The sequence below is a fragment of the Acinetobacter sp. 16 genome (assembly GCF_033439925.1).
GTDB lineage: Bacteria > Pseudomonadota > Gammaproteobacteria > Pseudomonadales > Moraxellaceae > Acinetobacter > Acinetobacter junii.
This window is the reverse complement of record NZ_CP137746.1, coordinates 3,343,733-3,401,403: the sequence shown is the minus strand read 5'-3', so window position 1 is coordinate 3,401,403 and position 57,671 is coordinate 3,343,733. Positions and strand designations below refer to the sequence as shown.

At 39.3% G+C, this 57,671-nt stretch carries 52 protein-coding genes and 4 pseudogenes (2 of these 56 running past the window's edge); 26 read left to right on the top strand and 30 right to left on the bottom strand.

The window, feature by feature from the left end:
- On the top strand, window positions 1-501 hold the end of the coding sequence (locus R2H34_RS16505; protein ID WP_087540968.1) for a hypothetical protein. It extends 786 nt beyond the left edge of the window; 501 of the gene's 1,287 nt are visible here — the last part of the coding sequence; its start codon lies off the left edge, out of view; its stop codon occupies window positions 499-501.
- A gap of 42 nt (window positions 502-543) precedes the next feature.
- Window positions 544-951 carry a DUF4259 domain-containing protein gene (locus R2H34_RS16500; protein WP_087540970.1) on the top strand — a complete coding sequence of 136 codons (408 nt, stop codon included), beginning with the start codon at window positions 544-546 and terminating at the stop codon, window positions 949-951.
- A gap of 40 nt (window positions 952-991) precedes the next feature.
- Here the strand turns inward: R2H34_RS16500 and R2H34_RS16495 are convergent, their stop codons facing one another.
- On the bottom strand, window positions 992-1,888 hold the full coding sequence (locus R2H34_RS16495) for a LysR family transcriptional regulator (protein WP_004965170.1): 897 nt from the start codon (window positions 1,886-1,888) through the stop codon (window positions 992-994).
- 122 nt (window positions 1,889-2,010) lie between these two features.
- On the opposite strand from R2H34_RS16495, the gene R2H34_RS16490 reads away from it, so the two are divergent.
- On the top strand, window positions 2,011-2,766 hold the full coding sequence (locus tag R2H34_RS16490) for an SDR family oxidoreductase (protein WP_075695980.1): 756 nt from the start codon (window positions 2,011-2,013) through the stop codon (window positions 2,764-2,766).
- Window positions 2,767-2,819: 53 nt separating this feature from the next.
- Here R2H34_RS16490 and R2H34_RS16485 read toward each other — a convergent pair whose 3' ends face one another.
- From R2H34_RS16485 to R2H34_RS16470, 4 genes are all read right to left on the bottom strand, one after another.
- A complete protein-coding gene (locus tag R2H34_RS16485; protein ID WP_318342359.1) occupies window positions 2,820-3,974 on the bottom strand; it encodes an IS4 family transposase in 1,155 nt (384 codons plus the stop codon).
- A 128-nt stretch (window positions 3,975-4,102) separates the two neighbouring features.
- On the bottom strand, window positions 4,103-5,392 hold the full coding sequence (locus R2H34_RS16480) for a solute carrier family 23 protein (RefSeq protein WP_004910321.1): 1,290 nt from the start codon (window positions 5,390-5,392) through the stop codon (window positions 4,103-4,105).
- A gap of 300 nt (window positions 5,393-5,692) precedes the next feature.
- Complete coding sequence (gene ppc, locus R2H34_RS16475; RefSeq protein WP_005403483.1) at window positions 5,693-8,374, bottom strand: phosphoenolpyruvate carboxylase; 2,682 nt, start codon at window positions 8,372-8,374, stop codon at window positions 5,693-5,695.
- A gap of 84 nt (window positions 8,375-8,458) precedes the next feature.
- Window positions 8,459-9,082 carry a TetR/AcrR family transcriptional regulator gene (locus tag R2H34_RS16470; protein ID WP_087540678.1) on the bottom strand — a complete coding sequence of 208 codons (624 nt, stop codon included), beginning with the start codon at window positions 9,080-9,082 and terminating at the stop codon, window positions 8,459-8,461.
- Window positions 9,083-9,235: 153 nt separating this feature from the next.
- On the opposite strand from R2H34_RS16470, the gene R2H34_RS16465 reads away from it, so the two are divergent.
- The 6 genes from R2H34_RS16465 to R2H34_RS16440 all read left to right on the top strand — a co-directional run bounded on the left by R2H34_RS16465 (window position 9,236) and on the right by R2H34_RS16440 (window position 17,052).
- Entirely contained in the window at window positions 9,236-10,336 is a 1,101-nt protein-coding gene (locus R2H34_RS16465) for an efflux RND transporter periplasmic adaptor subunit (protein WP_042892137.1), read from the top strand.
- A 2-nt stretch (window positions 10,337-10,338) separates the two neighbouring features.
- Entirely contained in the window at window positions 10,339-13,467 is a 3,129-nt protein-coding gene (locus tag R2H34_RS16460; RefSeq protein WP_004910306.1) for an efflux RND transporter permease subunit, read from the top strand.
- A gap of 132 nt (window positions 13,468-13,599) precedes the next feature.
- Complete coding sequence (locus tag R2H34_RS16455; RefSeq protein ID WP_004910303.1) at window positions 13,600-13,977, top strand: hypothetical protein; 378 nt, start codon at window positions 13,600-13,602, stop codon at window positions 13,975-13,977.
- A gap of 141 nt (window positions 13,978-14,118) precedes the next feature.
- Window positions 14,119-15,231, top strand: coding sequence for a molecular chaperone DnaJ (gene dnaJ, locus R2H34_RS16450; protein ID WP_004951083.1), 1,113 nt, complete (start codon window positions 14,119-14,121; stop codon window positions 15,229-15,231).
- 251 nt (window positions 15,232-15,482) lie between these two features.
- Window positions 15,483-16,304: a 4-hydroxy-tetrahydrodipicolinate reductase gene (gene dapB, locus R2H34_RS16445; protein ID WP_004910297.1), complete on the top strand. Its 822-nt coding sequence runs from the start codon at window positions 15,483-15,485 to the stop codon at window positions 16,302-16,304.
- 100 nt (window positions 16,305-16,404) lie between these two features.
- Window positions 16,405-17,052, top strand: a complete 648-nt coding sequence (locus R2H34_RS16440) for an START domain-containing protein (protein ID WP_136700140.1) — start codon at window positions 16,405-16,407, stop codon at window positions 17,050-17,052.
- Window positions 17,053-17,087: 35 nt separating this feature from the next.
- Here the strand turns inward: R2H34_RS16440 and R2H34_RS16435 are convergent, their stop codons facing one another.
- Together R2H34_RS16435 and dkgB are read right to left on the bottom strand one after the other, a co-directional pair.
- Window positions 17,088-18,275, bottom strand: a complete 1,188-nt coding sequence (locus R2H34_RS16435; RefSeq protein WP_087540670.1) for an MFS transporter — start codon at window positions 18,273-18,275, stop codon at window positions 17,088-17,090.
- 2 nt (window positions 18,276-18,277) lie between these two features.
- A pseudogene (dkgB, locus tag R2H34_RS16430) lies at window positions 18,278-19,083 on the bottom strand (2,5-didehydrogluconate reductase DkgB).
- A 133-nt stretch (window positions 19,084-19,216) separates the two neighbouring features.
- On the opposite strand from dkgB, the gene R2H34_RS16425 reads away from it, so the two are divergent.
- A complete protein-coding gene (locus R2H34_RS16425) occupies window positions 19,217-20,119 on the top strand; it encodes a LysR family transcriptional regulator (RefSeq protein ID WP_151830172.1) in 903 nt (300 codons plus the stop codon).
- Here R2H34_RS16425 and R2H34_RS16420 read toward each other — a convergent pair.
- On the bottom strand, window positions 20,067-20,477 hold the full coding sequence (locus R2H34_RS16420; RefSeq protein ID WP_004910289.1) for a hypothetical protein: 411 nt from the start codon (window positions 20,475-20,477) through the stop codon (window positions 20,067-20,069). The genes R2H34_RS16425 and R2H34_RS16420 overlap by 53 nt on opposite strands.
- Before the next feature lie 90 nt (window positions 20,478-20,567).
- Between R2H34_RS16420 and R2H34_RS16415 the strand changes: the two genes are divergently transcribed.
- The gene (locus R2H34_RS16415) at window positions 20,568-21,995 is read left to right on the top strand and encodes a PLP-dependent aminotransferase family protein (protein ID WP_004910287.1); all 1,428 of its coding nucleotides are present in this window, start codon (window positions 20,568-20,570) and stop codon (window positions 21,993-21,995) included.
- Here the strand turns inward: R2H34_RS16415 and ahr are convergent.
- From ahr to R2H34_RS16380, 7 genes are all read right to left on the bottom strand, one after another.
- Window positions 21,992-23,017, bottom strand: coding sequence for an NADPH-dependent aldehyde reductase Ahr (gene ahr / locus R2H34_RS16410; RefSeq protein ID WP_005403475.1), 1,026 nt, complete (start codon window positions 23,015-23,017; stop codon window positions 21,992-21,994). The genes R2H34_RS16415 and ahr overlap by 4 nt on opposite strands.
- Before the next feature lie 29 nt (window positions 23,018-23,046).
- Complete coding sequence (locus R2H34_RS16405) at window positions 23,047-23,601, bottom strand: DNA-3-methyladenine glycosylase I (RefSeq protein ID WP_087540666.1); 555 nt, start codon at window positions 23,599-23,601, stop codon at window positions 23,047-23,049.
- Window positions 23,602-23,636: 35 nt separating this feature from the next.
- A complete protein-coding gene (locus tag R2H34_RS16400) occupies window positions 23,637-23,882 on the bottom strand; it encodes a hypothetical protein (RefSeq protein WP_004910282.1) in 246 nt (81 codons plus the stop codon).
- A 9-nt stretch (window positions 23,883-23,891) separates the two neighbouring features.
- Entirely contained in the window at window positions 23,892-24,452 is a 561-nt protein-coding gene (locus R2H34_RS16395; protein WP_410487166.1) for a M23 family metallopeptidase, read from the bottom strand.
- A gap of 15 nt (window positions 24,453-24,467) precedes the next feature.
- A complete protein-coding gene (mutY, locus tag R2H34_RS16390) occupies window positions 24,468-25,505 on the bottom strand; it encodes an A/G-specific adenine glycosylase (protein ID WP_087540662.1) in 1,038 nt (345 codons plus the stop codon).
- A gap of 221 nt (window positions 25,506-25,726) precedes the next feature.
- Window positions 25,727-26,464 (bottom strand): dienelactone hydrolase family protein, encoded by a 738-nt coding sequence (locus tag R2H34_RS16385; protein ID WP_075695988.1) that lies wholly within the window; start codon window positions 26,462-26,464, stop codon window positions 25,727-25,729.
- A 161-nt stretch (window positions 26,465-26,625) separates the two neighbouring features.
- The gene (locus R2H34_RS16380) at window positions 26,626-26,784 is read right to left on the bottom strand and encodes a DUF1328 family protein (RefSeq protein WP_004910276.1); all 159 of its coding nucleotides are present in this window, start codon (window positions 26,782-26,784) and stop codon (window positions 26,626-26,628) included.
- Window positions 26,785-26,968: 184 nt separating this feature from the next.
- Here R2H34_RS16380 and R2H34_RS16375 point away from each other — a divergent pair, with 184 nt between their 5' ends.
- The 6 genes and pseudogenes from R2H34_RS16375 (at window position 26,969) to R2H34_RS16350 (ending at window position 34,156) form a co-directional block, all read left to right on the top strand.
- The gene (locus R2H34_RS16375) at window positions 26,969-27,421 is read left to right on the top strand and encodes a YcgN family cysteine cluster protein (RefSeq protein WP_099947846.1); all 453 of its coding nucleotides are present in this window, start codon (window positions 26,969-26,971) and stop codon (window positions 27,419-27,421) included.
- A gap of 110 nt (window positions 27,422-27,531) precedes the next feature.
- Window positions 27,532-28,689, top strand: a complete 1,158-nt coding sequence (locus tag R2H34_RS16370) for a PQQ-dependent sugar dehydrogenase (protein ID WP_318342358.1) — start codon at window positions 27,532-27,534, stop codon at window positions 28,687-28,689.
- A gap of 25 nt (window positions 28,690-28,714) precedes the next feature.
- Window positions 28,715-29,902 (top strand): class C beta-lactamase, encoded by a 1,188-nt coding sequence (ampC, locus tag R2H34_RS16365; RefSeq protein WP_052242922.1) that lies wholly within the window; start codon window positions 28,715-28,717, stop codon window positions 29,900-29,902.
- 83 nt (window positions 29,903-29,985) lie between these two features.
- Window positions 29,986-31,260, top strand: coding sequence for a replication-associated recombination protein A (locus tag R2H34_RS16360; protein WP_017397391.1), 1,275 nt, complete (start codon window positions 29,986-29,988; stop codon window positions 31,258-31,260).
- Between the two features lie 100 nt (window positions 31,261-31,360).
- Window positions 31,361-32,245, top strand: coding sequence for an aromatic amino acid DMT transporter YddG (gene yddG / locus R2H34_RS16355; protein WP_151958674.1), 885 nt, complete (start codon window positions 31,361-31,363; stop codon window positions 32,243-32,245).
- Between the two features lie 176 nt (window positions 32,246-32,421).
- Window positions 32,422-34,156: pseudogene (locus R2H34_RS16350) on the top strand (amidohydrolase).
- Window positions 34,157-34,226: 70 nt separating this feature from the next.
- Here R2H34_RS16350 and purC read toward each other — a convergent pair.
- From purC to dapA, 3 genes are read right to left on the bottom strand one after another with little or no spacing between them, the layout of a single operon-like run.
- Complete coding sequence (gene purC / locus R2H34_RS16345; protein ID WP_004910259.1) at window positions 34,227-34,946, bottom strand: phosphoribosylaminoimidazolesuccinocarboxamide synthase; 720 nt, start codon at window positions 34,944-34,946, stop codon at window positions 34,227-34,229.
- A 35-nt stretch (window positions 34,947-34,981) separates the two neighbouring features.
- Complete coding sequence (locus tag R2H34_RS16340; RefSeq protein ID WP_020899820.1) at window positions 34,982-35,584, bottom strand: hypothetical protein; 603 nt, start codon at window positions 35,582-35,584, stop codon at window positions 34,982-34,984.
- Between the two features lie 15 nt (window positions 35,585-35,599).
- Window positions 35,600-36,493 (bottom strand): 4-hydroxy-tetrahydrodipicolinate synthase, encoded by an 894-nt coding sequence (dapA, locus tag R2H34_RS16335; protein ID WP_004951127.1) that lies wholly within the window; start codon window positions 36,491-36,493, stop codon window positions 35,600-35,602.
- A 289-nt stretch (window positions 36,494-36,782) separates the two neighbouring features.
- Here dapA and pncA point away from each other — a divergent pair, with 289 nt between their 5' ends.
- The 3 genes from pncA to R2H34_RS16320 all read left to right on the top strand — a co-directional run bounded on the left by pncA (window position 36,783) and on the right by R2H34_RS16320 (window position 38,810).
- Window positions 36,783-37,415 carry a bifunctional nicotinamidase/pyrazinamidase gene (gene pncA / locus R2H34_RS16330; protein ID WP_318342357.1) on the top strand — a complete coding sequence of 211 codons (633 nt, stop codon included), beginning with the start codon at window positions 36,783-36,785 and terminating at the stop codon, window positions 37,413-37,415.
- Between the two features lie 78 nt (window positions 37,416-37,493).
- On the top strand, window positions 37,494-37,958 hold the full coding sequence (locus R2H34_RS16325; RefSeq protein ID WP_004910252.1) for an Lrp/AsnC family transcriptional regulator: 465 nt from the start codon (window positions 37,494-37,496) through the stop codon (window positions 37,956-37,958).
- 213 nt (window positions 37,959-38,171) lie between these two features.
- Complete coding sequence (locus R2H34_RS16320) at window positions 38,172-38,810, top strand: YitT family protein (protein ID WP_005403466.1); 639 nt, start codon at window positions 38,172-38,174, stop codon at window positions 38,808-38,810.
- A 225-nt stretch (window positions 38,811-39,035) separates the two neighbouring features.
- Here R2H34_RS16320 and R2H34_RS16315 read toward each other — a convergent pair.
- Window positions 39,036-39,233: pseudogene (locus tag R2H34_RS16315) on the bottom strand (hypothetical protein); the annotation flags it as partial.
- Between the two features lie 114 nt (window positions 39,234-39,347).
- Between R2H34_RS16315 and R2H34_RS16310 the strand changes: the two are divergent.
- Together R2H34_RS16310 and R2H34_RS16305 are read left to right on the top strand one after the other, a co-directional pair.
- On the top strand, window positions 39,348-40,316 hold the full coding sequence (locus tag R2H34_RS16310) for an IS30 family transposase (protein WP_014538385.1): 969 nt from the start codon (window positions 39,348-39,350) through the stop codon (window positions 40,314-40,316).
- A gap of 381 nt (window positions 40,317-40,697) precedes the next feature.
- A complete protein-coding gene (locus R2H34_RS16305) occupies window positions 40,698-40,910 on the top strand; it encodes a helix-turn-helix domain-containing protein (protein ID WP_032036502.1) in 213 nt (70 codons plus the stop codon).
- 7 nt (window positions 40,911-40,917) lie between these two features.
- On the opposite strand, the gene R2H34_RS16300 is transcribed toward R2H34_RS16305, so the two are convergent.
- The 7 genes from R2H34_RS16300 to R2H34_RS16270 all read right to left on the bottom strand — a co-directional run bounded on the left by R2H34_RS16300 (window position 40,918) and on the right by R2H34_RS16270 (window position 50,619).
- A complete protein-coding gene (locus R2H34_RS16300; protein ID WP_318342356.1) occupies window positions 40,918-42,027 on the bottom strand; it encodes a response regulator in 1,110 nt (369 codons plus the stop codon).
- 11 nt (window positions 42,028-42,038) lie between these two features.
- Complete coding sequence (locus tag R2H34_RS16295; protein WP_223154082.1) at window positions 42,039-44,228, bottom strand: ATP-binding protein; 2,190 nt, start codon at window positions 44,226-44,228, stop codon at window positions 42,039-42,041.
- Window positions 44,228-45,484, bottom strand: coding sequence for a DNA cytosine methyltransferase (locus R2H34_RS16290; RefSeq protein WP_161414014.1), 1,257 nt, complete (start codon window positions 45,482-45,484; stop codon window positions 44,228-44,230). The genes R2H34_RS16295 and R2H34_RS16290 overlap by 1 nt, the downstream gene beginning before the upstream one ends.
- 69 nt (window positions 45,485-45,553) lie before the next feature.
- Window positions 45,554-47,158 carry a Tn7-like element transposition protein TnsE gene (locus R2H34_RS16285; RefSeq protein ID WP_204378993.1) on the bottom strand — a complete coding sequence of 535 codons (1,605 nt, stop codon included), beginning with the start codon at window positions 47,156-47,158 and terminating at the stop codon, window positions 45,554-45,556.
- Window positions 47,151-48,674, bottom strand: coding sequence for a TnsD family Tn7-like transposition protein (locus tag R2H34_RS16280; protein WP_204378992.1), 1,524 nt, complete (start codon window positions 48,672-48,674; stop codon window positions 47,151-47,153). Before R2H34_RS16280 ends, R2H34_RS16285 begins: the two co-directional genes overlap by 8 nt.
- Window positions 48,675-48,687: 13 nt before the next feature.
- Window positions 48,688-50,334, bottom strand: a complete 1,647-nt coding sequence (locus R2H34_RS16275; RefSeq protein WP_318342355.1) for an AAA family ATPase — start codon at window positions 50,332-50,334, stop codon at window positions 48,688-48,690.
- Window positions 50,335-50,619, bottom strand: coding sequence for a hypothetical protein (locus tag R2H34_RS16270; RefSeq protein ID WP_318342354.1), 285 nt, complete (start codon window positions 50,617-50,619; stop codon window positions 50,335-50,337).
- Window positions 50,620-50,696: 77 nt separating this feature from the next.
- Here R2H34_RS16270 and R2H34_RS16265 point away from each other — a divergent pair, with 77 nt between their 5' ends.
- A complete protein-coding gene (locus R2H34_RS16265; RefSeq protein WP_014538385.1) occupies window positions 50,697-51,665 on the top strand; it encodes an IS30 family transposase in 969 nt (322 codons plus the stop codon).
- On the opposite strand, the gene R2H34_RS16260 is transcribed toward R2H34_RS16265, so the two are convergent.
- Complete coding sequence (locus R2H34_RS16260; protein ID WP_318342353.1) at window positions 51,656-53,512, bottom strand: transposase; 1,857 nt, start codon at window positions 53,510-53,512, stop codon at window positions 51,656-51,658. The two genes, R2H34_RS16265 and R2H34_RS16260, sit on opposite strands and share 10 nt — an antisense overlap.
- Window positions 53,496-53,771, bottom strand: a complete 276-nt coding sequence (locus R2H34_RS16255) for a TnsA endonuclease C-terminal domain-containing protein (protein WP_318342352.1) — start codon at window positions 53,769-53,771, stop codon at window positions 53,496-53,498. Before R2H34_RS16255 ends, R2H34_RS16260 begins: the two co-directional genes overlap by 17 nt.
- A 279-nt stretch (window positions 53,772-54,050) precedes the next feature.
- Between R2H34_RS16255 and tnpA the strand changes: the two genes are divergently transcribed.
- The 3 genes from tnpA to tnpC all read left to right on the top strand — a co-directional run bounded on the left by tnpA (window position 54,051) and on the right by tnpC (window position 56,445).
- Complete coding sequence (gene tnpA, locus R2H34_RS16250; protein ID WP_004684363.1) at window positions 54,051-54,434, top strand: IS66-like element accessory protein TnpA; 384 nt, start codon at window positions 54,051-54,053, stop codon at window positions 54,432-54,434.
- Entirely contained in the window at window positions 54,431-54,766 is a 336-nt protein-coding gene (tnpB, locus tag R2H34_RS16245; protein WP_004642106.1) for an IS66 family insertion sequence element accessory protein TnpB, read from the top strand. Before tnpA ends, tnpB begins: the two co-directional genes overlap by 4 nt.
- 74 nt (window positions 54,767-54,840) lie before the next feature.
- Window positions 54,841-56,445, top strand: coding sequence for an IS66 family transposase (tnpC, locus tag R2H34_RS16240; protein WP_004684361.1), 1,605 nt, complete (start codon window positions 54,841-54,843; stop codon window positions 56,443-56,445).
- Window positions 56,446-56,468: 23 nt separating this feature from the next.
- On the opposite strand, the pseudogene R2H34_RS16235 reads toward tnpC, so the two are convergent.
- Together R2H34_RS16235 and glmS are read right to left on the bottom strand one after the other, a co-directional pair.
- Window positions 56,469-56,849: pseudogene (locus tag R2H34_RS16235) on the bottom strand (heteromeric transposase endonuclease subunit TnsA); the annotation flags it as partial.
- A 151-nt stretch (window positions 56,850-57,000) separates the two neighbouring features.
- A protein-coding gene (gene glmS / locus R2H34_RS16230; protein WP_042893022.1) for a glutamine--fructose-6-phosphate transaminase (isomerizing) crosses the window boundary here: on the bottom strand, window positions 57,001-57,671 show its end. Its footprint extends 1,168 nt past the window's final position; 671 of the gene's 1,839 nt are visible here — the last part of the coding sequence; the start codon falls outside the window, past its right edge; the stop codon is at window positions 57,001-57,003.

The following is a 57,671-nucleotide window of genomic DNA, read 5'->3' as shown; positions in this document are numbered from 1 at the left end:
GAACTGGCAAATTATTACAATATCCAATTAAGCGTGTATCCATTAAGTTATCACGGACGTGATTGGTTTGATTGGAGTTTGGCAACACGAGTATCTAAACGGACACAAGTTGCATTTACACCTTTTTGTCGACCAACCAAAGAGGCAACCTATGAAATGGCAAAATTGTTTTATAGCGTCCCTGTTGAGCAACAAGTCGACTGCATGCATGAGATTTTAGAAGCGGTTTGGACACGTGGAAAAGACTTATCCTTTAAGGCGCATTTTCAAAAAATGCAAAAGCGTCTGGATATTGACCAACTGACTGAACAAGATGTTGAACAATACTTAAAGCAAAATGATGTTCTGTGTCAGGAAAAGCATCAACCTGATTTTCCAGTCTTAGAGTTTCGTATAGACGGACAAACTTATGTGTTTAATAGTTTGTATCGAGTGTGGATGATTGAAAGCATTATTAGTAATGTTTTAGAAGAAAAGTATAAACAACAAAGCCAAGAGTAACTTTGAGCATTTTAATACTGAACAATAAAAAAGGAAAAAATGATGGAAACGTGGTCACATGAATCGTTTGGAAATGACACTGCAAATGACTGGGCATACGAACTAGAGGATGCGACAGACTTTTCAGTGATTGAGGCTGCTTTACAGGTGGCACTTGATGAGGGCGATGAGTACTTAGATGCTGATTTAGCGATGGAAGCGATTGCTGCGGTTGAAGTCATTGCAAAGCGTCTTGGCAAAGGGACTCAATCCGATGTTTACACTGAGAAAGTAGATCAATGGTTAGAAACTATTTCGGAGCAACCAAGGGATGATCTGTTGTCATTGGCGAAGCGTGTTTTGGAACGAATAGTTGCTGATGATTCTGAACTCAAGGAGTTGTGGCTAGAGTCCGATGAATATGAGTTATGGTTGGGGAACATTCAGCAGTTAAAAGATGCTTTAAATTAAAAGAAAAAGAGCCGCATTTGTGGCTCTTTATTTTTGAGTACTACCTTAAAGGATGATCTTTAAAATGCTGGACAACCCAATCGATAAACACACGTTGTCTAGGCGAGACCAATGATTTAGATGGATAAAGTAAAGAGACTGGTAAAGAGGGGACGATATATTCTGTTAATAATGGGCAAAGTAGTCCATTTTCAATTTCTTCTAGATGACCATAACGAGGCGCTTGGATAATTCCAAAACCTTGAATTGCTGCGGCTGAGTATGAGTGAGCGCCGTTGACTTGAAGCATTGAATTTAGCTCATATAGCTTTAACTCATTACGCACTACAAATTCTAAAGGTAGTGGTTTTTGTCGAGCTGAAGAATAAAACCCGACCATAAAATGCTGTTTTAAATCCGCTAATGTTTTTGGTACACCATATTTTTCTAAGTATTTAGGGCTCGCAAGTGTGATTTGTTCAACCTGTCCTAGTGCTCTAACGACAAGTTCACTGTCATTCAGTTGTCCGATTCGAATAACACAATCAATTCCTTCTTTTATGAGATCGACATATCGGTCACTTTCAGTCAAATGAAGTTGTATGTCTGGATACTCTGCTAAAAATAAATGTAAATGTGGAATGATGAAATGAGATGCGAAGATTCCATGCACTTCGATTTTTAATATGCCTTTAGGCTTAGCATGAATGAAGTCATTTTCGGATTCATCAATATAAGCCAGAATATATTTGCAATGTTGATAATAGATCGCACCTTCATCAGTCAGGCTCACTTGACGAGTTGTGCGAAAAAGTAGACGTGTATTGAGTTGAGCCTCCAATTGCTGGACAGCATCAGTAAGGGTCGAGCGAGGTAAATTAAGGAACTGCGCTGCTTTAGTGAAACTCTTATGCTCAACCACCTGTATAAATGCTGACATCGCATTGAGTTTATCCATAGCGCCCTTCTTTTGTTCGTATTCTTCGGATAATGATGCCGAATTTATCAGGATTATTTGCCTCTAACAGAACATTATCATGATTGGTATTCAATGATAAGTTGACTTATGTGAGGTCTATAATGAATACATCTTCAAATGATCGCGATGATAAAAAAGTTGTTCTGATTACAGGTGCATCACGCGGAATTGGTGCTTTTACCGCAACTTTGTTAGCGCAACAAGGACATAAGGTGGTGATTAACTATGCCAATAATGATCAACAAGCCACTCAAATCGTAGAAAATATTAAAGCGGCTGGAGGTACTGCGAGCCGATTTAAAGCGGATGTCAGCCAATCAAATCAGGTGGAATTATTGTTTGATTACGTGATTAATATGTATGGAAAAATAGATGTTCTGATCAATAATGCGGGCATTATGAATTTCAAAAAAATTGCGCTATTGGATGATGCAACAATCGATAAAGTGATTGCGATTAATCTAAAAGGCTCTTTGTATGCCATGCGAGAAGCAGCGAAACGACTTGAGCAAGGCGGGAAAATTATTAATTTATCGAGTAGTGTGATTGGTATGAAACTAGAAGGATATGGAATATATACAGCCTCTAAAGCTGCGATCGAGTCTTTGACTGCCATTCTAGCCAAGGAACTTAGAGCTAAAAATATTACTGTGAATGCAGTCGCACCCGGTCCAACTGCAACGGAATTATTTTTTGAAGGAAAAAGTGATGAGTTGATTGCTCAATTGGCAAAAGCATCCCCACTTGAGCGTTTGGGCACAGTTGAAGACATTGCGGCGGTACTTAATTTTGTAGTTAGTGATGATGGTAACTGGATTAATGCTCAGACTATTCGAGTAAATGGTGGGATCGTATAACCAATTGAACAGGGTGAAAAAAGGCAGCTCATGCCACTGCTGTCCCACAAATATCACAAGAAGAACCTCAATTGAGGTTTTTCTTGTTTTCGCCATTTTTTATCAGGCACAAAGAGTGACCTTAAAAGTTTCCTTTCAAATAAATTGACCTGAATAATTCTCAGTAAACGCTGAACACTCCATCCTTCTTGTGCCATGTGTTTAGCGAAGTTCACCAGCAAATAGGCAATTAATGCAATCCATATTTGCGTTTGTATCGCATTGCGGCTTCGACCTAGAAATGACTTCAGTTTTAAATTCTGCTTGATGGCTTTAAAGAATAACTCAATCTTCCAGCGGTCTTTATAAATTGCAGCAATGGTGGATGCTGCCAGATGAAAGTTGTTGCTCAGAAATTCGAATGTTCTTTTCTTATCTGTATCATAAAACTCTATACGTCTTAATAATTCAGGTGCGCCTCTTTTCTTGGCATGCGCACTGCTCAATTCAATACATTCATCCGCAATAATCCCTTTAGTCTCTAATACGCTGCGGCTTGATTTAACTTGATAAACTGTCTTTGGGCGTAGCTGGGTTACAAAGCTGACGTTCTGAAGTGTCAACTGAGCAAACCATTGATAATCAACATATCCTTTATCAAAGACGATAATGCTGCCAGCAGGAAATTTAAATGCTCTGCCTTGCACCATATCATTTTCAATACCATCCCCAAGCGCTACAAATTCAGGAATGGTATTGCTGTGATTTAAGCCAACACTGAGTTTAATACTGGCTTTGGATTCATGTACTTTTGCCCATGCGCACAATGACAGTGAAAGATCAATATGACTGGCATCTAGTGAATACAGTGGATTTTTGAATCTAAATTTATGTGCAGTTTTAGAGTTTTCACAGCGCTGAAGCAGCTGTGTGAACAATTGCTGATACAGGCTGGCGGGCTGTTCTTCGTTGAGTCTTGCTAAGGTGCTTCGCGCAATTCTCTTCGCGCCAAGATGATAGAGCTTTTCCTGCTGGGATTCGAGATTGGATTGAATGTCTCTTAAGCTTTGCCGACAAGAAAGTTGGGACATCAATATGGCAACAAACTGATCCCAGCGGGTGGCTGATCTTAATTTTTGCCCAGAGTGGTGCAGTTTAGCCAGACGTTCAAAATCTTGTCTTAGAATGGGTTTGAGTAATTGATGAAATACGGTATTCTGATGTGACAAAACCTGAGTCCTTTATAGTTAAAGTGTTTGTTTGCACTCATATTTTAACTATTTAGACTCAGGTTTTTTTATTTAAAGCAAACTATGGGACAGCAGTGCAGCTCATGCTGCCTTTGATAATTAAATTTTTATTTTTTTAGGCTAAACAGAACATTTAGAAAGATAGCGGCGAAGGTTGCTGTACCAATTCCACCTAAGTTAAAGCTTCCGAATAATAACTCGAAATTACCCGCACCTAAGATAATTGTCACAGATGCAACGATCAGATTTTTATTATTAGAGAAGTCGACTTTGTTTTCGATCCAGATTTTTGCGCCAGCAATAGTAATTAAACCAAAGACCACAATTGAGGCACCCGTAAGTACCGCGGTAGGAATTGTGCTGATCACGGCACCAAATTTGGGTGATAGACCTAAAAAGATTGCAAAGACACCAGCGATTACAAAGACGATGGTTGAATAAACGCGGGTAACAGCCATGACACCGATATTTTCACCGTAAGTCGTCATCCCTGGTGCACCTACACCACCTGATAACGTGGTTGCTAAACCATCGGCAACAAATGCTTTACCAAGTTGAGGGGTTAGGTCTTCGCCTGTCATTGCACCCACTGCTTTGATATGACCTAAGTTTTCTGCAACTAAAATTAATGCAACAGGTGCAATAATTAACATGGCATTCATATCAAAAGTAGGATGAGAAAAGCTTGGAATACCAAACCATGGTGCTGCCGCGATTTGTGAAAAATCGATTGGTTTTCCAAAGCCAAGCACATTCGTCGCGATGACGTAAATGGCATAGGCAATCAGTAAACCTACCAACAGTAATAAACGCTGTAATAAGCCTTTGGTAAATACCGCGATAACACCCATGCTCAGCACAGTGATAAGTGCCATCCACATTTCAAAAGGCTGACCTGCAACGCCTTTGATTGTTACTGGGGCAAGGTTTAAACCAATGATCATTACGATCGCACCTGTTACAACAGGTGGCATTAATTTTTCAATCCAACGTGTGCCTGTCAACATGACGGCAAAGCCAATTAAAGCATACAAGATACCGCAAGCAACGATACCTCCAAGTGCAACTGATAGATTCGGGTTTGCACCAGAGCCCGTGATGTGACCTGTAGCGGCTGCAACCACACCAATAAACGCAAAACTTGAACCGAGATAACTCGGTACACGTCCACCTGTGATCAAGAAGAAGATAATCGTACAAATCCCTGACATTAAAATCGCGAGATTTGGATTAAAACCCATCAGCAATGGCGCAAGAACAGTTGCTCCAAACATTGCAAATGCGTGTTGTACCCCGAGTACCGCGCTTTGTAAGGGCGGTAAATATTCGTTTGTCGCAACAGGGCGATGATCAATCTTCCCCTGATACGGCTGCCATTTTGGAAACCAATTTGACATAAAGTAGACTCATTATGTGATATCAGCGCGTATGATACCCTGTCTTAAATTATGCTTTCATCTATTGGTCATTGATCTGAATGAACGCAAATGGTCATAAATTTCATATTTTTACCTTTTGGTAAAATATATATGTAAATAAACTTTAGAATTCATTGTTGATTTTGATTGTTGTATTTGCAAAATAGCTCAATTTAATTTTTAAAATAAATTTAAAAAAATTTTGTCCAGTTGGCATATTTTGCCAATTTAGCCCTCATCAAACTGAATGATTTGATGAGGGTTAGACATAGAGAATGATTAACCTGTATTGCGAAGCCCTGCGGCAATACCTGCAATACTCACCATTAAGGCATGATCAACAGGTGTATGTTCTGTTTGATGCTCAGCTAAATATAAACGACGACGTTTCATCAACTCAGCTTGCAACAAATGAAGTGGCAATAGATAAGGTTTTCTAACCTGCATCGACTGATCTAAGACTTCATTATTGCTCAGAAGTTTGGACTCGCCTTTCAGATTCAAAAGTGTATCAACCGCATTTTGTAATCGTTGTCTTAACTCTATTCCGAGTGCTTTGAGGTCCTGATCATCAGTCAAATGAGATTCGTAATACAACGCAATGTCTGCATCTGATTTAGACAGTACCATTTCCAACATATCAATTAAGGTTTGGAAATACGGCCACTGATCTAGCATGTCATTGAGCGTATTTTTATGTTGTTCATGCACTTGATTAATTGCGGTGCCAGTTCCCAGCCAAGCGGGCAACATCAAACGAATTTGTGTCCAAGCAAATACCCATGGAATTGCACGTAAGGATTCGATGCCACCACTGACTTTTCGTTTTGCTGGGCGTGATCCCAATGGCAGCATTTGCAGCTCTAATTCTGGTGTAACCGTACGCAAATAACTCACAAAATTTGGATTCTCACGAACCGTTTGGCGATATACCTTAACGGAGAGATCCGTCATCTGATTCATCAAATCACGCCATTCTTTCTTAGGTTCTGGCGGTGGTAATAAAGTCGCTTCTAAGGTCGCAGCGGTATAGATTTCCAAGTTCTGTAAAGCAATTCCTTCTAAACCAAATTTAAAGCGGATCATTTCACCTTGCTCAGTGACACGAATAGCACCCGAGATTGAGCCTGGTGGTTGAGAAAAGAGTGCTTGTTGGGTTGGAGCACCGCCACGACTGATTGAACCACCACGACCATGGAATAGGGTTAATTGCACATCATGTTTTTTTGCAACCGCGGTGAGTTCTTCTTGTGCACGATATTGAGCCCAATTTGCTGACATAAAGCCTGCATCTTTGGCAGAGTCAGAATAACCAATCATCACTTCATGTTTGCCATGGATATGCTGCTTGTACCAATGCATATTAAACAAGGTATCCATGGTTTTGGCAGCGCCGTCCAAATCTTTCAAGGTTTCGAACAATGGCACGACACGCAGAGGATGTTGAATGCCCGCTTCTTTTTGCAAGAGCAATACGGCCAATACATCACTAGGATATTCAGCCATTGAAATGATATAAGCCCCTAAACTCTCTGCTGGTTGCTCAGCTAGGGTACGCATAGTGGCAAACACTTCGAGCACATCTGGATGTTGAATGAGACTACCTTCTGGCTCATTCAAATACTTAGGTAATAATGGACGTTTACTTTGTAATTCCTGAATCAAGAAGTTTTGACGCGCTTGTTCTGTCCACGATTCGAAATTACCCAAACCTAAATATTCCGTAATCGCAGAAATGGCTTGACGATGACGACCTGATTCTTGGCGGATATCAAGTTTGAGTAGTTCAATCCCAAAACAATTCACACGATAGATAAAATCAAGCAGTTGTCCATTGGCGATTTCCGCAAGGTTACTGTCCACAAGGGAGCGATAGCAAAGCAGAAGAGGGGCCAATAATTCATCTTTATTCCGAATGATATTGCTATCGTCGGCATCCAAGCCTTGTAAACGTTGACCTAAACAATAACGTGTTGCTTTAAGTCGTTCACGGGTAATGCGTAGATATTCACGGTACGGCTCAGGATGTTCATAACCTAAAGCTTCACTAAGTTCTTTAGAACAATTTTGGATAGAAAGTTCCCAACGTAGATTTTCAATATCACGGAGGTATAAATCTGCAGCCTGCCAACGCGATAACCACAGAACTTCCTGTGTCACTTGATGAGTGACATTCGGATTACCATCGCGGTCGCCACCCATCCATGAAGCAAAACGGATCGGCGCTATGCTGAGAGGCAAAGCTTGCAGGCAATGCTGTTGTGTTAATTCATTTAATTCACGAATAAATTTAGGTACAGCATTCCATAACGTTTGTTCAATCGTTGCAAACCCCCATTTTGCTTCATCTACAGGCGTCGGGCGATGTTGACGGATTTCATCGGTTTGCCATGCAGAGGTGACTAGCTGTTTGAGTGTGGCGATGGTCTGTTGACGTTCGCGAGGCGTTAATTTCTTTTGATCAAGCTGTGATAGACAATCCGTAATATCATCATATTTTTGGATCAGGGTACGACGACTCACTTCTGTTGGATGCGCTGTGAGTACTAGTTCAATTTTTAGATCGCAAATTTGTTGAAATAATTGCTGTTCAGAAATTTGCTGATTTTTAAATTTCTCAAAAAGGTGAGTGAGTGGATTTGGGCTAGGCGCATGCTCGTCAAACTCTGCATGACGTCGACTACGTACCACGTGATATTGTTCAGCGATATTAGCGAAGTTAAGAAAATGTGAGAATGCTCGTGTTAAGGGCAAAATCTCCTCATCTTTTAGCCCAAGGAAAAGCTGTTCTAACTGCTTCTCTGCTTCTATTTGACCATCACGTGCGCCTTTAGCTAAAGCGCGAATTTGCTCAATTTGATTAAACAAATCTTGCCCAGCATGTAGTTTTAATGTTTCGCCAAGTAAGTTGCCCAGTAATCGGACGTCTTCCCGTAATGGAGCTGTGATTTGTTGAATCATTCTATTTCTCCTGATGTTCTCATTCGACTATAACGTGATTGAGAGACAATCCAAGAGCAGAACGTAAAAAAATGTGAATTTTATTTAATTTTTGGGTTGATATTTAAGCAAAAAAAGCTCAATCGCTTGTTGAATCATCTGATCGATTTCATTCGCGGTCGGCACTTCATCCAATCCGAGTAGAACTCGGTAATGACGTAAGCCCAACATTAAAGACACGATTAATTCAGTTTGTTTTAAAGGATCGTCAGCACGAATAAATTTAAGTGCAATTGCCTGCTCAAAAAAATTACACCAAACATTGCTCATACGTGTATGTGAAGCATCGAAAAACTGCTGTGTTAAAGGGCTTTGTTCTGCTGCGAGTTCGAACAATAAACGATCAAGTTTTAATGCCTCAGGAAGATAAATAATAGTTAAAGCACGATGGCACATCAGATAGAGTGCTTGTGTAAAATTGGTTTCTGCCGTGAGAATGATTTCTTTAGCACAAATAGATTCATCACAGGTTTCTTCAATTGCACAGATAAATAAATTGGCTTTGTCTTGAAAGTGGTTATACACGGTCAGTTTCGTGACGCCTGCTTCTTTGGCAATTTGATTCATGTTGGCAGCGTGATAACCCATTTTTAGGAAAAGAGATTTCGCAGCCTGTAAAATTTTAGCTCTTTTTTCCAAATCTTTAGGGCGACCACTACTGTTTTGCACGTTATCGTTCTCTTTTAATTAAATTAAAAATCAAATAAATAACTTTAATTTTTAATTAGTGTACTCATGGGTATATTAATTAAAAAATAAACAATTTATCATGATATTCATATTGTGCCTTAAAAAATCAATTTGAATAAGAGCGAAAAAGAGATGAATCTGCTAAATCATGTAATTGTGGGATTGCTCGTACTCAGCAGTGTCACTTTAACAGCATGTCAAAAAGAGGTTCCAAAGACGGAAGAAATTCCTTATGTCATGGTCGCGCAACCGAGTAGTAATCATATTGATCAAAAAAGCTATGCAGGTGATGTACAGGCGAGACAGCAAACGGCATTGGCATTTCGTGTTGGAGGACAAATTACCGAACGCTTTGTTGATGTTGGTGATCGAGTCAGAGTTGGGCAAGTATTAGCGAAGTTAGATGTTAAAGATGCTCAGTTACAACTTAATGCAGCTAAAGCACAGCTAGACAGTGCACAAGCAGCAGCAAAAATTGCAGCGCAAGAATATCAGCGTTATCAGCAATTATTGCCAGTAAATGCAGTCAGTCGCTCACAATTTGATGCCATCAAAAATCAATACGAAGCGGCGCAAGCAAGTTTGCAACAAGCACGCTCAAACTATGAAGTTTCTTCGAATCAAACGGGATATAACCAACTGATCTCCAATAAAAATGGCGTGATTACCGAACGTCAAATTGAAGTGGGTCAGGTGGTTGCAGCAGGACAGGCTGCCTATCTGCTCGCGATTGATGGAGAGCGTGAAGTTGTATTTGGAGTCCCTGAACAAGCAGTCGCAACGATTAAAGTGGGGCAGCCTGCTTGGGTCACACTGTGGTCTCAGCCAGACCTTCGCTTTGCAGCTAAAGTACGAGAGGTTTCTCCTGCTGCTGATCAATCTCGAACATTTACGGTCAAGGTTTCCTTATTGGAAGGTCAATCTAGCATTCAGTTGGGACAAAGTGCGCGTGTATTCTTTGTTGCAAATCAAACGAATGTCCTCAGCGTCCCACTCTCTAGTGTAACGGCTAATGATCAGCAGGCATTTGTATGGGTCGTGACGAAAAACAAGACCTTACGTAAAGTTCCAGTCCGCTTGGGTGCCTATGGTCGAGATAGTGTTCCTGTCCTGTCTGGGTTAAAAGCAACGGACTGGGTTGTGGTTGGCGGTGTGCATTTGTTACGTGAGCAACAAAAGATTCATCCTGTAGACCGAGAGAATCGTGAAGTCACGATCAAAACTGGAGGTTAATCATGAAATTTAACCTCTCAGAATGGGCACTGAAAAATAAAGGCATTGTGCTTTACTTTATGCTGCTACTCGGCATCGTCGGGATTATGTCTTATTCCAAGCTGTCGCAAAGTGAGGATCCACCTTTTACCTTTAAAGTGATGGTGGTACAGACTTACTGGCCTGGTGCAACGGCTAAAGAAGTCTCGACACTCGTGACCGATCGAATTGAAAAAGAATTAATGACCACTGGTCAGTATGACCGCATCATGGCTTACTCACGTCCTGGTGAATCTTTGGTGACTTTTGTTGCTAAAGACAGTTTACCTTCGAGTGCGATACCTGATGTTTGGTACAACGTCAGAAAAAAGGTCAATGATATTCGCCATCAGTTACCCAGTGGTGTACAAGGACCATTTTTCAATGATGAGTTTGGCGATACTTTTGGCAACATCTATGTCCTTACAGGGAACGATTTTGACTATGCGGTAATGAAAGAATATGCCGATCGTTTGCAACTGCAATTGCAACGAGTCAAAGATGTGAGCAAGGTCAATTTAGTCGGATTACAAGATCAAAAAATATGGATTGAATTATCCAATACCAAAGCGGTGCAGCTCGGTGTACCTGTGACAGCCATTCAAGAAGCGATACAAAAGCAAAATGATATGGCAAGTGCAGGATTCTTTGAAACTGGTACAGATCGTATTCAACTTCGCGTCAGTGGACATTTGCACAGTGTAGATGATCTGAAAAAAATGCCGCTATTGGTGGGTGATAAAACCATTCAATTGGGGGATGTTGCTGATGTTTATCGGGGCTTCAGTGAACCTGCTCAACCTCGTATGCGTTTTATGGGGGAAAATGGAATTGGCATAGCGGTTTCGATGCGCAAAGGCGGTGACATCATCGCTTTGGGCAAAAACTTAGAAACCGAATTTAATCATTTGCAGAAATCATTGCCTGTGGGCATGAAACTTCAAAAAGTTTCAGATCAACCAGTCGCAGTACAACGCAGTATTCAGGAATTTTTAAAGGTATTGGCTGAAGCGGTCATTATCGTTTTATTGGTCAGCTTCTTTTCATTGGGTTTTCGCACAGGACTGGTGGTGGCTTTGTCTATTCCACTCGTTTTGGCAATGACCTTTGCAGGGATGAATCTATTTGATGTCGGTCTGCATAAGATTTCCCTCGGTGCCTTGATTCTTGCACTCGGTTTGTTGGTCGATGATGCCATTATTGCTGTTGAAATGATGGCAATTAAAATGGAGCAGGGCTATAGCAGACTCAAAGCAGCAGGATTTGCGTGGCAAACCACGGCATTTCCAATGCTGACAGGAACATTGATTACCGCAGCAGGTTTCTTACCGATTGCAACGGCACAATCAGGCACTGGCGAATATACACGTTCTATTTTCCAAGTCGTAACGATTGCGTTAATTGTGTCATGGATAGCAGCCGTACTCTTTGTTCCATATTTGGGTGAAAAATTACTCCCTGACTTCACCAAGCAACAACAGAAAGCAGCATGGTATTTGAGGCTTTGGGCGAGATTGCGGAAACAGCCTGAACCTGTTGTACAGGCACATGGACAGCACCATGATCCCTATCAAACCAAGTTTTATCAGTCTTTCCGTCGTATGGTAGAGCTCTGTATTACGTATCGTAAAACAGTAATCGGAGTCACGGTGGCAATCTTTGTTTTATCAGTTGCGATGTTTAAATTCGTTCCTCAACAATTCTTTCCACCATCTAACCGTGCAGAAATCTTAGTGGATTTAAAGCTTGAAGAAGGTGCGTCACTGACAGCGACTGAACAGGCTGTTAAAAAGGTGGAGTCATTCTTATCTAAACAAAAAGGGATCGATAATTATGTTGCCTACGTTGGAACAGGTTCTCCTCGCTTTTACTTACCTTTAGACCAACAACTACCGCAAGCCAGTTTTGCGCAGTTTGTCGTACTCGCATCGTCTTTAGATGATCGTGATGAAATTCGCCGTTCTTTAGAAACGCAAATCAAGCAATTATTGCCTCAAGTGCGTACGCGTGTTTCGTTGCTCGAAAATGGTCCACCAGTGGGATACCCATTGCAATATCGTGTTTCAGGAGAAGATCTAAGCACCGTGCGTCTATGGGCACAAAAAGTGGCAAAAGTGATGAGTGAAGATCCGAATACCACCAATGTGCATTTAGATTGGGGCGAGCCAAGTAAGATTATTGCTATCGAAATCGATCAAGACCGTGCGCGTCAAATGGGTGTTACGAGTTTTGATTTAGCCAATTTCTTAAATGCTTCTGTGACTGGTACAGTGATGAATCAGTATCGCGAAAAACGTGAGTTAATTGAAATTCGCTTGCGAGGAGATCAGGCTGAGCGTGCAGAAGTGGCATCTTTAGCATCTTTAGCAGTTCCGACAACGCAGGGCACAACAGTCCCATTGGCACAGATTGCAAAAATAGAATCACGATTTGAAGAAGGCTTGATTTGGCATCGTAACCGTTTACCAACCATTACTGTAAGAGCAGATATTCGTAGCCATCTACAACCTGCCACGGTAGTTCAGCAGTTAGCTGATCAGATGCAGGACTTGCGTGATGATCTGCCAAATGGTTATTTGCTCGAAGTTGGGGGAACTGTTGAAGAATCTGCTAAGGGTCAAAGTTCAGTCAATGCAGGAATGCCATTATTCCTAGCTGTAGTGATGACTTTGCTCATGATTCAATTACGCAGTATGTCGCGTGCGACGATTGTGTTGTTAACCGCACCATTAGGGTTGATAGGCGTTGTTGCATTCTTGCTACTGTTTAATAAGCCTTTTGGTTTTGTGGCTATGCTTGGGACAATCGCCTTGTCTGGTATGATCATGCGTAACTCATTGATCTTGATTGATCAGATTGAGCAAGATATTCAGGCTGGACAAGCAGCATGGGATGCGGTGATTGATGCGACAATGCGACGATTCCGTCCGATTGTACTGACAGCACTCGCTGCAGTTCTTGCAATGATCCCACTTTCACGCAGTATTTTCTTTGGTCCAATGGCTGTTGCAATTATGGGTGGATTGATTGTTGCGACCTTATTAACCCTATTTTTCCTGCCTGCACTCTATGCAGCGTGGTTTAAGGTTAAAAAAGCAACATATCTAACGTAATTATTTTGTGAATAAAGGTGCGAAATATTGAAAATTTCAATATAGTAGCACCTATATTTTAAGACCAAAAAATAATTGAATTTCATTGCATGATTGATTTGGCAAAATGCATGGATTGAGGTGAAATAGAGCATGGGGCAAGACAATATTGAGCAGCATCGTCGCTATGTAGCGATTTCTTACGTGTTCATGTTTCTTGCATTATTTACAATTTTGTTTGCTGCGTTTGCATACATGTTTGCACGAAAAGTTGCGATTGTGGATAATGCCGAAGTTTGGATTCATGCGCATGCCCTATGGATCATGCGTAATGTGCTGTTATTTATTATGATGGCTTTTTTTGCCTCTTTGTGGTTTATCCCATTGTTCTTTTTTGCATGGGACAGTGCAATTTGGGTGACTGCTACAACAGTCGCAGGTGTTGTATTTAGTTCAATTGCTTGGTTATTCTTGTTGAATGCTTGGCTGAAAGGACTTTCTAAGTATTTAAAAAATAAAGCAGTTTTCTAATAAAGCTGCTTTTTTATTAACTTAGACCTTGTAAATTTGTAATATAGCCCCTATCTAGGCTCTGTTGATCTCAAAAATAAGATCAACAGAGCCTATTTATTCGTAGAGATTTAATAAATTCCGTGAGGAGCATCGCCAACCATGGCTAAACGTGATTATTATGAGGTTTTAGGCGTTTCGAAAACCGCAGGTGATGATGAGATCAAAAAAGCCTATCGTAAGTTGGCGATGAAGTATCACCCTGACCGTAACCCTGACAATGCTGAAGCTGAAGAAAAATTCAAAGAAGCATCAGAAGCCTATGAAATCCTGTCTGACAGTGAAAAGCGCAGTATGTATGACCGTGCTGGACATAGTGCATTTGAAGGCGGTTTTGGTGGTGGCGGTGGCTTCGGTGGTGGTTTTAGTGCCGAAGATATTTTCAGCCAATTTGGTGATATTTTTGGTGGCGCATTTGGTGGCGGTCGCCAGCAGCAACGCCAACGCCGTGGTTCAGACCTCCGCTATGTGATGGAATTGACCTTAGAAGAAGCAGTTAAAGGCGTTAAAAAAACCATTACTTTTACTGCTCCTGCACCATGTGAAACTTGTGATGGTAAAGGATCTAAAAATCCAAACGATGTCGAAACATGTCGCACTTGTCATGGTTCAGGTCAAGTTCGTATGCAACAGGGTTTCTTCTCTGTGCAGCAAACTTGTAGCACCTGTCGTGGTCAAGGCAAAATTATTAAAAATCCATGTAATACTTGTCATGGCTCTGGTGTTGCAGATCGTCAACAAACACTTGAAGTTACCATCCCTGCGGGTGTGGACAACGGTGATCGTGTTCGCTTAACAGGTAAAGGCGAAGCGATTCGTGATGGTCAATCAGGTGATTTATACGTTGAAGTGGTTGTGCGCGAGCATGAAATTTTCCAACGTGATGGCGCTGATCTATATATGGATGTGCCAGTTAGTATCGCGGATGCCGCTTTGGGTAAAGAAATTGAAATCCCAACCTTGGACGGTCGTGTGAGTTTGAAGATTCCGGAGGGAACTCAAACGGGTAAATTATTCCGCTTACGTGGCAAAGGTGTTCGCCCTGTACGTAGTAGTATGGTGGGTGATTTACTTTGCCGCATCGTTGTAGAAACCCCAGTAAATTTAACCAGCCGTCAACGCGAGTTACTTAAAGAATTACAAGCCTCTTTAGATGGTGATGGTCATGCATCGTCTCCAAAGAAAAAATCATTCTTTGATCGCCTCTTTGATTAATAGGCATCAATAAAAAAACCTGCTTCGGCAGGTTTTTTTATGGGAAATTTTAAATCCTCATCAACCTTCATTTTTCAAATGAGGGAGCATTGTCTATCCTATAACATACTGAATTAGCAGAAATTTACCCTCTATTTTTAAAGAGGTGTTAGGGGTATTTAAGTCTATGATAAGTAATACTTTATAGATGTATAGATGCCATTCATTTGCTATAGTAGCGAAATTGTTTAAATAAAAGACTGGGAAACATTATGTCAACTTCTCCACGCATTGGGATCTTAGGTGCTGGCGGACGCATGGGCCGTATTCTGATTCAGGCTGTACAAGAAGCAGGCTATCAACTTGCAGCAGCAGTAGAACGCCCTGAAAGCAGTTTAGTCGGCGCAGATGCAGGTGAGCTTGCAGGCGTTGGAAGTTTGGGCGTAAAGATCGTTGGCAGTTTAGCTGAAGTATTAAAAGATTGTGACGTGGTGATTGATTTCACTGCACCAGCCGCAACAGAACAACACTTAAAGCTTTGTCGTGAAGCTGGTGTAGCGATGGTGATTGGAACAACGGGCATGTCCGAGGAACAAAAAGCATTCTTAGATGAATCAGCAACTCAAACCCCAGTTGTTTATGCTGCAAACTATTCTGTAGGTGTAAATGTATCAATCAAACTTTTGGAACTTGCAGCAAAAGTATTTGGTGATACGGTCGATATCGAAATCATTGAAGCACATCACCGTCATAAAGTAGATGCTCCGTCTGGCACAGCATTTATGATGGGTGAAGCAATCGCTGATACCTTAGGGCGCAACTTAAAAGAAGTTGCAGTCTATGGTCGTGAAGGCTATACGGGTCCACGTGATCGTCAAACTATCGGTTTTGAAACCATTCGTGGTGGCGATATTGTGGGTGAGCATACCGTTATGTTTATCGGTGAAGGTGAACGTGTTGAAGTGACGCACAAAGCGACAAACCGTATGAACTTCGCTTCGGGTGCAGTACGTGCAGCAGCATGGGTTGTAGGGCGTGAAGCTCGTAAATATGACATGAAAGATGTCTTAGGCTTTAACGATATTCAAGTATAAAAAGTTCCCTTTTTGCACTATAAAAAGAGCTTATTGCGCTTTCAATAAATCCCAAAAAGCACGATAAGCTCCAAACTTCATTACAACAATTGAGCATGACATGAATAAAAAACATATTGTTCTTGCTACGCTGCTAAGTGCGACGAGTTTGGTCGTCAGTGCCGCAGAAGCTCCGAAACTCAGTTTGCACCGAAATAATATTAAAGTTTGGACATATCAAACTGAAAATAATCCAGTATTCCAATATAAAGCAGAAACAACGTTTGATGTGCAATTAGAACGGGCTGTAGCCGTAGTTCTTGATGTTGAACGCACCCCACAATGGGTTCCTTATGTGGGTAAGGCTCAACTATTATCTCGAGATGAGAAGAAGGGTGAGTTCACGTTATATATGGTGCTTGATTTTCCTTTTCCATTAAAAGATCGTGATGTAGTGATTAAAGGGAAAATGAGTAAAAATGCGGATGGCAGTATTAGTATTAAAAACAATGCCATTAAAAATAACTATCCTGAACAGCCTGATGTGATTCGTTTAACCCGCTATGAAGGTGATTGGACTTTTCAAAAGTTAGCAAATAATAAAGTCAAAGTATCTACAACAGGTTATGCAGATCCAGCTGGTGCAATTCCGCTTAGTTTTGTGAATATGTTTGTACAGCAACAACCCTATCAAATGCTGATGAAAATGAAAAAGGAAGTGAATAATCCTTTGTATGTACAACCGAAATTACCAGATGTACTGAAGTAATAAAAAAGCCTGATTCAATCAGGCTTTTTTATGTTCTAGGTTTGGGTGCAGTGCTGATAGTTAAGCTTAGATCGAGATGCGAGAAAGATTTGGATAAACACCAAAAGTAATCCAATCGCTGCAAGAGCTGCTCCGATCATTGATACTGAGGCATAGCTCAGACCTAGACTTAAAACAGCTCCTCCAGCCGCTGCGCCAACTGCATTGCCTAAGTTAAATGCTCCGATATTTACAGAGGAAGCGAGACCAGATGCTTCATGTGCTACCGACATAACGCGCATTTGCAGTGATGGCACAATTGCAAATGCTGCCGCGCCCCATAAAACCAGCCCAACAGCAGCTCCGACTTGGGTTTGAGCCAGCAGAGGGAAAACTGCCATCAATACAATCAAGGCGATGAAGAAGCCAATTAAAGTCTTATCAATAGATCGATCTGCAAGCTTGCCACCTAGATGGTTTCCAATCGAAAAGCCAACCCCAATCAAAACTAACATCATGGTGATAAACATCGGTGAGGCGTGATTGAAAGCAACTAAACTCGGGGCGATATAGGTGTAAAGGGTAAACATTGCTGAGGCACCGAACACGGTGGTAAGAAGTGCCAAAATCACAGGGAGCCGAGTGAGAACTTTTAATTCCATTTTAACGTCGGGTTTTTTTCCAACAGCACCCACAGGCAGTGCTTTCCATAGAGAAAACATCGTTACTACACCCAACACCGCAATCGCAAGAAAAGACATCCGCCAGCCAATTGTTTGTCCTACCCATGTCGCTAAAGGAACGCCACCAATATTGGCAATTGTTAGTCCCATGAACATGGTAGCTACAGCACTGGCTTGTTTATGTGCAGGTACGACACTCGCAGCGACGACTGAGCCAATCCCGAAAAAAGCACCGTGATTGAGACTGGTAATCAAGCGTGCGCCCATCAGACTCATATAATTTGGTGCAAATGCCGCAATTAAGTTGCCTATGGTAAAAATGGCCATCAGAAGAATTAAAGCATTGCGACGAGCAAAACCACCGAACCATAAAGTGACAATTGGGGCACCTAGCATCACCCCCAAGGCATAACCTGTGATCAACATACCTGCACTTGGAATCGAAACACCAAGATCATGGGCAATGTTCGGCAATAAGCCCATAGGCGAGAATTCAGTGGTTCCAATGGCAAACGCACCAATAGCTAATGCGAGCAAAGGAAGATTGATGCGCTGCTTCATGTTTATTTATCCCATACTGGTGCAAGTTCAGGTGGGTCAATTTCACGACCATTACGATCCAGTTCCGCAATCAGCTGCATTTCTTGTTCGCTTAGTTTTAATTCTTGTGCTTTCAAGTTGCTGATCAGGTTCTCACGTTTGGTTGATGATGGAATAACCGCATAACCCTTTTGTAGTGCCCAAGCTAAAGAAACTTGTGCTGAAGTAGCCTGATGTTGTGCTGCAATCTCAAGCAAAGTTGGGTCTTTGAGCACTTTCCCGTAAGCAAGAGTCATATAAGAGGTTACATCAATCTGTTGTTGTATCAGGTAATTTGCCAAGTTTTGATTTTGCAAATAAGGGCTTAGTTCGATTTGATTGGTGGCAATATGTTCTGCGCCAATGCTATCAATCGTTTGTTGAGTAAGTGCAATATTGAAATTTGAAATCCCAATGAGTTTGGTTAAGCCTTGTTGTTTGGCTTCTAATAATAATTGCATCACTTCTGTGATATCTGTCCCTTGCGATGGTGCTGGCCAATGGATTAAGGTCAGATCAACTGCTTCAGTGCCTATTTTTGCAAACTTTCTTTTAGGCTTGGGATCAGGCGTTGTTCAGAAAAGTTATTGACCCATATTTTTGTAGTTAAGAATAAATCTTGGCGAGCAATCCCGCTTTCACGGATAGCCTGTCCTACTGCTGCTTCATTCTCATAAATTTGTGCTGTATCAATAGCGCGATAGCCGACATCTAAGGCAGTTTTGACTGAATCAATCAGGATTTGATCATTTAAACGATAAGTACCTAAACCAAATTGAGGGATTTGCATATTCTTCACCTAATTTTTTAACTCAAAAGAGTCTAATTTGTTGATGAAGGCAATTTTGCGATGATTATTGTTGCTAAAAAATAGATGAATTTGCAAAATATAGTTGACTGAATATCAACAATAGGGGGTGATGATGAAATCAAGTATTGAGGAATTGCTCGCCTTTATAACGATTGTTGATACAGGTTCATTTATTGCAGCTGCTGAGCGATTAGGTCAAACAGCATCTGGCTTGAGTCGTTCTTTAAGTCGTTTAGAGTCTAAGCTTGAAGTGACTTTGCTGGAACGCACCACACGAAAATTAAAACTCACTCAAGAAGGTCAGCAGTTCTTAGCGCATGCCCGAAAGATTTTAAATGATTTGAGTGCGGCCGAAGAAGCTTTGCAGCGTTCAGATCAAGATACATCTGGTTTGATTCGTGTTGATTCGGCCGCGCCATTTATCTTGCATGTGATTGCTCCTTTGATGCGCGTATTTCGGCAGCGCTATCCGAATATTGAGATTGAATTAAACAGTAATGATCAAGTGATTGATTTACTAGAGCATAAAACTGATGTTGCATTTCGCTTTGGTGAATTACATGACTCAAGTCTTTATGCAAAATTGGTATGTAAAAGTCGCTTGTATATTGTGGCTAGTCCACATTACTTAAAACGGATGGGGACACCGACGCAAGCAAAACAATTGTTACAGCATGATTTAATTGGCTTCACACGCCCGATTCATATTAATCAGTGGCCGATTAAAGTAGATGATGAATACTTCTTTGCACAAGCCAAAATCAAAGCATCTAGTGGGGAGACAGTACGGCAATTGTGTCTACGAGGACAGGGAATTGCACGATTATCTGAGTTTGAAATCTGGCAAGATTTAAACGAAGGACGTTTGGTCGCATTATTTGAAGACCAAATTGAGCACTCTTATCAAAGCATCCATGCTGTTTATTACCAACAAGAGCATTTACCCAAACGTGTTCGTCTCTTTATTGAATTTTTGTCTGAGCAACTAAGCCAAGGTTTTTCTGTGTGTCAGTAGACGTGGGTGGAACTTGAACTTCGAGAACAGGAATAGATTCTCCTGTTGTTTGAGGGATAGACATGACAATCTGTTGCTCTTTGCGTGTACACTCTAAAACAACTGTTGGTAATAATGATGCGCTTACGACCACACCATTTTCATTGGGTTTTTTATAGGTCAACTCTACCGTATCTGTTTTGGTTTGAGGGTTATGATTTTTCAGTTTCCATAGCTCATAACCTTGTCGGTTTTGAATTTTCAAATAACCTTCAGCGAGAGATTTACAAATTTCTTGCTGCTGATGTGTTTTCTGATCAGGCAACTGACAACCTGTAAGTGGCAATATACTCACTAAAAATAAGTTATTAATTTTCATTGTTTTACTCCTCTGCTGTTGATTTTTATAGCTTAAAGGTGTTGTATAAACCAATACAGATACAGAAAATTTTAAAAAACCAGTACAGACGTGACATTTCAATATCAACGCTTGGCGGAACAGCTGTCACAAAAGATTTACCAACATGAACTGCAACCGCAACAGAAGTTAAGTTCATTAAGAGAATTTGCACGCCAACAAAAAATCAGTTTAAGCACAGCGCAGCAATGTTATGAATTGTTAGAAGCCAAAGGCTTGATCTATGTCAAACCCAAATCAGGTTACTTTGTTAGCTCAAGACAATACCAAAGTCCGGTACCTGAAAGCCCAAAATTTGAATCGATGCCAAGACGAGTTTCAAATTTAGAGTTACAAAATCAAATCCAAACGGCATCCATACAAAGTCATTTAACGCCCTTAGGTGCGATTCAGTTATCTCCTCATTTAATACCTGTGGATGGATTACGCCGTTCTTTGCAGCGAGCTTTGAAGCATTGCCAACCTGAAGATTTTTTGTACTGTAATAAACAAGGACATCTACAGCTCCGACAAGCACTTTCTGATCATTGGCGTGAGGATGGTATCTACATCGCCCCAGACGATATTTTTATTAGTAATGGATGTATGCCTGCACTGTCACTGTTGATTCAGCAAATGAGTCGAGAGGGCGACAGTATTATCGTTCCAACACCAACCTTTAACGGTCAGCTTCAGCTTCTTGCAGGATTGAAACGTAAAATTATTGAAATACCTGCAGATCATCAAGGCATAGACCTTGAGCGTTTAGAATATTTTATGCAGCAGGGTAGTGCGAAGTTATGCTTACTGACTGCTAATTTTCAAAATCCTTTGGGCTATTGTCTAAGCAATCAGCAAAAGCAAAAAATTGCGGAGTTGGCACAAAAGTATCAATGCTTTGTTTTGGAAGATGATATTTATGCTGAATGTAGTTTTCAAAAAGAACGCCCTTTACCGATTCGTTATTGGGATCAACAGGGCTATGTAATTTGGTGTGGTTCTGTTTCTAAATCTTTATCGAGTGCTTATCGTGTGGGGTGGTTTTGTTTAGGTCAACAATTACAGCACTTAAGACCAGCTCTGTTAGCAAATAATGTTGGGGTTAATACCCCCTTACAGCTTGGTTTAGCCGACTTTATCTATAGTCGTGCCTATCGAGAACATTTGGAACGTTTAAGACCTGCTCTCATGCAGCAAGTCGAACAATATCGTGCATGTATTTTGGAGCAGTTTCAGGGGATTCCGATCGCACTTAGCCAATCGAGTGGTGGATATGCGCTGTGGATGCAACTACCAAACACCATTACAGGTTTAGAGTTGTATTATCGCGCGCAGCAATATGGAATCAATATCGTTCCAGGTGAGGTATTTGGTGAAGATCAGCGTTATCAGCATTTTCTACGATTAAACGCTGGCCATGCTTTGACTGATGAAATCCGCCAAGCTATTCAGCAGTTGGCGGATTGGGTCAGAGAAAGTCTCAAGTCGAAATTGAGTTAGTCGAAGTCTGCTTTCAAGACGATGCGATAACGTGCTTGACCTGAATGAAGTCGCTCAATGGCATCGTTGAGCTGTGACATAGGATAGAGTTCAATTTGCGGGGCGATATTTTTACGTGCTGCAAATTGAAGAAGTTGACGAAGTGCTAAAGGAGAACCCGTCGGTGAACCTGTTACTGATTTGGCACCATCAATCAAAGCACCGACTGAAACTGGAATAGGTTCTAAAGTCAGACCTAGAAAATGCAATGAGCCATTAGGTGCTAAAGTACTGAGAAAGGCTTGCCAGTTTAGCGTCACATTGACTGTACTCAACAATAAATCAAATTTTCCTCGTTGAGCTTTGATGGCCTGCGCATCGCGGCTATTCACCACGTGATCTGCACCCATGGCTTTCAGCTCATCAGTTTTCTCAGGATTTGAGCTAAATGCCGTAATTTCACAACCCCATGCTTTGAGCAGTTTAATCGCCATGTGACCTAAGCCACCGATACCAATTACACCGACATGATGCGTGGCTTGAATTTTATGTTTAAGTAGAGGATCGAAAACTGTAATCCCGCCACATAACAAAGGACCTGCACTTTCTGGGTCTAAATCATCGGGTAGCGGAATCACCCATTGCCAGCCAGCTCGAACTTTATCTGCAAATCCACCAGCATGTCCTACGATCGTTGCAACACTGCCGCCAGTACATAACACTTGATTACCACCGATGCAGGGATCACAAGCTTGACAACTTTCTGCTGTCCATCCGATACCTACACGTTGACCTACTTTGAGTCCTTTCGCTTCAGAACCAAGAGCAGTGATGGTTCCAATAATTTCATGACCAGCAACCACAGGATAAGTAGATGATCGCCAATCGTTATTAATCACTGAAATATCTGAATGACATAAACCACAATATTCAACTTTGACTTCGACTTGATGGGCTTGTAAATCGCCTGCGTCAAATTGATAAGGAACCAGTTGTTCACCTGCTTGCATCGCAGCATAAGCACGTATTTGATTGTTGCTCATGGAAGGACTCCTTTGGAGAGGATTGTATTTTATTTAAAGGGACAATGATTTTCGTGATCGTTGACCATGCCCACAGCTTGCATGAATGCATAACAAGTCGTTGGACCCACAAACTTAAATCCACGCTTTTTTAAGGTTTTAGACAGGGTTTGGCTGATCTCTGTTTGTGCAGGGGCTTCTCGATAATTGATCACATCATTGTTCAATACATCGTGACTGACAAAAGCCCACAGCCATGCAGAGACATCGTCAACATCCTGCTTTAATTGTTGCCAAGCAATCGCATTGTCTCGAATGGCTTTTATTTTACCTAAATGGCGAATCAGACCTGTATCAGTCAGTTTATGTTCCAGTTGATCATCTGTAAGCTCGGCAATTTTTGCTACAGGATGTTGAAAGAAATGAGCATGGTAGTGTTCTCTTTTCTTGAGTACCGTAATCCAAGAGAGACCAGCTTGTTGACCCTCTAGGCAAAGCATTTCAAATAAACGCGCTTCATCGTATACAGGCTTACCCCATTCTTCATCATGGTAAGCGATATACAGGGGATCATCAGAGCACCAACCACAGCGTTGAATTGTCATTTTGATGCTCCTTATCGTTATAAATATCGAGAAAATTAAAGTTTGAATGCAACCCATTCATTTGGGCGAGTATCCCAATAATACAACTCAGCAGAACTCAAATCAGTGAATTTCAACCAAAAGTCTTTACCAGATTTATCTGCGAAACCTGTGCTGATCAGCAAAGCATCTTCTGTGATTTCCATAATCCAACCTTGATAGCTGGTGCCATTCAGAATAATTTTTTGCTGATTTCCTGATTCTGCAAATGTAACCAGACGTTCTATCAATGCTTCTGACATTGTGTGTTCCTAACGTAAATATGGGTATGGATTGACTACTCCACGCCCTTTGCCATTTAAATAAATACCGTAATGTAAATGCGGAGCAGTATGACGTGCATTACCTGTATTGCCGACATAGCCAATCACATCACCCTTGCGAATATAATCCCCAACTTTAAGTCCGCGTTTGTGGTCATCCAGATGTGCATAGTAGTGCCAAGAACCTGATGGTCCTAAGATCCAAATGACCTTGCCACCCAAATTATTATTGCGTAAATCTGCGATGAGTCCTTCGGTTGCACTATACACTTTCGTGCCACGCTCTGCCATGATATCAATCCCTTCATGGCTTCGCCCTTGGCTACGTGCAGCTCCCCAAGTATCGCGCAACTCGTTTTTGCGAACACCTTTTACAGGTATGGGGAGACGAGTGTCTAAGCGCATATTTTTTAATTTGCTAACCTGTGCGCTGGGTAAAGGAGATGGTTTTTGGGGTGTAGTGGTACACGCAGATAGAAAAATAATGAGCAGTCCAATCACCGTATACGAAATTGAATGTCGCACATAAACTCCTATGTTTTGATCCATCGCATTTTAAAGTGTTTAAGTTTTTTGTTTTGCAGTGATCAGTTTCTTCATCGCGGTTGGAATACCTTTAGCAATCGCAGATTCTGGTGTGAGCCATATCCCATTTAATTCTATGCTCAGTTGTTCTTTCTGATTATGTTCCACGTGGAACATTTTTTCATCGAGCAACCATGTGAAGTGTGTAAAACTATGACTGATCTGTAAGGATGATACTTGAGCTTGTAACTTAAAGTGCTGTTCGATCTGTTGTAATTCAGTTGCACTTTCAATGATAGGAAGACAATACAATCCACCCCAAAGACCATGAGCTTCACGCTGTTGCCAAAACCATTCTTTACCTGACTGAATCACAACGACACTTGCTGCTTTAACAGGAACAGGTTTCTTGGCCTTTTTAAATGGCAATTCTTGTTCTAGGCCTTGTTGATATGCCTGACAGTGTTGTTGCATAGGGCAATATAAACAGAGAGGTTTTTTCGGAGTACAGACTGTTGCACCCAAATCCATAATGGCTTGGGTATAGTCATGATTTCGCTGTTCTGGACATAAATCTTCAGCAATTTTCCATAAAGCACGTTCATGTTGTGGCTTGGACAAATCATCTTCAATCGCAAAGAAACGAGCCAAAACACGTTTCACATTGCCATCCATGATCACACCGTATTGACGCAAACCGAGTGACATGAGCGCCCCTGCGGTTGAGCGTCCGATCCCAGGAAGTTCAATCCATTGTTCTAAGGTTACAGGGAATTTACCTTGCTGATGAACAATCGCTGCGGCTTTGTGTAAATTTCTTGCTCTTGCATAATATCCAAGACCCGCCCAAAAAGGAGCAACATCATCCCAGCTTGCCTGACCTAGATCATTTACGGTAGGAAAGCGTTGAATAAAACGATCGAAATATTGCAACACTGTTTTGACTTGAGTCTGTTGCAACATAATTTCTGACACCCAAACTTTATACGGGTCATCGGCGACTTGCCAAGGTAGGTCATGGCGACCATGTTGATCAAACCATGTAAGTAAAGCATCAGAAAATGAGAAATCAGACATGAATCAGAACATTGAAAAGTAGAATTATAGTATAGCGGAAATATGCACTAGAGGGTTTGTGTGAAGAGCTTATGAGCTTTACGATTTCTATCTAGGAGGATGAGAGGATCATCTGAAATTTCTAAAAACTCTCGAAAAAAATTGCAGTCTGTTGGCGACATCCATGTCGCCGTTTCATAAGTCAATCCTGGCGAGTATTGGTATAAATACGAATTTTAAAATTACTTTAAATGCTTATCTAACAACTCATACATCGCTTCAAGACCTTGACGCTCTGCTTCTGCGTTATAGCCTAAATCGACATTATTTGCTTTAGCACGCTCATCAGCCTGAGGGTTACTAAAACCATGTTTAGCATCTTCGAAAATAATTACTTCATGGTTCACTTCAGCAGCGTGCATTTCTTCTCGGAAACTTGCAACATCGTCCAAAGTCACCATGCTATCCAGTTCACCATGTAACACTAAGATTTCTGCTTTTAGCTTACCTTTTTCAGCAGGAGCTTTGGGACTGAGATTCGCATGGAACGTTGTTACCGCTTTTAAGTTAGCACCTGAGCGAGCTAGATCCAATACCACTTTGCCGCCATAGCAGAAGCCAATCGCTGCAAGTTTTTCGGCATTTACCTCAGGCTGATTTGCCAAAGTATTTAGACCTGCTTGTGCACGATCAACTACAGTATCCACATGCTCAAACGTTTGCATCATCCATTCGTATGCTTGTGCTGAAGCTGTTGTTACTTTCTTATCACCATACATATCAATTGCGAGAGCAGCAAAGCCGTGTTCAGCCAGTTCACGTGCACGTTGTTCTGTATATTCATTACGTCCCCACCATTCAGGTGCAACGATTACGCCTGCTGTCGGCATATCGATTGCAGGTGCAGCAAAATAACCTACCAAACGTTGACCATCTGGTGCTGTATATTCAATTTCACGAGTTGTAATCGGGAAGCTCATTTTCAAATCCTAATCTGTATTTTTAGAATGCATTGATTAAAACATAAAAAGCAAAAGTTGATACGCTGAGAAAACTAATAAACTGTTGCTTTTGTTAAATAATGGCAATAAAAAAGAAGAATACAAAGATTCTTCTTTTTATAAATTGAGATGTTAATTTTCTATACTTTGCCACGTGACAAGAAGCCAACGACAGCGAGAATAACAGCGACAACCAGTAAAATAACGGCAAAATCTTTGGATAAACCTGCTACACCACCAAAGCCAAGTAAACTAGCAATTAATGCGATGATTGCAAATATAATAGCCCAACGGAACATATGAGTTACCCTCCTAATTTTATTATGTTTTGACTATAGCGTGTATTTTTTGAGCAAAATGTGGTGTTTCTGTGGTTGAAATGTTCACTATAGAAAGAAGTGTTAAAAAGCGAATGATTTCAGTAACTCAGTTTTTTGAATTGGAATGCTATACTATGCGCATTCTCCTCTTTAACTTAAAACCATGTCTTTAGAACTGCGACCGAACTTTTGGAAAAACTACTCACTTGATCAGCTAAACCCTGCTGAGTGGGAAGCCTTATGTGATGGCTGTGGTTTGTGCTGTTTGGTCAAGCTTGAAGATGAAGACACCGCAGAAGTCGTATATACCAAAGTGGCATGTAAGCTTCTAGACTGTAAAACGGCACGCTGTTCAGACTATGCACACCGCCAAGAGCATGTTGCAGATTGTCTACAATTAACCCCTGAACGTTTGCAAACGATTACATGGTTGCCCCCAAGCTGTGCTTACAGACGTTTGAATGAGGGGAAAAATCTTCCGTCATGGCATTATTTGAATACTGGCTCTCGTCAGAGTGTTCTAAAAGCAAAAAAATCTGCGGCAGGGCGTTGTATTTCAGAAACTGAAATTAATGAAGATGACATTGAAGATTATGTCGTACGGTGGGTGCGTTGATCTTTTAATCATATCGTTTGGTTAAATGGATCTTGATCAAAAACAACAATTTTACAGTATTTCTATATGCTGATCCCCGTAATATGAATGAATGCGAAGGGAGATCAGTCATGTCAAAATTATTTGTAGCACCTTTAATTTGTAGCAGTGCACTTTTGCTACTCGCTTGTGGTCCCAATAACACCAACTCTAAGGCACCAGAAAACTCTGTTCAACATACTCAAAATACGCTCAACCAAACTTTTCAAATTGATACTTTTGCCCAGTTTGATGAACCTTGGGCTGTTGTTGTATTACCTGATCAGCGTTTACTGATCACTGAGCGTAAAGGACAGTTAAAATTATTTGATCCTAAAACTAAGAAAAGTCTTAATGTTCAGGGCATCCCAACTGTAAGTTATGGGGGGCAAGGTGGCTTAGGTGATGTAGTCTTGCATCCTGATTTTAAAAATAATCATTGGATTTATCTCAGCTATGCTGTGCAAGGCAGTGGTGGTTATGGTGCTGAAATTTCTCGTGCCAAACTTGATTTATCTAATCCTGAACAACCGAAATTAACCGATTTAACACGAATTTGGCAGCAAGTACCTAAAGTGTCAGGGCAAGGACATTATGCTCATCGTATGTTATTTGGTGCTGATGGAAAACTTTGGGTAAGTTCAGGTGAGCGACAAAAATTCGATCCTGCCCAAGATATGAAAAGCAATCTAGGTAAGGTTTTACGTTTAAATGAAGACGGAACTCCTGTATCAGATAACCCTTTTAGTCAACAAGGTGGCGTGACTGCTGAAATTTGGTCATTGGGTCATCGTAATCCACTAGGTATGGCGTTTGATGACCAAAAACAATTGTGGGTAGTGGAAATGGGGCCGAAAGGAGGTGATGAACTTAATCAGATTCTTAAAGGCGCGAACTATGGTTATCCAATCGTATCGAATGGCGATCATTACTCAGGATTACCAATTCCAAATCACAAAACACGCCCAGAATTTAAAGCACCAGCAATCGATTGGACACCAGTGATTTCACCTTCAAGCATGATTATTTACACGGGCGATAAATTCCCATTATGGCAGCAGAAAGCTTTGATTGGTGGTTTGTCTTCCAAGTCGATTATTGTGGTTGATTTAAAATCGCAACCCGTTAAAGAAGTGCAACGTTTGGATATGAAGCAACGAATTCGTGGCTTACAACAAGCACAAGACGGTTCGATTTGGGTGAATGAGGATGGTCCACAAGCGAAATTGCTAAAGCTCAATGCAAACTAAATATGAACTCAAATTGAAAAGATTAATGATGCAGTCGAAATACCAAAATTTATTTTCAAATAAAACATTGATGTTGATTGGGCTGTTGTCCTGTAGCTCGAGTTTGTGGGCACAGCCTTTAACTGAGCTACAAATAAAAAAGATTGTCGATCAGCAATTTAAACCACTTTTAGAGGAATATAAAATTCCTGGTTTAGCCGTTGCCGTGACTTTAGATGGTCAACATTACTTTGTAAATTATGGTGTTGCTTCGCTACAAAGCAAACAAGCTATGACTAATAGTACCTTGTTTGAACTTGGTTCAGTCAGTAAAACGTTCAATGCGACTTTAGCGGGGTATGCGCAAGCACAAGGGCGGTTGTCTTTATCGGATCATCCTGCCAAATACTTCCCTGAACTTAAAAATACAGCCGTGAATCAGGCTACATTGCTGAATTTGGGAACCTATAGTGCAGGTGGTTTTCCACTGCAATTTCCAGATGAAGTTGTTACTCAGCAGGATATGATTCAATATTTTCACAACTGGAAAACAAAAACCAAAATCGGGGAGGCTCGTCAATACTCAAATCCGAGTATTGGTTTAATGGGTTATGTCACAGCTTTGGCGATGAAAAAGCCATATGCGGAATTGATAGAGAAAACCTTACTTCCTCAATTAGGAATGACGCGGAGTTATATTCATGTCCCTGAACAAAAGATGTCACAATATGCTTGGGGCTATAAGAATAACCAAGCAATCCGTGTATCAGCGGGGATGTTTGATGCTGAAGCCTATGGTGTCAAAAGCAGTAGTTCGGATATGCTGAAATTTTTAGATGCACAGATCAATTCAGCTCAATTAAATCAGCCAATTCGTCAAGCCGTTGAAAATACCCATATCGGTTATTATAAAGTCGGTGCAATGACGCAGGGTTTGGGTTGGGAACAATATGCTTATCCCGTTAAGCTTGAAACACTTTTACAAGGCAACTCAAGTAAAATGGCTTTAGAAAGCCATGCAGTAACGCTGATCAAACACCCCAAAGTTGCCTCACAATCCACTTATTTTAATAAAACAGGATCTACCAATGGCTTTGGAGCTTATGCCGCATTTGTCCCTCAGCATAAAATCGGTATGGTGATGCTCGCCAATACCAATTTCCCAAATGAAGCGCGTATTAAAGCAACCTATCAAGCGATGCAGCAGATTCTTAAAGAGAAAGCGACCCGTTAACTTATTCAGTTGTTGGTAGATTCAAATTGTAGATTTGATTCAGACACAATAGACTAGGATAAAACAGCATAAAGCCAGTGATGATGTCAGATACGCATATTCCTTTACCTGAACGTTTACGTCCTCGTGACTTATCCGAAATTATCGGACAAGATCATTTGTTAGGTGAAAATGCACCTTTGCGCCAAATGATTGATCAAGGGCATTTACCTTCGATTATCTTTTGGGGTCCGCCAGGGGTAGGTAAAACTACGATCGCATTATTGCTGGCGCAAGCAGTTGATCGCCCATTTATTAGCTTATCTGCGCTGAATACTGGTGTAAAAGAGCTGCGAGAAGTGATTGCGGAAAGTGGTGATCTGCTGACCCCAGTAGTGTTTATTGATGAGATTCATCGCTTTAATAAATCGCAGCAAGATGCGTTACTAAATGCGGTCGAAAAAGGCAAAATTACGCTGATCGGCGCAACCACAGAGAACCCATCTTTTGAAGTTAATAGCGCTTTATTGTCGCGTTGTCAGGTCTACACGCTGAATAGTTTGGATGCTGATGCCATTCAAACACTCATCAATAAAGCGATTCAAAGTGATAAGTTTCTCAAAGAGCGTTTTATTCAAGTTGAAGAATATGATGCACTGATTCAATTTGCTGCAGGTGATGCGCGTAAGGCGCTTAATCTGATCGATTTAATCGCCAGTACCTTTGAAGCTGATGTTGAAAATGTCGTGACCAACGCGATTGTCGTCAAAGTTGCACAGCAGAACATTGCGCGTTATGACAAGTCAGGTGAGCAGCACTACGATCTGGTTTCAGCATTTATTAAATCGATTCGGGGAAGTGATCCAGATGCTACCTTGTATTGGATGGCAAGAATGCTGAAAGGTGGAGAAGACCCAGTATTTATTGCTCGTCGCATGTTGATTGCGGCATCAGAAGATATTGGAAATTCTAATCCAAATGCCTTGTTACTTGCAGGGGAGTGCTTCCGTTCAGTTCAAGCGGTGGGTATGCCTGAGGCACGTATTATTTTAGGACAATGCGCAGTTTATTTGGCAACCAGCCCGAAAAGTAATAGTACCTATTTAGCCATCAATCGTGCCTTAGAGTTGGCAGAGAAAACGGCGAATCTGCCTGTACCATTGCACTTGCGCAATGCGCCAACCAAACTGATGAAGCAACAAGGATATGGGGTGGATTATTTGTATCCACATAATTATCCTGAACATTTTGTATTACAAGACTATTTACCACCTGAATTGCGTGGTACGAAGCTGTATGAACGAGCCTTAAATAAACGTGAAGTTGAAGCTGAACGTTTGCAACAGCGCCGCTGGCAGCAAGAACAGCAACAGCAATAATTCTTTCTGGGCGCATGCCTCATTTTAAATTTACCAAAGCAGCATTTTAGTCCCGATTGATGGCATGTTGCTTTGGTTCCAAGATTCAATTGATATCAATATGAACTCAAAAACAGCAACACTGATTGGACTGCTTGCCATTTTGCTTTGGAGTTTAATTGTTGCGCTCATTAAAGAAGTAAGTACTCAGTTTGGTGCAGTTGGTGGTGCGGCATTAATCTATACACTTGCTTCAATATTCTTATTACTTTCTGTTGGTTGGACGCCTCTCAAAAGTTTTCCAAAAACTTATTTGATTTGGGGTGCTTTTTTATTTGTTGCCTATGAACTTTGTCTTTCACTTTCAATTGGATATAGCCAAACAAATAGACAAGCAATTGAAGTTGGAATGGTCAATTATTTATGGCCAACTTTCACGATGGTTGCGGCGATTTTATTTAATCAACAAAAAGCAAATTTTCTGATTATTCCTGGCTTCGTTGTTTCTCTACTCGGTATTTGTTGGGTTTTGGGAGGAGAGCAAGGATTTGATTTGATTGGCATGGCTAACAATATTCAGCAGAACCCACTGAGTTATGGATTGGCATTTCTTGGGACATTGTTGTGGGCGGCTTATTGTACCCTTACCGCACGAATCGCTCAGGGAGCAAATGGAATTACTTTATTCTTTATTTTGGTTTCGATCGTGCTTTGGATTAAATATCTTGTGATGGGGGGGAATGGCTTTATTTTTGATTGGTCATCCTCTATTTCCTTGGTTTTTGCTGCTGCTGCGATGGGCTTCGGCTATGCAGCTTGGAATGTTGGAATTTTGCATGGTAATGTGACATTACTGGCAGGAGCATCTTATTTTATTCCTGTGCTTTCCGCTTTTTTTGCTGCATTGTTACTGAGTACGCCATTAGGTCTTTCTTTTTGGTATGGTGCGCTGATGGTGTGTGTCGGTTCTATACTGTGTTGGTTGGCGACACAGGCGAAGTCATAAACAAACAGTGATTTTTATTCAAATCAGTTTGGTGAAATAGCTATTGATCAATGGTTTAAACTATTTATTGATTCAAAAATTTATCAAGCATTACAAAAATAACAAGTTATGCCTTTTTATATCAGAAAGAATGAGCTTTAATCTAAAAAGGCATAATTAAAATATGGTTTTAATCTATGACTTTTAAATATTTGAATAAACTGACGACAGCAACAATCAGCGCCTTTACCTTATCAGGCTGTGCAAGTACTCCACTTGATCAAGATCGGTCAGAACAATTGTTCTTTGGTGGTCCGATCTTAACGATGGAAGGTATGACGCCAACATATGCAGAAGCCTTGCTGGTTAAAGATGGAAAGATCATTTTTGTTGGTTCAAAAAAGCAAGCAGAGCATTTAGCAAATTCGAATGTTCAATCCATTGATTTAAAAAATAAAACACTTTTGCCAAGTTTTATTGATGCACACAGCCATGTAAATATGGTTGGATTCCATCAGATGGTTGCAAATCTTTATCCTGCGCCAGACGGTCAAGTTTCTGATATTGATTCTTTGGTTCAAGTATTAACACAATGGAAAAAGCAAAATCCTCAAGTCATTCAAACAATGGGGGGATGGATTTTAGGAAATGGCTATGATGATGCGCAATTAAGTGAACAGCGTCATCCGACAGCAACCGATTTAGATCGAGTCTCCAAAGATCAGCCCGTGATGATTTTACATCAATCAGGGCATCTCGCTTCAGTGAATCACAAAGCACTAGCCTTGTTAAATATCAATCAAAATACTGAAAATCCAGCAGGGGGAATTATTCGTCGAGAAGCAAATTCGAATGTTCCTAATGGGGTGCTGGAAGAGTCCGCATTATTTACTGCGATTGGTTCAATATTCAAAGATGTGCCACCGCAAGTGATGTTTGAAATTGCTCGTAAAGGTCTTGATGCTTATGTTAAAAATGGTTTCACTACAGTACAAGAGGGACGAGCAGATCAAGGTACGACGGAGATGTGGCAGGCTCTTGCCAAGCAAAATCAACTTCCGATAGATGTCGTATCTTATCCTGATATCACCACTAGCCAAGAATATATGCTTAAGCAAGGAAGTAGCCGACAATACGATCGATCATCACTTCCGTATAGGTGGCGTTAAAATCAGTTTAGATGGTTCACCTCAAGGTAAGACGGCATGGTTAACTCAAGCCTATAAGATTCCACCTGAAGGTAAAGATAAAAATTATAAAGGCTATCCAGCGATCAAAGACGATCAACAGGTCGATCAATATATTAATGTAGCCTTCAAACATGGCTGGCAAGTGCTCGCTCATGCCAATGGAGATGCGGCAATAGATCAGTTTATAGGTGCTGTCAAAGATGCTACGGCAAAACAAGGTAAAGCAGACCGCAGAAGTGTATTGATTCACTCGCAAACGATTCGAGATGATCAACTAGACCAATTGAAGGCTTTAGATATTATTCCTTCGTTCTTCTCATTACATACCTATTATTGGGGGGATTGGCATCGCCAACAAACACTAGGCGAGACGCGAGCAGCACATATTTCCCCGACAGCAACTGCACTAAAGAAAAATTTAATCTTTACCGAACACCATGATGCTCCCGTTGTTCCACCACATAGCATGATGATGCTCGATGCTACAGTCAATCGCGTGACGCGTAGTGATTATGTTCTAGGTGCCGATGAACGTATAAGTCCTTATCTTGCCTTAAAATCCATGACAGATTGGGCTGCTTATCAATATTTTGAAGATCAAGATAAGGGTACCTTAAAGCAAGGAAAGCTCGCCGATTTAGTGATTTTAGATAATAACCCACTGACTGTACCAAGCCGAGAAATCAAAAAAATTAAAGTTTTGGCGACCTATAAAGAAGGTAAACTTATTTATCAGCAGTAGTCAAAATGAAGACATAAAAAAACCAGCTCAAAGGAGCTGGTTTTCTATAAATCATGAATGCTTAAAATGATTAGATATCATCTAAGTTAATGCCTAAACGTGCAGCAACTTCTTCATAAGCTTCAACCACACCGCCTAAACCTTGACGGAAGCGGTCTTTATCTAATTTTTTCTTGGTATCTTTATCCCATAAACGGCAACCGTCTGGAGAGAATTCATCACCCAATACGATGCGGTCATGGAACACACCAAATTCAAGTTTGAAATCAACAAGAATCATATTACCTGCATCGAATAATCCTTTAAGTACATCATTCACTTGGTAAGTAAGTTCTTTCATTTTTTCAAGTTGATCAGCAGTTGCCCAACCTAAAGCGATTGCTTGAGACTCATTGACCATTGGATCGCCAAGAGCATCATCTTTGAAGAATAATTCAAATGTAGGAGGCGTTAACTCTTTGCCTTCTTCAACACCTAAACGACGGCAAAGTGAGCCAGCAGCATAGTTGCGGATGACACACTCTACAGGAATCATTTGAAGCTTTTTAACAAGTACTTCAGTTGGAGAAAGTAACTTTTCAAAATGAGTTTCGATACCTGCTTCAGCCAACTTCTCCATGATGAAGGCGTTAAAACGGTTGTTGACCTTGCCTTTACGATCTAGTTGTTCGATTTTTTCGCCATTGAACGCAGAGGCATCATCACGAAAGACTAAAATCAGGTGGTCAGCATTATCTGTTTCATACACAGATTTTGCTTTACCAGTATAGAGCAAGGTTTGTTTTAACATGGGGGAACCTTTTGAAAAATATGCCTAGTAAACGACTAGGCTGGCCAATTTTGATAAATCTGGGCTAATACTTCAGTTGCGACAGTAGGGTCAGCAAAAGTTGTATCAAGCTTAAACAGAGCAACAGTATTACTTGAGCCCACAGCAGAGAGTTTGAGTAGGTAATTTTGATCACCTACAGTAATCGTCGCCTCATAACCATTATCTGCTTGAGAGACTATCTTATAGTTGAGACTACTCAATGTTGCGAAAGTGTATTGCCAAGCTGCAGCAGTTGGACCTTCAACTTTAAGTAATGGGTTTTTATTGCCATCCATTACAAGTTGAGGACGACCTAAAGTTGCTGTAGTCGCATCACTGGTATTCGCTGTTGCCTGCATCGGATCAGGGCGAGGTAAAGCGTAACGGTTGCCACTTTTATTTTCGAATGTAGGTGCATGTTGAATCGCAAGTGGATCAACCGTTGGAGCTGGATACAATGGTGTAAATGGTCTTACCGTTGCATTCTCAGGGAATTTGAGAGGTTCCAGTGTTTTCGCATTTTTATAATCTAATGAGTGATTATTGAGGGCAAAGCGACCACAACCAGCCAAACTTAAAGCTGAAATAACAAGGACAACACCAAGACGTAATTGCATCATAAATTGCTCGTATTAAATTATTCCCGCAGCTTTTAGACTGTTACGGATAGGTTCACGATATTGTTCAGCGAGAGGGGTTAGCGGTAAACGAAGACCAGTGCTAATATAACCCATCTCATGCAAAGCCCATTTCACAGGAATTGGGTTTGATTCGCAAAACAAAATATTGTGTAGATTTGCAATTTGTTGATTTAAACGTTGAGCTTTTTCTTTGTCGCCAGCTAAAGCAGCTTCACAGACGTCACTCATTTGCTTTGGTGCAACATTCGCAGTTACAGAGATGTTGCCTTTAGCACCTAGTAGCATCAGTTCCCAAGCAGTTTCATCATCGCCTGAGTAAACAGCCATTTTACCAGCTAAACCTTCGATGAGAGCTTGTCCACGTGGAACATCGCCTGTCGCATCTTTGATACCAATAATGTTTTTCACATCTGCAAGACGAATAACAGTTTCATTTTGCATATCCACGCCTGTACGACCTGGAACATTATAAAGAATTTGTGGAATATCAACGGCCTCAGCGATAGCTTTATAGTGTTGGTATAAGCCTTCCTGAGTTGGTTTATTATAATATGGCGTTACAAGTAATGCTGCATCTGCGCCTAATTCTTTCGCAGCTTTGGTCAGCTCAATCGCTTCGCGTGTTGAGTTTGCACCTGTACCCGCAATAATCGGAATGCGTTTGTTTGCAACACGAATCACCTCTTTTATGACCTGAGTATGTTCTTCCATACTAAGGGTCGATGCTTCGCCTGTTGTGCCGACCGCAACGATACTGTGAGTACCTTGTTGGATGTGCCACTCAACAAGCTTCTCAAGACTCTTCCAATCTACGCTGCCATCTTCATACATAGGGGTGACGATTGCGACAATTGAGCCTTGAATATTCTGTGCTAGCTGAGTCATTTTGAAAAAATATCCTATTTTCCCATCCGAGATTGAAGTATTTGAAACGAAATATTGGATGGTTGCAGTATTTTGATTCGTCACTCAATCAATATGGTGAGTTGAATGACAATTATGCAAATTATGACTGATCAGCGACATAAGAACAATATGCTTTAGTTAAACTGTGGAAAACTTTAATTGATCTTTGTATTGAATTCTTTTCATTTGCTGAAAAAGTTAAACATGACTAGTCATAGAACAAGCAGCAGCGTATTTTAAAATGATGGAATTTAAATAGGGTGATCAGATGCTTAAGCAAGTAAAACAAAGTGTTTTAATTGTAGTGGATGTGCAAAATGGTTTCACGCCAGGAGGAAATTTAGCGGTGGCAAACGCCGATGAAATTATTCCGAAGATTAATCAACTTGCACAAAAGTTTGAGCATATTGTGCTAACGCAAGACTGGCACCCTGTCCAACATATTTCTTTTGCAGATAATCATCCCAATAAAAAGCCCTTTGAGACCATCGAATTGGATTATGGTCGCCAAGTATTATGGCCTAAACATTGTGTTCAAGGGACGCATGATGCTGAATTTCATCCCCATTTAAATATCCCGACAGCCCAACTGATTATTCGAAAAGGTTGCCATCAAAATATTGATAGTTATTCAGCTTTTATGGAAGCAGATCGTAAGACACCAACTGGATTGAATGGATATTTGAGAGAACATCAGATAAATACTGTGTTTATCGTTGGGATTGCTACAGATTTTTGTGTCGCTTGGACTGCGATTGATGCTGCTGAACTGGGTTTTGATACTTATGTGATAGAAGATGCTTGCAAAGCAATTGATTTAAACGGCTCTTTGCAACAAGCATGGCAAGATATGTCGCAAAAGAGCGTGCATCGCATCGAAGCCTCCAGTATTTTGCTTTAAACTTGTGGTTTATATCCCAAAAAAGCTACACTTTATTGAGTGATGCTTTGTATTTACCCAGATTTATTTGAGAGTTGTATGATTGACGAATTAGATGATTTTGATAAAAAAATTATTCATCATTTACAACTCAATGGTCGTTTAGCTAATCAAGAATTGGCTGAGTTGGTGGGGCTTTCAACCTCGCAATGTTCTCGTCGACGAATCCATTTAGAACAGACCAAAGTGATTACAGGATATTATGCTCAGGTGGCTCTAAGCGCAGATCCCACGCCAATTATGGGAATTATTGAAGTTAAATTGCAGAATTATAATGATGCGACGCATGATCGCTTTGTCGACTTTCTCTTAAGAGAACCTGCGGTTAAAGATATTCATAAACTTACAGGCAGTTATGACTTCGCCCTTAAAGTCGCTGTTAAAAGCTTAGATGAAATGGTAAAACTGATTGGGATCTTGTCCTCAAGTGATTTTGGTGTAAGTAACTTAAATACCTCAATTGTTTTAGAAAAATTAAAAGAAAATGGCATCGCGATGAAATAAAAAAATTTGATCTATGACGCTAAAAGCTGATTAGTCAAATTGCTGGATATTCATATCTGATTGATCATTCGAAATCCGTTATTGTGAATATAAATTGCATTTATGATAAAAATATAAGAAAAAATTGCGAAAATTAAATAAAAATGATCAAATATGTCATATCTTTTTTAAAGATCTCTCCCTTCTGTTGTTCTCCTATTGAGTTATACCATTATGAATACCGATCAAAATGTATCTTTGGTAAGTCCAGTCATGTCTGCAATAGATCAGCATTCTAAGATTGAGGATGCCTTGGCCATGTTAATCGGTACTTTCATCTTATCTTTTGCGATGACGCTATTGCAGCAAGCGGGCATTATGACAGGTGGTACAGCAGGTCTATCCTTACTCATCCACTATGTGACCGATATTAAATTCGGGGTACTCTTTTTCCTGATTAATATTCCATTTTATTATTTTGCTTATAAAAAGATGGGTATGGGATTGGTGGTCAAAACCTTCATTGCTGTTGCTTTGCTGGCTAGCTTTACAGAGACCATTCCACATTTTTTTCAGTTGTCTGATGTCAATCCGATTTATGCAACCATCTTTGCAAATGTGTTGATGGGAGTCAGTTTTTTGATCTTATTTCGACATCGTTCGAGTTTAGGTGGAATTAACTTGTTGGTTTTATATCTGCAAGAGCGATTTAAAATTCCTGCTGGAAAAGTACAGATGGGCATCGATGTTGTAATTTTACTGGCATCGTTATTTTATGTGGATTGGAAGTTAGTTCTATTTTCAATTTTGGGTGCGGTAATTCTAAATTTAATTATTTTATTGAACCATAAAACCAGTCGTTATATTGCTTAATACGATCAAAAGTTTCTAAAAAGGAAATGGAAGAAAGACGTGTATGAAAGTAATAAAGTTTCATACTGATTCAGCCTTAACTTCTTGATATTTATAAACTGTAAATAATTGAAGAAAAAATAAAGTTTCATACTAAAATTATTTTTTCTTCAATTTCTACTACCAGTTGAGTAATAAAGTTTCATACTGAAATGAAACTTTAGGCTCGTTTAATTTATTTTCATATTATATCAATGATGCTAGAAAGTCAGTGTAAGCTTTCATTTTTTCAATATCTTGAAGTAATTGGTTTTTTCTTCTTAATATTTCACTTTTTAATTCTGGAAAGTCTATAAGTGCTAGTTCAGAAGCATTAATTTGGCTTTCGCAAATCTTTTGTTTTTCTTTTAACTCTTTAGTTTTTAATTCAAGTTTTTCTAAATCATGGGCAGAGTAAAACTTGAAGTGCGACATAAACCACCTAATTAATTTAAAGGGTTTATGGAGTATATAAAATTGTCATACCATCATCTTAACTTTGAAGATCGTACTGCATTAATGCTTGAGTCAAGAAAAGAAGGCTTTTCAGCCAGAAAATTTGCTGAACTTATTAAAAGACATCCTAGTACGATCTATCGTGAGCTTAAAAGAAATAGCATCAATGACGTTTATCAAGCTCGATATGCTTCTGATAACACTTTTGCTAGACGTAGACGTGGTCACAGAAAACTCAAAATCGATTCAATCCTCTGGAAATTTATTGTTGAAGCGATCCGTTGTTTATGGTCTCCTCAGCAAATAGCAAAGCGTTTAAAGACATTTCCTGATTTGGATCAAACAATGAATGTAAGCCATACAACGATTTATTCAACGATACGAGCATTACCCAAGGGTGAGTTGAAAAAAGACTTATTATCCTGTCTACGTCATGAAAATAAAAAGCGAAAAGCTAACGGTGAACCTAAAAAAGATTCTATATTACAGGATATTAAAACTATTCATGAGCGCCCAGCCGAAGTTCAAGAAAGAAAAATACCGGGTCATTGGGAAGCTGATTTAATTAAAGGTAAAGACAATAAAAGTTCGATAGCAACACTTATTGAACGAAATACACGGCTCTGTATCTTGGCAACATTACCTGATGCAAAGGCAGAATCAGTGCGCAAGGCTTTAACTGAAGCTCTGAAATATTTACCTGCAGAACTGCGTAAAACGTTGACCTATGACCGTGGACGCGAGATGGCAGAACATAAAATACTTGAAGAAGATTTAGGCATAGATGTATATTTCTGTGACCCACATTCACCCTGGCAAAAAGGCACATGCGAAAATATGAATGGTTTAATTAGGCAATATTTACCTAAAGGGATTGATTTAAATCAGGCAGATCAGCATTATTTAAATCAAGTTGCCATGTCACTGAATACTCGTCCTAGAAAAGCGTTAGATTGGCTTACACCATTAGAGAAATTTGCTCAGCTTGTTGATTATCATAAGACTTTTCAAACTGTCGCACCTCATGTTTGAATTCGCCATGTATCACAGCATGATTTTCAAATTGTTTTCTAAAGTCATTCATACTTTCTGTCTCGACAAATGTTGAAAGTCTTGAGTTGTCATGATGAATATTTTTGGCCAAGTAACCTTGTTTCACTAGTTTTCTTAAAAGTCTATAAAGTTGTTGCTGGTTGATTCGTTCCTTTTCATCTTTTGAAAGATTTAAGTTGTTCCAAATTTTGTTTGATGTCCATCCATCAATCTGGTTGTGGGATAGGAGTAGTAGAAATGACTGAAAGATAGGTGAAGCAATTTGTTTCATAAGGAAAAACTAGAAAACTTAAAAAGAGGATTATAGTCCGTGGATATATAGTCCTCAAATAGTGATAGTTCTGTTTTTTAAGCATTTGAATGTTTATGTCAGAACTTACTATTCAATTTGGGCAATTGGTTCGTAAATACAGAAAAGAAAGAAACATGTCACAAGAGCAACTGGCATTGCTCTGTAACATGGATCGGAGTTATTTAGGACGGATTGAACGAGGGGAGGTCAACCCTACATTAGAAAAAATTTATGAAGTGGCAAATACTTTAAATATTAGCCCAACATTACTTTTACCATAGAATAGACCTAAACTTGATTAGAGCTAATAATTTCTTCGATATGTGTGTCAAAGAAAATCACTGGTTGTCCTTGTCTCGCATAATAGCTTGAAAACCTTGATAAAATATCTTTAATAAATGGTGCTGCCACTTGTATATTTACCACTTCGTAATCAGAATCTAAGTTTTCTTGAGTCAAAGACTGTGCCTTTCTAAAATTAATAAAACCACCTGCAAAGTTTTTAATCTTTGGCAAACTATGATAGTAATTACTATAATTATTAGAAAAATATTTTTTTAATTCTTTAGAAATATTTTGATCTTTCTTAGTTCCTGCAGTTTGTGTAGAAAATTGTCGATAAACAATATCCTTGATATGTTGTATTGGCTCAATCTCTGCAATAAGTAAACGATCAGTTTTACATGTTCCATTTCTCTGTGCTAAATCGCATGCTGGGCTTAAACTTATAAAATAATAATCATTTATTTTTGATTTAATTAACGTTCCTGTTCGCAGAATTTTATCCTTTATTGGATAAATATAAAATTCTTCTGGGTATGATGGTATTTCATCTTCTTCCAAAAGGTGATTAAGATGATTTACTACTAATCTTAAAAGAGCTTTTTCAGTTTGTTTAGTATGAATTTGCCTAGATGCATAGTCTTTCCAAATTTCTAATTCAGGGAGAACTGTTTCACTAAATATTTCAGACAATTTTTTTTCAATTTCTCCTCTACCACCCAATATGTTAGTCAATCCAGTATTATAAATGTTAACAATATTATTGAAATCTTGTTCATAATCACCATTATCTCTTGCTCGGATATTTATGATTAGTGGATTAGGAGAGACGTTGCTATGATTTCCTGACACAAACAGAATAGGTATTCTTAACCCCAATGATTCAAGCTCTTTAACGATTTTATTACCAGCATCTTGATCTTGGCCTAATGCTAAGTCTATGATAATAGCATCAAAGCTTTTATCTATGGCTTGTATTGCTTCGCCATATGTCTTTTTTATAATTGCTTCGATTTTTAAATCCGTACTTTCATCATTGAAATCCTTTAATTCATTTTCAAAAGTTCGAATTGGAGTTTCATTATCTTCAACAAATAATATCTTAATAGTTTCCATTTTTTACCTAATTAAGCTTCATTAGCAACATCTAATCTAAAATAAACACCCACATCTTGAGCAAAGATAGAGAGGTGTAAGCCATTACGTTGTGCCGCTTCACCTGCAATGGCTAATCCTAATCCCATACCTTCTTTCTTAGTAGTAAATTGAGGTTCAAAAATGAGATTGTTATCTTTTATTGATTTGTCTATACCAGGACCAGTATCTTTATAATCGATAAAGCTTAAAGAGTTATTTTCTTCACCAATAAAGATAGAAATTTCTTTTTTAGGTGAATTTTTTTCATGTATCCAATAAATACTGTTTTGAATAAGATTAATAAAAATAGCCCTAAAGTCTTGAGCCCAGCCTTCAAATTCAACAATTTGGCTTCCTTCAATCTTATAAACAATACTCTTCTCAGACATCTCATTTGCAAACATAGAAATGACTGAGACCAATTCTTTATAGATATTAAACGTTTGTACACTATCACGTTTTTTATATGCTAATGGATCGAGTTTTTCGAATAACCTACTAAAATCTTCAGTATTTTTAGAAATTTCATCTGCAATAGGCGAAATTTCTTGTAACTTGTTTTCATCTTGAGTTTCAATGAATTTTGCATGTCTTTTCTTAAAAGATTTAATATTAGACTTGATGGCAGCAAGCGGCATTCTACTTTCATGCAAAACTAAATTAATAATATTTCCTACAGTTGCCTGCCCCTGATACATTGCTATCATTTTTTGTAAATTTTCAGCAGCTTGGGTAATTTCTTTACTTTTATGAAGTAATAAATTTGAAACCATTTGTGTAGATTCATCATCTAAGCCCTTTGATTTCAAATTCTTTACAAGCTCATCACCAAATTCTTTGAAAGAATATAAAAGTTCAAGTTCTTGTTCAATTTTAACAGCTGGTCTCGAAATCCCTAGCTTTCTTCGAATGTCGAATCGTCTAAGTTCGAGTAATGAAATTATTTCTGAAGAAATATTTTTTAGATTTTCAAAGGCTTTATTCTCTTTGAGACCATCTCGGGCACTCTTTTCTATTAAATTTGAGTTCTCCTCTGATTGGATATTTATATGCCCAATCACCTGATTACTACCGATTTTTTGTGAAGGGTTTTGAATTCTTTGCTTGTTTAATTTTAACCAATCAAAATCTGCATCACCTAAAGGTCTAATTCTAAATCCATTTCGAAATACACCGATACCATTGTAATCATCTAATAACTTTCTTGTTTCTTGGCGAGAAAAAAAAGTTTCAGGATTATGTTTAATACCACGAGCAATTAATTGATCTAAAGATTCTACTTCACGGTCGAATACTGAAATATCGAACTCCAAAGATCCACAACCTGTTTCTTTTCCTATACTAAAGAGAATTTCTTCATCGAAATTATGAGTTGTAGATTTTTGAGTTTGGAAATAAAAAGTACCATTACCATTTGAATTTAATTTCCCAAATATACGGTAGTCAAACATATTTACAAGTGGGAAAGGTTCTATTGTTTCTTCAATTAGCTGTTCTGGATATTGAACAAAATGATCTTCTTTAATTATGATTTCAAATTTATCAGACGTATTTGAGCTATTGGCTTGTAATTCCTTATTTAACGGAGACATTAATTTTTTAATTTGAAATTTTAAATCTTTGAGTTTAGTCTCGTTCCATTCAGCTAGGCCATCTTCATTGCCCGTGATAGTGAGTGTAGTTCCTGGTGATTCATTTGAGTCGAAGGTTTCGATAAGAATCTCAACATCTTCTAAAAATTTTGCAGTTTCAAATTGTTTCCATTCAATATAAGCAGTAGTCTTTTTTCCAGTTTGATCCACTGACTCTAAGAGTAAATCGTTACCTAAAATTGCAGCAGCATATCTACCTATGCCTTTTCGTCCTTGTAATATTCTTCCATTTGGACTTGTTTTTCTTGTTAGTTTATCGGCAGTTGATGGGACCATCCATTTATTTATAATCGTGTCACGGCTCATTCCATGACCTTTATCTTCAATAAGTATTTTATAGAAGGTTTGATCGGGCTTCATCGAAAAGGTGATATTTATAGAAGGAGAGTCAGCATCAAACGCATTCTTAATTAATTCTATAAGTGCTGCATTATTGTCTTGAATTAGGTCCCTGCCTATAGTTAATAAATGTCGGCCAGCAGGGCGAATTTTATATGATCCAGATTCTTTATTTTCTATAGTGTCCATTACCATCCCTCTAATATTTTCTCGGCAATTTTTTGTGCAAGTAAAACAGGTACTGCATTACCAATTTGTTTAAATGCAATTGTACGTGCTGGTTTTCCTGAAACATTTTCAAAATAATAATCATCAGGAAAACTTTGAATTCTTGCCGCTTCTCTAGGTGTCAATGAACGATTTTGTACTATATCTGGGTGGATATAATGATGTCCATCTTTAGAAATATGTGCAACAACAGTATGGCAGGCAGTCAAATCTCCAGCAACCACTTTAAAGCGATCGACAAAAGAGTTACGCCCTTTATGACTTTTTAGGTGTTCGGGTAAATCGTCATAATGAAGACGTCTTTTTTCAGTATTCCATAACTTAACAGCATGCTTATAAATTTCTAAATCTTGCTCAGAGTGTGGGCGTGCCTCATGCCAAGTTAAAGGAAGATTAGTTGATATATAAGCATCTTTCAGCCATTGTGATGGTTTAGAGATCGGTTCTGATGGGGAAGATTTACCTCCACCAGCACTAATTTTAGGAAGATCATTGAGTAGATCCCAAACAGTTGCTTCAGGAACCCATTTTGCAATTTCAGGATAAAAAGATTTTTTACCACGATGTCCCCGTTTACCGACCAGAATTATTCGTTTTCGGTTCTGAAGAACCCCATATTCATTTGCAGATAAGACTTTATATTCAATTGAATAACCGATTTCGATAAATAAATTTTTCATTTTATCGAAATAAAGCTCGTTGTTTGGATCTTTAGCGGTCAACAGCCCAAGTACATTTTCGAAAACAAAATATTTAGGTTTATATTTTTTTAGAAATTCCGCATAGTATTTATATAGATGATTACGAGGATCATCATCCATATTCCCTCGAGCTCGACCAATGAGTGAGTAAGCTTGGCAAGGTGGACCACCAATAATCAGATCTAGTTTTGAGTTATTTAATTGGCTATCAACTTTCTGAAAAATTGTTTTTAGAGTATCTGGGCCAATGAATTCATTGATGACTGAATCTATTTCGTTGGATGGCACAGCATCATAGAGTTCTTGACGTGTTATTTCATTTCTTAAATATTTTGAATAGATGTCTAAAGCATTATTTTTTTTTAGCCAATGGAATGCTTGTCGTGTTTTAAGCGTATAGCAGGCTGAAGCATCTGCTTCGACATGAGCAATTGGTTTAAATCCAGCGCGGATAAAACCCTCAGACAAGCCTCCAGCACCAGCAAACAAATCGAGAAATTTTAAAGGGCTAGACATACAACATCAAAAGCAAATAAATAATTGCCAGGATACCAGGAAATTCTAGATTTAGCAAAATTAACTCACTTATTTTGTCAATAAGGATTCCAATCGTTTCATCCATCCTTTTAATTCTTGTTCGGATATTTCCTGATTTTTTGAATTCATCCAAGGATGGTTCAATGTACTATTTTTAGAGCTAATATTTTTAAAGATGCCTTTTGGCCAACGTAAGCATTGAGTGATGACAAGCTCAAGTACTTTTGCTCGATCAGTATGATTCCATTTATTTAAGTCTTTAATCGTTAAAACACGAGTAGAAAGAGGCTTTTTATTATCGGATGTATCTACTTCTAAGATCACGATATTTTGGCCATTATATTGAAAACTGACTTCTGCAACACACCTAGAATTACCATCAGTCTTTATATGTTTGGAGTGGCCTTGAATGTTAGGTAACTTGTGAAGTAGAAAGGTAAAATTTTTAACTGAGTTTTCCTTGCAAAACAAATCAATCATTCGTTGAAATGCTGAGAATCGATCAAGATACAGATGAAGGTCCTCAGTCTCATCTTCAACACCATTGAATTCAGCAGAGGGGATAGTTCCCTCAGAAATAGGCGCGTTGGTGTTAACTTCCGAGGTTGCATTGCTGGATGGTAAGTCTTGATCTTTTACACCATGATTTCTAAGTCTAGATTTCTTAGTGGTTTTCCTTGTTTCAATAGCTTCTAGGAAGTCGAAATGTGTCGGTACAACATCAATGATTTGAGTATCATCGCTATTGCCATCTTCATCATCTTTGATGGTCGGCTCTTTGCCATTATTTTTAGTTCCTGAAGAGTTTTCACCTTTACCGCCTGATTTAGACTCAATGAATTTATTGCTATAGAACTCGACTTCTTTTGAAATACGACTTGAGATTCTTTCAAAACCTGATATTTCATTGACAAAAAACTCTGAAGTTTCAGCCTTGTAATAGCCATATGAATCAAAAATCACTCCATTCAGTTGAGGCGGATTAAAACAAAAACTCCATATACGGTATTGGTCAACGTCATAGCCATATTTGGTACAAAACTGACTGATACTTTCAAAAGATTGTCGAATATCAGGATCAAGAAGAATCCAAGATAAGATGCGTCGGATACCTGAATCATTGAAATGCGAAATTGGGTATGAACAGGCTGGTAAAATATTGATAAGGTAGTGATCTCGATTTGAAACAATATCGAAATCGATACTCAAACTATTCTCTATGATTGCTGATCTTGCTAAATATGGAGTGTAGAAAAACAGAGATCGAGCAAGTTCAAATTGAGGGAGCTTAATTTTAATGGTTTCGGACATTGGCTGACCGAATTGATCCACACGGACTGCATCAAATAGGAAATAATGCTCTACAAACTTTCCTTTCGGTAAGTTTGTATCATTGATAGAAGATAGCCAATCTTGAGTTGAACTAATTTTAAAGCGTAAATTGTAGCCTTTGGGATATTCTTGAGTGGGGTTGATGTGACTATTTTTTCTTAATAATTTTGCATTAGAAAAATTAGTGAAAGTCGTCTCAGGTATTTTATTTTCATTTTCCAAAGCTAGATTTATTGCCCAACTGCCTGAGTTAAGTTTTTTAAACAAAGTACCAATCTTTTTTATTTTCATATTTTTAGCGATGTGACTGATCTTAGCCATTATTAATCCTTTTAATTTGATTTAGGAATTTGAGAGCTTCATCTGTTAATCGTTCTTCACTTAATCCCGAGTATCGTAATAATTGCCAACTCGCTTGGTATTGATTAATTTTTTGAAATTGAATAATCGTTCGAGTGATTCTTCGGATTTGATAAGAGCTAATATCTTCTGAAAAAGTAGCCAAAAATTTATTTGTTAAGGGCAGTTGATATAGGTTTTTTTCTACGGTGGAGTGTTGCGGTAGTTGCTTGAGATACCAGTTTCTAGATTGCCGAGGTAGACTCAAATCGTCTAATGATTGATAGAATATTTCGAATAATCGCCTCACCATTTGCCAATCCCTAAGAGGCCAATCTACTTTCTTGGGAATATTTGCAGGCAAAGCGTGAAAGCTTCTATTTTTTGTGAGTAACCAAGTCTTATCATTGCGATAGAGCCATGCATATAAAGCAGAGTTTTTGACTCTGGATGGCTTTATTCCAAAATTTTGAATCAAAGACATCCATTCATTACGCTTTGTACTGAGTATAGAGCTGTCTTTAAACTTAGTTTTTTGAGTTAGTTTATCGGTATCAGATGAATGTGATGGTAACTGATGGATTTCACTCAGAATGGTAGCCCATGTCCATTCTTTAGCGAAAAACGTCTCTAAGACGATAATATGTTCAAGATGGCTAAATGACTTACGATGCTTCCTAAAGATAGCTTTAAGCCAGCTTGTTTCGGACTTCAGTTCATCTAGGTGATGTTGCTGTAACCATTTTAGATCCCATATTTTTATAACGGCTGAATAAATTTTTGAATGGACAATGTGTTTAGAACCTTTGTTGAAACCTAATCGCTTTGCAATACGTTGATAAAATTGACTCCATTGATGAAAGGTAGGCGATGTTGTTGGAGGAAGTTTTAAGAGTTCATCAACACGTCTACTCACGATTAGATCTAACTCATGAGCAGGGGTATCAGGTTGCTTGTGATCTAGGATGAAACTTGCAGGAATAAATTGATGTCGTCCATTTAAATCGGCTGGTGGTAAAAATTCTGACAATTTAACTTTATGTTTGTTACAACAATTTGCGCCTTGGATATACCAAACTCTTGACCAAAAAAATTCTCCATATTGGCGATAATGGTCTTCTAAACAATAGAGACAATATCGATGTGTTGTTATCTGCTTAACTTTGGATGCTGCAACGCCTAATGCTAAATGGATAGAACCTTTTGATTGACTCCCCATCCAGTAAAGGCATTTTAACCGTGTATTTTCAGAAGAAAATAGAGCGTGGATTGGAAAAAGAGTATGTTCATAAACAATCTTTTCAAGCGTGTAGTGTGGTGGTAAATGCTTTAAAAGGCATGTTAGATGGCTAGGTAAATCAATCGTGGCAATAACCTTACGATTAGCAAATACTTCTTCGAGTAATTGCTTAGGACTTGTAATAGCATGGTGAATTCCAGCTCGTGCTATCGTGCTGTAAATTAACTCATTGGGATATGGTGTAGGAAAGTTCAACATGCCAATTCCGCTATTACATTGATTTCACCCAAGTTTGAGTATCGAAAATTAAATCGCTTGATTGAAGAACGTCATAAAAATTTTGGGATTTTTGCTTTTGAGAAAACTTAAACCTTAAATCATCTGACGGTAAGCTTATCCATTCACTTTGTTTTATTTTTCTGGTATTCATTTTTTCAGGTTTGGTGTCTTTATCTGCCTCAACTTCAGTGAGCCAATTTGAAACGATAGGCATGAGTTCTTGCATATTGAGATGAGGGAAATCGACAAAGGCTTTTTTGATTACAGCGATTACTTTAAGTTCTGGATATCCAGTGGCAATCAGTAGATTATGCAATCTTTGTGCATGTACATTTCCATTGTATTGTTCAACTTTTTCTTGTTCTTCTTCTATTTTTTTCTGAAGTAGAAGTAAGGTTTTGTCCACATATGGAATAGTTAAGTCGGAATAAAGTGCGATGCGATTAGGATCTCCAGACTTGAGTGCTTCTATCATTGGATGGACAAATTTGAGTTCATCCTCATAGACTTGTCTAAGCAAACTTGGCGTTATTCTTTCTAATCCTGTCATGATCGCTCGACATTGAGCCAAAACAAAAAGTTTGACTACTATATCCAGTACACCTTGAGAGAGTTCATACCAACAGTCTCGAATTTCTTCACTCAGTTGTTCTTTATTGGTTAGCCATTGGTATTTCCAAAGGGCATTAGTGAAAGCCATCCATTCTGTTCTAGTCGCGGTATTTGATAATGGGGGATTGTTCTTCATAGGTTCCCATATAACAGCTCCGAAACCAGCCCCACGACGCGCTGAACGCAGATCTCCATCAAATATGAATTTGGCTTTGGGTGTGCCGACCATAACCACTGGCAAACCTACAACATTGATTAAGGTGACAAAGAAGTTCAGCATTTTTTCAGCACCACCTGAATTTTTAACACTCAGGTGTTGGATTTCATCAATCACAAGTACGCCAATAGCATAGGTATTGGTAATTTGACGCATATAGTTGAGTAGAGCTTCGATTCCTAATCTTTTTAAGGCAACTTTTCTTTCAAAATCTGTTCCTAATGCAACATCAATCGCCTTAAAGAAATGCAAACATAGATTTTTTAATGAGCCATCATGAGGGCAGTCAATTTTGAGATAAACCAGTTGAGTGAAGTTATATTTTTCATGATAAATCACTTGAGGATAAAGGTTCAGAATTCGCTGTAGGGTTGTACTTTTGCCACTTCCTGAACAACCGATCAGTGAATAGCTTAAAGCTGTAGATTTTGGTGCATCAAAACGAAAGGCGTTAATGTCTCCTGACATAATACGCTCATAACCGTTTTGCAAATGTTGGTGCAATTTACCATCAGCAATATTGCGTCCTACATAGCCTTGACGAATTAATATTGCAATTTTTTGTTCTAATGAAATATGTCGAGTAATGGGTTGAAAAAATTGATGAAGAAGTTGCGATGAAAGATGAATTCTTTCGTTCTTAGATCTCAGAATATCTTCAGGGTTAAAGTCCACCTTTCCAATCAGATTAGCTTTGATATCCGCAATTTCTTGCATGATTGGTGGTAGAGCCTCAATAAATGGATTGTCTTTATATTCACCAAAACTAGGTGTGTAACGTGCTTGAATACAGTTTAATGGCAAAGTCATTTAGTCATCCTCACCAAATAATTCGTCTGTTAAGTCTGGATAATGAACCGCTTCAGCATCTTGAGGCTTAATTGAGGCTTTCAGTTTAGGCATTGGAATAATATTTGTATCCAATATTTCTTGCTGTTTTACCTTAGCTTTGCGTTCAATATTTTTCTCTTTTGCTTTATTTTTAGTTATTTCAGCGATTCGTTGAGATGGTTTAATTGGATTCTTCGGAAGCTTAGTTTTAAGTTTTTCACTGATAAAAGGGCAGAGTAAAACTTGAAGTGCGACATAAACCACCTAATTAATTTAAAGGGTTTATGGAGTATATAAAATTGTCATACCATCATCTTAACTTTGAAGATCGTACTGCATTAATGCTTGAGTCAAGAAAAGAAGGCTTTTCAGCCAGAAAATTTGCTGAACTTATTAAAAGACATCCTAGTACGATCTATCGTGAGCTTAAAAGAAATAGCATCAATGACGTTTATCAAGCTCGATATGCTTCTGATAACACTTTTGCTAGACGTAGACGTGGTCACAGAAAACTCAAAATCGATTCAATCCTCTGGAAATTTATTGTTGAAGCGATCCGTTGTTTATGGTCTCCTCAGCAAATAGCAAAGCGTTTAAAGACATTTCCTGATTTGGATCAAACAATGAATGTAAGCCATACAACGATTTATTCAACGATACGAGCATTACCCAAGGGTGAGTTGAAAAAAGACTTATTATCCTGTCTACGTCATGAAAATAAAAAGCGAAAAGCTAACGGTGAACCTAAAAAAGATTCTATATTACAGGATATTAAAACTATTCATGAGCGCCCAGCCGAAGTTCAAGAAAGAAAAATACCGGGTCATTGGGAAGCTGATTTAATTAAAGGTAAAGACAATAAAAGTTCGATAGCAACACTTATTGAACGAAATACACGGCTCTGTATCTTGGCAACATTACCTGATGCAAAGGCAGAATCAGTGCGCAAGGCTTTAACTGAAGCTCTGAAATATTTACCTGCAGAACTGCGTAAAACGTTGACCTATGACCGTGGACGCGAGATGGCAGAACATAAAATACTTGAAGAAGATTTAGGCATAGATGTATATTTCTGTGACCCACATTCACCCTGGCAAAAAGGCACATGCGAAAATATGAATGGTTTAATTAGGCAATATTTACCTAAAGGGATTGATTTAAATCAGGCAGATCAGCATTATTTAAATCAAGTTGCCATGTCACTGAATACTCGTCCTAGAAAAGCGTTAGATTGGCTTACACCATTAGAGAAATTTGCTCAGCTTGTTGATTATCATAAGACTTTTCAAACTGTCGCACCTCATGTTTGAATTCGCCAAGCTTCAAGCTCTCTTCGTTTTTTTGAAGCCTCTAGTTCGTGTTGTACAAGGTGCTCTTTTTGGGCTTTTTGCCTTTCTTTGACTTCCCACAAAGTACAATCTTTAAATTCTCTCGATCGATCGGAGAGAGACCCTATCCAATATTCGAGACTATTATCTTTCGGAAAAATATAAATTTTATTCACTGAGTAAGGATCATATGCGGCTTCAAGGTTTTGAGGACGAGAACTTCCTGTTTTACGATGTAACCAACCGAGATCAAGTACTTCTTTCGCTAGGTAGTAAAGACCAAATGCTTTGATACCTAGGTCTGATATTGTGATTTTAGTACGTGGCAATAATGCGATTCTGAGTGCTTCCTCTGGAACACTCCTCAATTTTCCTGTTCTGTTTTGAATACCCCAATTCCATAAATGTAAGGGTATGGTTGGTAAGTCATTGGGCATATCTGCTTCACGGTCATATGTTTTTAACACATGAAATTGATTGTGCGAGATGATGCAGGCAAGAATGATTTCAGTAAATTGGTGAATATTTAATGTGGCATCTTGGCGGTAATCATGACCACCAGTCTTTTTTACAGTGGTGCCTTCAACAACACCTTTTCCTTTACCTTCTTTTTTGAAATAAGCCTGATACGTATTGAAAGCTTGCTCTACGATGCCTTTAGCATCACCACGTCTAGCTGGCGCATTTTCGAGTCTTACAGCGAAAGTTTTTTCTAAAGCTTCAATTTGATAGCCTAATAGTTCTCCTCGATCCGCGAGTAAAGCATCAGGTAGACCCACAGCTGGCCAATCTTCTGGCTGAATTGAGATCCCATACTCAGCACAATACTTAACCTTGTCGGTCATCGCTATATTCAATGCTTGTATTGCAGCTAAATATGAAGGTGATTCAAAACCGATATAAAAGCCTGCGACTAATCTACTGAAGACGTCAATCACAAAGTAAATGGTAGGTCTACCAACGATACTTTCTGGATTTGAATTTGAAACAAGATAAATATCAGCGATCGTGGCATCAATTTCATAACGTGCACCAGGGCCTAAGGCTTGAGCGTTAGATGTTGATTGCAAAGGACGATAGTCTTTGCTGTAGTTGGATGTACCTATACGAGCTTTTACGCTTTCAATTTTTTTGAATTCTTTTTCGTAGTAATACTTAAACTGCCATATTGTTGGAATATCTGATTCGGCTGTATCGGGATAGAGATTTTTATATGTGGTTTGAAATTTTCGATATACAAATGGGAGTGAATGTTTATTGTCTTTTAAAAAGAATAATTTAATGGTGCGATAGAAAAGTTTTTCAATATCTTCATTAACATTAATGCCTTGTTCACTATTATAGATACGAGGTCGACCTAATTTTTTGTCTTTAGCTGTTCTTTTTTGACCCTTAGCTCCACTATTTCTGTAATCAGGAAGCAATGCATTAGGAGTTTGTCCTCTTTGCCAATATCTGCGAGCTAAGCGATAAATAGTTTGTTTGGTGACTTCATGTTGATTCATGATTTCACTAATTATTTTTCCTCTTTGTACTGGAAAATAAAATAATTCATGAGAGATCAGAGGATAAATAAGGGCATAATTTTGGTCACGTTTTATTTCTTGTACTGATTCCTTCTCAGGCTGAATGAAAGCAAGTGACTCATGTGGGTCTATTGCTCTTTCAATATTGCCGTCTTCCAAACCTTTTAAGATTTCTGTTCTACTAACTTCAATTGGAAAAGCATTTTCCAAGTCAAGATTAATCCAAATCACAGAGTCAGGTAGGATAGTTAAAATCCTAAATAAAGAGCTTTCGAAACTTAATACTTCATTGATTTTCAGCATGAAGTACCTCATTCCAAATATTAAGCTCGCCCAATTGAATATGATCTGTATTCAAATCCTTAAAAGAAATATTAAGATCAAATATGAAATACCTTTGAGCCAGCAGGTCTCTAATTTCTCTTAAAGATTGACCTAACTCAAAATGATATTTTTGATCAATGATTCTCGCTAATTCATTAATCTTTTTAGATTTATGTTTAATGAAAATATCTGAATAAAAGTTAAGTTTATCTAACGTATCTTGTTCACTCAGTTCCATGGTATTTATTGAACTGTACAACCATTGAATGTTCTGGCTGACAGTTTTAGGAACTTGGTGCTCGGTAAAAATATAAAAAGGTATGTTTTGCTGTTTCCAATATTGTCGCTCAATTTCTATTTTTTCTATTGTGCGTGGATCATTGAGAGCATTTGAATATTTAACTTGGACTACAAATTTAGGTGTTATTGAAGTAAGCGTCCGCTGAACACACCTTATGAATTCGTCCTATAAGCCTTAATTTAGTCCTGACTTAAAAACAAGTGGGAACTTAAATTTATGACTACAAATAACCAGACATCCATCGCATCTCTTACGATAAAACGAAGAACATATAGTGCTGAATTTAAACAGCAGATCGTTCAGGCGTGTAAAGCATCGGAGGTTTCAATTGCTTCGGTCGCTTTGCAACATGGATTGAATACAAATCTTGTATCCAAATGGATTCGCTTAATTGATGCTAAGCCAGGGAATGATCGCTCACTACTACCGAATAAACCTGCATTTATTACCTTATCTTGCTCCGCACCATTAGATCCTATCCCTACTGGCATGTTAACGGTTCAAATTACTTTACCCCACTCAAAAGCAGAAATTGGCTTGAAATGGCAAGTATCAGAAATATCTGCTTTAGCAGAATTACTCAAGGCACTTACAACATGATCCGTATCGATGAAATCTGGTTGTCTACTCAGCCCATGGACATGCGTGCAGGTATGGATACGGCCATGGCTCAGGTGGTGAGAGCCTTTGGCTACATCAAACCGCATTGTGCTTACCTGTTCTGTAATAAACGTGGCCATCGCATGAAAGTGCTGGTACATGATGGACTGGGCATCTGGCTGTGTGCCCGGCGGTTGGAACAGGGAAAATTTCACTGGGCTAAAGTTCACCAGGGTGAAAGCGTAGCCCTCAGCCCAGAACAGTTACAGGCACTGATCCAGGGTTTGCCTTGGCAGCGCATTGGACGACAGCAGGTGGTGACGATGCTCTAAACTAGCTTGGTCCATTCTGCTATTCTCCAAACGTTCTATTTCCTCTGCGTCATGACCTCAGGCATACTGCGGTCATGAATACGCTGCCTGATTTAAGCCAACTGACCCATGAACAACTGCTGGAATTTACCCGGCAGTTGGCAATGCAGCATCAGTCTTTGGCACAATCAAATCAAGAATTAGAAAAATCAAACCAGCAATTGGATGCCAAAGTTCAACATCTTTCCATTCTCACGCAAAAATACGAGCATGAGCTCGCACTATTTAAACAGCACAAATTTGGCAGTAAAAACGAACATCTCACCGCAAAACAAATCCATCTGTGGGATGAAGCGGTCGAAGAAGATATTGCCGCTGTTGATCTGGAACTGGAACGGCTGAATGCAGATAAAACTGATGCAGCGACACACAAAGCCACAGTCAACAAACCTAAACGTCGACTGCTGCCCGATCATCTACACACCATCCGTATCGAGCATGAACCAACATCAACCCAATGTGCTTGTGGCTGCACCTTGCGTCGTATCGGCGAAGATATCAGTGAAAAACTACATTTCAGACCGGCACAGTTCTATAAGGAACAGCATGTGCGTGGCAAATGGGTCTGTGATCAGTGTGACACCCTGACTCAGCAAGCGATGCCTGCCTATGTGATTGATAAAGGCATTGCTTCACCTGAACTGCTCAGCCATGTGCTGGTATCGAAGTATGCCGATCATTTACCGCTGTACCGTCAACGTCTGATCTATCAGCGGGCGGGAATCGAGCTTTCTAGATCAACGTTATCTGACTGGATAGGTCGCTGCGGTGTGGAACTGGAACCTCTGGCCAATGCCTTAAAACAGGTGGTGCTGCAACAGCGGGTGATCCATGCCGATGAAACGCCGGTCACCATCATGCGGATGGGTGATGATGAGAAAAAACCGAAGAAAGGTTATGTCTGGGCCTATGCCACTACACAGTACAATCCAGTTCAAGCGGTGATCTATGACTTTCAGGATAGCCGTTCAGGTCAGCATGCAGAAGAGTTCCTGAATGGCTGGCAGGGCCATCTGGTCTGTGATGATTACAGTGGTTATAAAGCACGCTTTAAATCAGGCGATGTCATAGAGGTGGGCTGCATGGCGCATGCACGTCGTAAATTCCATGAGCTACATGTGACCGGGAAAAGTCAGATCGCTGAACAGGCATTACTGATGATTCAGAAACTGTATGCGATAGAAGCAGAACTCAGGAAAAAGACCGATGGTACAGCAGAACACCGCCGCGAATACCGACAACAGCACAGCCAACCGGTGATGCAACAACTGTGTGAATGGCTCAACCAACATTATCTGACGGTGCCATCGAGTTCTCCAACCGCCAAGGCCATCAATTACAGTCTGAAGCGTTGGCCAGCCTTAAGCCGCTATCTGGATGATGGCAATCTACCCATTGACAATAACTGGGCAGAGAACTCAATGCGTCCCTGGGCATTGGGCCGTAAGAACTGGTTGTTTGCAGGTTCGCTGCGCAGTGGACAGCGAGCGGCAAATATCATGACTTTAATCCAGTCAGCAAAGCTGAATGGGTTGGATCCGTATGCCTATCTCAGTGATGTGCTGAAAAGGCTGCCGACGCATAAAGCGACCCAAATAGAAGAATTACTACCACATCGCTGGAAATCCAACTCAAATTAAAAAATAGGCATGGGGTTCAGCGGACGCTTACTTATTGAATTATGTGTATCCACTAAAAAATCACTTGTCATGATTTGATAATGTTTCCCAAATCTAGGGTGAGGGATTCTAATTGTCTTCGCAATTTCTAGAGTTTGTTCGAGGTCTAAGGGATATTGTTCTCGGATATCGATAGTCGTTGAATGCCATTCTAGTAATAGAAAAGTAGAAAGTTCTAGATCAGAGAGAAGGTGATGAGTTCTTTGGCTTTTATGACCAAAAACTCGGTGAGATCGACCTTCTGAACTCACATCTCGAATTGTGAGCCAAGGTTTATAGCTATTTCCAAAACCCTGTCCTCGTCCTTCTTTAATCCATTTTTGAATTTTGAGTTCATGATTTTGTGTGTTCTTAAAGTTGGCCATAAAAAAATCCACACATCATACTGTTTAGAGCATAGCTTGTGTGGATTTTTTGAGCAATTCAGTATTACACTTTATTACTCAGTATGGGACTTTATTACTTAGTATGAAACTTTATTACTCTCATACAGACGAACCTTTCTTCCATTTTTTATTATTCGACCGTTACGCTTTTTGCAAGGTTACGTGGCTGATCCACATCAGTACCACGCAATACAGCGACATGATATGACAGAAGCTGTACAGGGATACTGTAAACAATAGGTGCTAACCATTCATTGACTGCTGGGATATGAACCACGTGTTGGCGATCTTTTTCTTGGATTCCGCTATTTTCATCAGCAAAAACAAAAAGCTCCCCGCCACGCGCTTGTACTTCTTCCATATTCGATTTTAATTTATCGAGCATGTCATCATTTGGTGCCAAAATAACCACAGGCATTTCATTGTCAACTAATGCCAATGGACCATGTTTGAGTTCACCTGCCGCATAACCTTCAGCATGAATATATGAAATTTCTTTGAGCTTCAAAGCACCTTCCAATGCGATTGGAAAGTGTGTTCCACGACCAAGGAATAAACAGTGGTTCTTTTCTACAAATAAAGCAGACAAACGAAGAATCGAAGTATTGTGCTGTAAAGTATCTAGAATTACTTTCGGGCAATGCCATAAAGCTTCAGTAATTTCTGTTAACTGGGCATCAGAGAGACGTTGCTTCACTTGACCGATTTTTAGAATCAGTAACATTAATGCAGCAAGTTGCGTGGTAAATGCTTTGGTTGAAGCAACACCAATTTCAGGGCCAGCAAGGGTGAGTAAATGAT

Excerpts from the sequence above, each read along its gene's own strand:
- R2H34_RS16370 (WP_318342358.1), top strand. The coding sequence starts at position 27,532 with ATGTCAAAATTATTTGTAGCACCTTTAATTTGTAGCAGTGCACTTTTG.
- R2H34_RS16480 (WP_004910321.1), bottom strand. The coding sequence starts at position 5,392 with ATGTCAAATTGGTTTCCAAAATGGCAGCCGTATCAGGGGAAGATTGAT.
- R2H34_RS16440 (WP_136700140.1), top strand. The coding sequence starts at position 16,405 with ATGAATAAAAAACATATTGTTCTTGCTACGCTGCTAAGTGCGACGAGT.
- ppc (WP_005403483.1), bottom strand. The coding sequence starts at position 8,374 with ATGATTCAACAAATCACAGCTCCATTACGGGAAGACGTCCGATTACTG.
- R2H34_RS16280 (WP_204378992.1), bottom strand. The coding sequence starts at position 48,674 with ATGTTGAACTTTCCTACACCATATCCCAATGAGTTAATTTACAGCACG.
- R2H34_RS16380 (WP_004910276.1), bottom strand. The coding sequence starts at position 26,784 with ATGTTCCGTTGGGCTATTATATTTGCAATCATCGCATTAATTGCTAGT.
- R2H34_RS16300 (WP_318342356.1), bottom strand. The coding sequence starts at position 42,027 with ATGGAAACTATTAAGATATTATTTGTTGAAGATAATGAAACTCCAATT.
- R2H34_RS16305 (WP_032036502.1), top strand. The coding sequence starts at position 40,698 with ATGTTTATGTCAGAACTTACTATTCAATTTGGGCAATTGGTTCGTAAA.
- R2H34_RS16405 (WP_087540666.1), bottom strand. The coding sequence starts at position 23,601 with ATGACAATTCAACGCTGTGGTTGGTGCTCTGATGATCCCCTGTATATC.
- tnpC (WP_004684361.1), top strand. The coding sequence starts at position 54,841 with ATGAATACGCTGCCTGATTTAAGCCAACTGACCCATGAACAACTGCTG.
- R2H34_RS16490 (WP_075695980.1), top strand. The coding sequence starts at position 2,011 with ATGAATACATCTTCAAATGATCGCGATGATAAAAAAGTTGTTCTGATT.
- R2H34_RS16285 (WP_204378993.1), bottom strand. The coding sequence starts at position 47,158 with ATGGCTAAGATCAGTCACATCGCTAAAAATATGAAAATAAAAAAGATT.
- R2H34_RS16255 (WP_318342352.1), bottom strand. The coding sequence starts at position 53,771 with ATGGAACTGAGTGAACAAGATACGTTAGATAAACTTAACTTTTATTCA.
- R2H34_RS16375 (WP_099947846.1), top strand. The coding sequence starts at position 26,969 with ATGTCTTTAGAACTGCGACCGAACTTTTGGAAAAACTACTCACTTGAT.
- R2H34_RS16495 (WP_004965170.1), bottom strand. The coding sequence starts at position 1,888 with ATGGATAAACTCAATGCGATGTCAGCATTTATACAGGTGGTTGAGCAT.
- R2H34_RS16310 (WP_014538385.1), top strand. The coding sequence starts at position 39,348 with ATGCTTGAGTCAAGAAAAGAAGGCTTTTCAGCCAGAAAATTTGCTGAA.
- R2H34_RS16295 (WP_223154082.1), bottom strand. The coding sequence starts at position 44,228 with ATGGACACTATAGAAAATAAAGAATCTGGATCATATAAAATTCGCCCT.
- R2H34_RS16385 (WP_075695988.1), bottom strand. The coding sequence starts at position 26,464 with ATGAGCTTCCCGATTACAACTCGTGAAATTGAATATACAGCACCAGAT.
- R2H34_RS16425 (WP_151830172.1), top strand. The coding sequence starts at position 19,217 with ATGAAATCAAGTATTGAGGAATTGCTCGCCTTTATAACGATTGTTGAT.
- R2H34_RS16290 (WP_161414014.1), bottom strand. The coding sequence starts at position 45,484 with ATGTCTAGCCCTTTAAAATTTCTCGATTTGTTTGCTGGTGCTGGAGGC.
- R2H34_RS16395 (WP_410487166.1), bottom strand. The coding sequence starts at position 24,452 with ATGGATCAAAACATAGGAGTTTATGTGCGACATTCAATTTCGTATACG.
- tnpB (WP_004642106.1), top strand. The coding sequence starts at position 54,431 with ATGATCCGTATCGATGAAATCTGGTTGTCTACTCAGCCCATGGACATG.
- dnaJ (WP_004951083.1), top strand. The coding sequence starts at position 14,119 with ATGGCTAAACGTGATTATTATGAGGTTTTAGGCGTTTCGAAAACCGCA.
- dapB (WP_004910297.1), top strand. The coding sequence starts at position 15,483 with ATGTCAACTTCTCCACGCATTGGGATCTTAGGTGCTGGCGGACGCATG.
- R2H34_RS16400 (WP_004910282.1), bottom strand. The coding sequence starts at position 23,882 with ATGTCAGAAGCATTGATAGAACGTCTGGTTACATTTGCAGAATCAGGA.
- R2H34_RS16500 (WP_087540970.1), top strand. The coding sequence starts at position 544 with ATGGAAACGTGGTCACATGAATCGTTTGGAAATGACACTGCAAATGAC.
- R2H34_RS16420 (WP_004910289.1), bottom strand. The coding sequence starts at position 20,477 with ATGAAAATTAATAACTTATTTTTAGTGAGTATATTGCCACTTACAGGT.
- R2H34_RS16265 (WP_014538385.1), top strand. The coding sequence starts at position 50,697 with ATGCTTGAGTCAAGAAAAGAAGGCTTTTCAGCCAGAAAATTTGCTGAA.
- ampC (WP_052242922.1), top strand. The coding sequence starts at position 28,715 with ATGATGCAGTCGAAATACCAAAATTTATTTTCAAATAAAACATTGATG.
- R2H34_RS16360 (WP_017397391.1), top strand. The coding sequence starts at position 29,986 with ATGTCAGATACGCATATTCCTTTACCTGAACGTTTACGTCCTCGTGAC.
- R2H34_RS16460 (WP_004910306.1), top strand. The coding sequence starts at position 10,339 with ATGAAATTTAACCTCTCAGAATGGGCACTGAAAAATAAAGGCATTGTG.
- R2H34_RS16275 (WP_318342355.1), bottom strand. The coding sequence starts at position 50,334 with ATGACTTTGCCATTAAACTGTATTCAAGCACGTTACACACCTAGTTTT.
- R2H34_RS16435 (WP_087540670.1), bottom strand. The coding sequence starts at position 18,275 with ATGAAGCAGCGCATCAATCTTCCTTTGCTCGCATTAGCTATTGGTGCG.
- purC (WP_004910259.1), bottom strand. The coding sequence starts at position 34,946 with ATGTTAAAACAAACCTTGCTCTATACTGGTAAAGCAAAATCTGTGTAT.
- R2H34_RS16465 (WP_042892137.1), top strand. The coding sequence starts at position 9,236 with ATGAATCTGCTAAATCATGTAATTGTGGGATTGCTCGTACTCAGCAGT.
- R2H34_RS16455 (WP_004910303.1), top strand. The coding sequence starts at position 13,600 with ATGGGGCAAGACAATATTGAGCAGCATCGTCGCTATGTAGCGATTTCT.
- ahr (WP_005403475.1), bottom strand. The coding sequence starts at position 23,017 with ATGAGCAACAATCAAATACGTGCTTATGCTGCGATGCAAGCAGGTGAA.
- tnpA (WP_004684363.1), top strand. The coding sequence starts at position 54,051 with ATGACTACAAATAACCAGACATCCATCGCATCTCTTACGATAAAACGA.
- R2H34_RS16260 (WP_318342353.1), bottom strand. The coding sequence starts at position 53,512 with ATGCTGAAAATCAATGAAGTATTAAGTTTCGAAAGCTCTTTATTTAGG.
- pncA (WP_318342357.1), top strand. The coding sequence starts at position 36,783 with ATGCTTAAGCAAGTAAAACAAAGTGTTTTAATTGTAGTGGATGTGCAA.
- dapA (WP_004951127.1), bottom strand. The coding sequence starts at position 36,493 with ATGACTCAGCTAGCACAGAATATTCAAGGCTCAATTGTCGCAATCGTC.
- R2H34_RS16340 (WP_020899820.1), bottom strand. The coding sequence starts at position 35,584 with ATGCAATTACGTCTTGGTGTTGTCCTTGTTATTTCAGCTTTAAGTTTG.
- R2H34_RS16320 (WP_005403466.1), top strand. The coding sequence starts at position 38,172 with ATGAATACCGATCAAAATGTATCTTTGGTAAGTCCAGTCATGTCTGCA.
- yddG (WP_151958674.1), top strand. The coding sequence starts at position 31,361 with ATGAACTCAAAAACAGCAACACTGATTGGACTGCTTGCCATTTTGCTT.
- mutY (WP_087540662.1), bottom strand. The coding sequence starts at position 25,505 with ATGTCTGATTTCTCATTTTCTGATGCTTTACTTACATGGTTTGATCAA.
- R2H34_RS16325 (WP_004910252.1), top strand. The coding sequence starts at position 37,494 with ATGATTGACGAATTAGATGATTTTGATAAAAAAATTATTCATCATTTA.